This window comes from Paenibacillus sp. GM2FR, assembly GCF_002803325.1.
Lineage (GTDB): Bacteria > Bacillota > Bacilli > Paenibacillales > Paenibacillaceae > Paenibacillus_AQ > Paenibacillus_AQ lautus.
The window spans coordinates 2,535,736-2,593,406 of the sequence record NZ_MKZM01000008.1; the positions used below are offsets into that span (position 1 = coordinate 2,535,736).

The 57,671-nt window shown below is 52.2% G+C and carries 43 protein-coding genes and 1 riboswitch (2 of these 44 only partly in view); of the genes, 5 read left to right on the top strand and 38 right to left on the bottom strand.

The annotated features are described in order from the left end of the window. Nucleotides 1-896 carry the 3' portion of an oxidoreductase gene (locus PAEVO_RS11385; protein WP_100537644.1) on the top strand. It extends 85 nt beyond the left edge of the window, so the window shows 896 of its 981 coding nt (coding positions 86-981); its start codon lies beyond the left edge, outside the window; its stop codon occupies nt 894-896. A 134-nt stretch (nt 897-1,030) separates the two neighbouring features. Here PAEVO_RS11385 and PAEVO_RS11390 read toward each other — a convergent pair whose 3' ends face one another. After that, on the bottom strand, nt 1,031-1,621 hold the full coding sequence (locus PAEVO_RS11390; RefSeq protein ID WP_100537645.1) for a TetR/AcrR family transcriptional regulator: 591 nt from the start codon (nt 1,619-1,621) through the stop codon (nt 1,031-1,033). Nucleotides 1,622-1,691: 70 nt separating this feature from the next. Next, nucleotides 1,692-3,377, bottom strand: coding sequence for a glycoside hydrolase family 2 protein (locus PAEVO_RS11395; RefSeq protein WP_100537646.1), 1,686 nt, complete (start codon nt 3,375-3,377; stop codon nt 1,692-1,694). Nucleotides 3,378-3,576: 199 nt separating this feature from the next. Here PAEVO_RS11395 and PAEVO_RS11400 point away from each other — a divergent pair, with 199 nt between their 5' ends. Beyond that, nucleotides 3,577-4,413: a helix-turn-helix transcriptional regulator gene (locus PAEVO_RS11400; protein WP_100537647.1), complete on the top strand. Its 837-nt coding sequence runs from the start codon at nt 3,577-3,579 to the stop codon at nt 4,411-4,413. Between the two features lie 208 nt (nt 4,414-4,621). On the opposite strand, the gene PAEVO_RS11405 is transcribed toward PAEVO_RS11400, so the two are convergent. The 14 genes from PAEVO_RS11405 to PAEVO_RS11470 form a co-directional block, all read right to left on the bottom strand. Beyond that, nucleotides 4,622-5,632, bottom strand: coding sequence for a LacI family DNA-binding transcriptional regulator (locus PAEVO_RS11405; protein WP_207797471.1), 1,011 nt, complete (start codon nt 5,630-5,632; stop codon nt 4,622-4,624). Nucleotides 5,633-5,735: 103 nt separating this feature from the next. Beyond that, a complete protein-coding gene (gene iolB, locus PAEVO_RS11410) occupies nt 5,736-6,536 on the bottom strand; it encodes a 5-deoxy-glucuronate isomerase (protein ID WP_100537648.1) in 801 nt (266 codons plus the stop codon). 65 nt (nt 6,537-6,601) lie between these two features. Next, entirely contained in the window at nt 6,602-7,633 is a 1,032-nt protein-coding gene (iolG, locus tag PAEVO_RS11415) for an inositol 2-dehydrogenase (RefSeq protein WP_100537649.1), read from the bottom strand. Between the two features lie 24 nt (nt 7,634-7,657). Further along, on the bottom strand, nt 7,658-9,103 hold the full coding sequence (locus tag PAEVO_RS11420) for a CoA-acylating methylmalonate-semialdehyde dehydrogenase (protein ID WP_100537650.1): 1,446 nt from the start codon (nt 9,101-9,103) through the stop codon (nt 7,658-7,660). 248 nt (nt 9,104-9,351) lie between these two features. Continuing rightward, a complete protein-coding gene (iolC, locus tag PAEVO_RS11425) occupies nt 9,352-10,365 on the bottom strand; it encodes a 5-dehydro-2-deoxygluconokinase (RefSeq protein ID WP_100537651.1) in 1,014 nt (337 codons plus the stop codon). Nucleotides 10,366-10,617: 252 nt separating this feature from the next. After that, on the bottom strand, nt 10,618-11,532 hold the full coding sequence (gene iolE, locus PAEVO_RS11430; protein WP_100537652.1) for a myo-inosose-2 dehydratase: 915 nt from the start codon (nt 11,530-11,532) through the stop codon (nt 10,618-10,620). A gap of 79 nt (nt 11,533-11,611) precedes the next feature. Continuing rightward, nucleotides 11,612-13,477, bottom strand: a complete 1,866-nt coding sequence (gene iolD / locus PAEVO_RS11435; protein ID WP_100537653.1) for a 3D-(3,5/4)-trihydroxycyclohexane-1,2-dione acylhydrolase (decyclizing) — start codon at nt 13,475-13,477, stop codon at nt 11,612-11,614. A 136-nt stretch (nt 13,478-13,613) separates the two neighbouring features. After that, complete coding sequence (locus PAEVO_RS11440; RefSeq protein ID WP_100537654.1) at nt 13,614-15,839, bottom strand: glycoside hydrolase family 88/105 protein; 2,226 nt, start codon at nt 15,837-15,839, stop codon at nt 13,614-13,616. Next, nucleotides 15,836-17,608: a hypothetical protein gene (locus PAEVO_RS11445; RefSeq protein WP_100537655.1), complete on the bottom strand. Its 1,773-nt coding sequence runs from the start codon at nt 17,606-17,608 to the stop codon at nt 15,836-15,838. The genes PAEVO_RS11440 and PAEVO_RS11445 overlap by 4 nt, the downstream gene beginning before the upstream one ends. A gap of 27 nt (nt 17,609-17,635) precedes the next feature. After that, complete coding sequence (locus PAEVO_RS11450; protein ID WP_100537656.1) at nt 17,636-18,511, bottom strand: carbohydrate ABC transporter permease; 876 nt, start codon at nt 18,509-18,511, stop codon at nt 17,636-17,638. 26 nt (nt 18,512-18,537) lie between these two features. Next, nucleotides 18,538-19,440, bottom strand: a complete 903-nt coding sequence (locus PAEVO_RS11455) for an ABC transporter permease (protein ID WP_100537657.1) — start codon at nt 19,438-19,440, stop codon at nt 18,538-18,540. Between the two features lie 93 nt (nt 19,441-19,533). Continuing rightward, entirely contained in the window at nt 19,534-21,162 is a 1,629-nt protein-coding gene (locus PAEVO_RS11460; RefSeq protein WP_100537658.1) for an extracellular solute-binding protein, read from the bottom strand. A 447-nt stretch (nt 21,163-21,609) separates the two neighbouring features. Next, nucleotides 21,610-23,862, bottom strand: coding sequence for a helix-turn-helix domain-containing protein (locus PAEVO_RS11465; RefSeq protein ID WP_243390734.1), 2,253 nt, complete (start codon nt 23,860-23,862; stop codon nt 21,610-21,612). 327 nt (nt 23,863-24,189) lie between these two features. Further along, nucleotides 24,190-25,230 carry a Gfo/Idh/MocA family protein gene (locus tag PAEVO_RS11470; RefSeq protein ID WP_100537659.1) on the bottom strand — a complete coding sequence of 347 codons (1,041 nt, stop codon included), beginning with the start codon at nt 25,228-25,230 and terminating at the stop codon, nt 24,190-24,192. Between the two features lie 191 nt (nt 25,231-25,421). Between PAEVO_RS11470 and PAEVO_RS11475 the strand changes: the two genes are divergently transcribed. Then, the gene (locus tag PAEVO_RS11475; RefSeq protein WP_100537660.1) at nt 25,422-26,309 is read left to right on the top strand and encodes a helix-turn-helix transcriptional regulator; all 888 of its coding nucleotides are present in this window, start codon (nt 25,422-25,424) and stop codon (nt 26,307-26,309) included. 173 nt (nt 26,310-26,482) lie between these two features. Here PAEVO_RS11475 and PAEVO_RS11480 read toward each other — a convergent pair whose 3' ends face one another. The 9 genes from PAEVO_RS11480 to PAEVO_RS11520 form a co-directional block, all read right to left on the bottom strand. Continuing rightward, a complete protein-coding gene (locus tag PAEVO_RS11480; RefSeq protein ID WP_100537661.1) occupies nt 26,483-28,852 on the bottom strand; it encodes a DUF4962 domain-containing protein in 2,370 nt (789 codons plus the stop codon). Then, nucleotides 28,836-31,079 carry a heparinase II/III domain-containing protein gene (locus PAEVO_RS11485; protein WP_100537662.1) on the bottom strand — a complete coding sequence of 748 codons (2,244 nt, stop codon included), beginning with the start codon at nt 31,077-31,079 and terminating at the stop codon, nt 28,836-28,838. Before PAEVO_RS11485 ends, PAEVO_RS11480 begins: the two co-directional genes overlap by 17 nt. An 8-nt stretch (nt 31,080-31,087) precedes the next feature. After that, the gene (locus PAEVO_RS11490) at nt 31,088-31,855 is read right to left on the bottom strand and encodes an SDR family NAD(P)-dependent oxidoreductase (protein ID WP_100537663.1); all 768 of its coding nucleotides are present in this window, start codon (nt 31,853-31,855) and stop codon (nt 31,088-31,090) included. A gap of 15 nt (nt 31,856-31,870) precedes the next feature. Next, the gene (locus PAEVO_RS11495) at nt 31,871-33,742 is read right to left on the bottom strand and encodes a cache domain-containing sensor histidine kinase (protein WP_100537664.1); all 1,872 of its coding nucleotides are present in this window, start codon (nt 33,740-33,742) and stop codon (nt 31,871-31,873) included. Beyond that, nucleotides 33,739-34,788, bottom strand: coding sequence for a response regulator transcription factor (locus PAEVO_RS11500; RefSeq protein WP_100537665.1), 1,050 nt, complete (start codon nt 34,786-34,788; stop codon nt 33,739-33,741). Before PAEVO_RS11500 ends, PAEVO_RS11495 begins: the two co-directional genes overlap by 4 nt. A gap of 109 nt (nt 34,789-34,897) precedes the next feature. Beyond that, nucleotides 34,898-36,475, bottom strand: coding sequence for an extracellular solute-binding protein (locus PAEVO_RS11505; protein ID WP_100537666.1), 1,578 nt, complete (start codon nt 36,473-36,475; stop codon nt 34,898-34,900). 125 nt (nt 36,476-36,600) lie between these two features. Continuing rightward, nucleotides 36,601-37,473, bottom strand: coding sequence for a carbohydrate ABC transporter permease (locus PAEVO_RS11510; protein WP_100537667.1), 873 nt, complete (start codon nt 37,471-37,473; stop codon nt 36,601-36,603). A gap of 18 nt (nt 37,474-37,491) precedes the next feature. Next, nucleotides 37,492-38,454, bottom strand: a complete 963-nt coding sequence (locus PAEVO_RS11515) for an ABC transporter permease (protein ID WP_100537668.1) — start codon at nt 38,452-38,454, stop codon at nt 37,492-37,494. A 6-nt stretch (nt 38,455-38,460) separates the two neighbouring features. After that, the gene (locus PAEVO_RS11520; protein ID WP_076321763.1) at nt 38,461-38,643 is read right to left on the bottom strand and encodes a tautomerase family protein; all 183 of its coding nucleotides are present in this window, start codon (nt 38,641-38,643) and stop codon (nt 38,461-38,463) included. A gap of 259 nt (nt 38,644-38,902) precedes the next feature. On the opposite strand from PAEVO_RS11520, the gene PAEVO_RS11525 reads away from it, so the two are divergent. Beyond that, nucleotides 38,903-40,096, top strand: coding sequence for a glycoside hydrolase family 88 protein (locus tag PAEVO_RS11525; RefSeq protein ID WP_100537669.1), 1,194 nt, complete (start codon nt 38,903-38,905; stop codon nt 40,094-40,096). Between the two features lie 25 nt (nt 40,097-40,121). Here the strand turns inward: PAEVO_RS11525 and PAEVO_RS11530 are convergent, their stop codons facing one another. From PAEVO_RS11530 to PAEVO_RS11590, 13 genes are all read right to left on the bottom strand, one after another. Then, nucleotides 40,122-41,204 carry a sensor histidine kinase gene (locus PAEVO_RS11530; protein WP_100537670.1) on the bottom strand — a complete coding sequence of 361 codons (1,083 nt, stop codon included), beginning with the start codon at nt 41,202-41,204 and terminating at the stop codon, nt 40,122-40,124. Beyond that, a complete protein-coding gene (locus PAEVO_RS11535; RefSeq protein ID WP_100537671.1) occupies nt 41,201-41,893 on the bottom strand; it encodes a response regulator transcription factor in 693 nt (230 codons plus the stop codon). Before PAEVO_RS11535 ends, PAEVO_RS11530 begins: the two co-directional genes overlap by 4 nt. Nucleotides 41,894-42,043: 150 nt before the next feature. Next, the gene (locus PAEVO_RS11540; protein WP_100537672.1) at nt 42,044-42,883 is read right to left on the bottom strand and encodes a sugar phosphate isomerase/epimerase family protein; all 840 of its coding nucleotides are present in this window, start codon (nt 42,881-42,883) and stop codon (nt 42,044-42,046) included. 3 nt (nt 42,884-42,886) lie between these two features. Next, complete coding sequence (locus tag PAEVO_RS11545; protein WP_100537673.1) at nt 42,887-43,960, bottom strand: Gfo/Idh/MocA family oxidoreductase; 1,074 nt, start codon at nt 43,958-43,960, stop codon at nt 42,887-42,889. A gap of 632 nt (nt 43,961-44,592) precedes the next feature. Beyond that, nucleotides 44,593-45,612 (bottom strand): galactose/methyl galactoside ABC transporter permease MglC, encoded by a 1,020-nt coding sequence (gene mglC / locus PAEVO_RS11550; protein ID WP_100537674.1) that lies wholly within the window; start codon nt 45,610-45,612, stop codon nt 44,593-44,595. Next, nucleotides 45,590-47,119, bottom strand: a complete 1,530-nt coding sequence (locus PAEVO_RS11555) for a sugar ABC transporter ATP-binding protein (protein ID WP_394057369.1) — start codon at nt 47,117-47,119, stop codon at nt 45,590-45,592. The genes mglC and PAEVO_RS11555 overlap by 23 nt, the downstream gene beginning before the upstream one ends. Before the next feature lie 119 nt (nt 47,120-47,238). Further along, nucleotides 47,239-48,255, bottom strand: coding sequence for a galactose ABC transporter substrate-binding protein (locus PAEVO_RS11560; RefSeq protein WP_481856497.1), 1,017 nt, complete (start codon nt 48,253-48,255; stop codon nt 47,239-47,241). Nucleotides 48,256-48,463: 208 nt separating this feature from the next. Then, nucleotides 48,464-49,465: a substrate-binding domain-containing protein gene (locus PAEVO_RS11565; RefSeq protein ID WP_100537677.1), complete on the bottom strand. Its 1,002-nt coding sequence runs from the start codon at nt 49,463-49,465 to the stop codon at nt 48,464-48,466. After that, nucleotides 49,458-51,287 (bottom strand): cache domain-containing sensor histidine kinase, encoded by a 1,830-nt coding sequence (locus PAEVO_RS11570; protein ID WP_100537678.1) that lies wholly within the window; start codon nt 51,285-51,287, stop codon nt 49,458-49,460. The genes PAEVO_RS11565 and PAEVO_RS11570 overlap by 8 nt, the downstream gene beginning before the upstream one ends. A 5-nt stretch (nt 51,288-51,292) precedes the next feature. After that, nucleotides 51,293-52,933, bottom strand: coding sequence for a response regulator (locus PAEVO_RS11575; RefSeq protein ID WP_100537679.1), 1,641 nt, complete (start codon nt 52,931-52,933; stop codon nt 51,293-51,295). Nucleotides 52,934-53,131: 198 nt separating this feature from the next. After that, nucleotides 53,132-54,490, bottom strand: a complete 1,359-nt coding sequence (locus tag PAEVO_RS11580) for an MATE family efflux transporter (RefSeq protein ID WP_100537680.1) — start codon at nt 54,488-54,490, stop codon at nt 53,132-53,134. A 321-nt stretch (nt 54,491-54,811) separates the two neighbouring features. Beyond that, a complete protein-coding gene (purT, locus tag PAEVO_RS11585; RefSeq protein WP_100539425.1) occupies nt 54,812-55,972 on the bottom strand; it encodes a phosphoribosylglycinamide formyltransferase 2 in 1,161 nt (386 codons plus the stop codon). Nucleotides 55,973-56,052: 80 nt separating this feature from the next. Further along, a riboswitch (ZMP/ZTP riboswitch) is annotated at nt 56,053-56,133 on the bottom strand. A 62-nt stretch (nt 56,134-56,195) separates the two neighbouring features. Next, nucleotides 56,196-57,071, bottom strand: a complete 876-nt coding sequence (locus PAEVO_RS11590) for a LysR family transcriptional regulator (RefSeq protein WP_100537681.1) — start codon at nt 57,069-57,071, stop codon at nt 56,196-56,198. A 111-nt stretch (nt 57,072-57,182) separates the two neighbouring features. Here PAEVO_RS11590 and dapA point away from each other — a divergent pair, with 111 nt between their 5' ends. Continuing rightward, nucleotides 57,183-57,671, top strand: the 5' portion of a protein-coding gene (gene dapA, locus PAEVO_RS11595) for a 4-hydroxy-tetrahydrodipicolinate synthase (protein WP_100537682.1). Its footprint extends 411 nt past the window's final position; 489 of the gene's 900 nt are visible here — the first part of the coding sequence; the start codon lies at nt 57,183-57,185; its stop codon lies off the right edge, out of view.

The following is a 57,671-nucleotide window of genomic DNA, read 5'->3' on the forward strand; positions in this document are numbered from 1 at the left end:
AAGGAACGCCGGATTCTTATGCAACGGATTACCATGTGAAGTTTTACAGTGAACGGGCCGAACATGTCAGTTTGATCATTATCGAATCTACCGTCGTGTCTGCAAATGGCCGGCTGTTCCCGGACGATATCGGGATATATACTGAGCAGCATACTGCTCCCCTACGCAGGATTGTCGATGCCGTCCATGCGAAAGGAACGCCGATCTTCATCCAATTGACCCACGCCGGTAGAAAAGGATGGCCCACAGTCACCGAAAAAAGGTTAGCCCCTAGTTCGATTGCCTACGATGATGAGTATGGACTGCCCCAAACGATGTCCCAAGCGGACATTCACGCAGTCATCGACCAGTTTCGGATGGCAGCCCGTCGAAGCCTGCAGGCCGGTTTTGATGGAATCGAGCTTCATGCCGCCCACGGGCATCTGCTCCATCAATTTCTCTCTCCGCTGTCGAATCGGCGAACGGACGCATATGGAGGAAGTCTGGAAAACAGAGTCCGATTGATCCAAGAAATTCTGGGCGCCATACGAACCGAAGTAGGGATCAACTACCCGGTGCAATTGCGGGTTTCTGCATCCGACTTCGCCGATGGCGGCCTGACACCAGCAGAAGTTGCGCTCGCCTTGACGTACCTGGAATCCGAACTGGATGCCGTGCATGTTTCTTCGGGCGGTCTCGTTCCTGCGGCACCTTTAGCCACACCGGAAGGCTACCAAACACCTTATGCTGCGGTGATCAAACAATATGTAAAAATACCGGTGATCGCGGTCGGCAATATCCGCACACCAGCGTTCGCCAATTTCATTCTAGCAGATGAGATGGCAGATATGATAGCCATCGGCCGCCCATTGCTGGAAGATGCAAATTTCGGTGAACAAATGCTGTCCTTAGCTTAAAGGCTACGATCTCAAGTGACCTATTCGTTTACTTGCGCAATTCAATTGAAAAGCCAAAGGCCGTCTCCGAAGGTAGGTTTGAACCACCTTGGGGTGCGGCCTTTTCATTAATACCGATTAATTTAATCTACATTCTAGAAAATAGCGTCGAGTGTACTTTCGACGATTCGATCGGCCAGCTCGCGATTCATCGTAGCGGAGTTCATCACCCGCAGTCCATAGTAGCTGCTTAAGAATAAGCTGGCCAGCTGCTTCGCAGAGCGCTCAGCCGGAATCTCCCCCGATTGAATCGCCTCTTCCATCACGCTGATCAAGTCTTCCTCGAGATCATAAATATACTGCCCGAATATCCGTTCAACCATCGGGTCCCGCCCCGCTCGTTCCATGCTGATATTAACCGCCATACAGCCGCGGTGATTCGGGTCTGAAAAATCCATGCCGATCGCCCATTCAAACAAGGCGCGCAGCCTTTCCTTAACCGGAATGGAACGGCCCAAAATCTCTCTGGATATCTCCAAGCCTTCATCATTGTAACGCTGAAGCACCTGCTCGAATAACTCATTTTTGCTGCCGAACGCATTGTACAGGCTCCCTTTACCCAGCCCTGTCTTCTCGCACAGCTCTTGCGTAGAACTCGCTTCATAACCCTTGGACCAGAATACGTCCATGGCCGCACCAATGACCGCATCTTTCTTGAACTCACGCGGTCTTCCGTTCGTGGTCATTCCCCTCATCCCTTTTGAACATAATCGTGTTACCTAAAAGTATAGGGTTTATGTACCACTCAGTCAAATATTATGGGGTTCCCCCCGAAAAGATTCGTCGAACGGTTTCATACGCCAGCTTCGGACGACGATATTCATCCACGATGCCTTTGCTGTTCCGCGTACATGAACGATTCAGCAGCCAGCCAAGCCCTTCCGTCACTCGGCAATCGCTGAATTGCCATATGAACATGCCGGAAATGTATTCACGCTCCATGTATGCCTTCAGATTACCCGCGATAATATCGGCCTGACGCTCCTCGGAGCCTTTCTCCCGATTCGGACTGCGGAATCCGTAGAACCCGTCCCCTCCGAATTCACTTATGATCATGGGTTTTCCTTCTCCGCCAAGCGCATCAGCCCAACCCCTGGCCAGATCCGCCAGTTCCCCCGGATTCTCGTCGGTATACCAGCCTGGATAGAGATTGAACGACACGATTTCCGCCAAGTCAAAACATTTCTCCTGATCCCGGTGATGGGAAGCGAAGGACCGGGGCCTGCTTGGATCAAGCTCCCGAATGATGGTCAGCTGCTTCTCGTAGTGAGCTCTCCCCTCCTCGGTGTGACTGGCGCATTCATTCAGAATGGCCCATATAAGGATGGACGGGTGGTTAAAATGCTGCTGCACCATTTCACGAGTCACCTGCTCGCTTTGCCAACCGAAATTCGGGTGCAACATCTGCTCCAGACTCAAACCGCGGGCGTGATTTTCTTCCCACACCGCAATACCTCGTTCATCGCATAGATCGAGAAATCGCTCATCGTTCGGATAATGGCTCGTTCGAACGGAGTTACACCCAAGATCCGTAATGAGGTCCAGATCTTTTACCATGAGTGGCAGCGGAAGCGAGGAACCGGCCATGGGATGATCCTCATGCCGGTTAACGCCTTTGAATACGAGCTCCTGGCCGTTCAATTGGATTTTTCCGTTATGCGTGGTTACCTCACGAAAGCCTACGCGGTCCAGCCAATCATCGCAATCGGTATCATCAACCGCAAGTACCGCTCGCAGTACATACAAATTCGGGTCGTCCAGCGACCATTCCAATATGCCTGGATAGGATACGGCGGCTATAATTTCGACCCGCTCGCCTGGCTTCGCTTCAAAGCTTCCGAGCGGTTCCTCGACCTCAGCCAGCGTACCGCGGAGTGATCCTTTCTTCACAAGGTTTCCAATGTTTCGGATCACTACCTTCCAAGAACCGTGCCAAATCCCGTCCTGTTGATATGGAGTGAACATGACGTTTTCAATGTATAAATCGCTTATCTCTTCCAGGGCAACCGGTCGAATGATGCCGCCGTACGTATAGTAATCATTAGGAACATGAAGGGCCGATTCTTCGTTGAAGGAATTATCCACGTACACCAGCAGTTCATGTTCACCGGCTTGAACTTCCGGGATGATCATGTCAAAGGCGGTATAGGCATTATAATGACGAACTGCCAATTCCCCGTTGAAATAGACATGTGCCGTATGACTGACCCCTTTAAATTCGATTCGCAAATTGGTTTTCCGAGACAGCGAGATCATTTTGCGATATACCCCGACTCCCCTATAGTTCCCAAAGTGTGGGTGCATCTCCCAGCAACCGGGAACAGGCAGCTTGTCATTGTAGCTTGCTGGTCGCTCCCCCATGCTGGCTGCCGGTGCAAACTCCCATAAACCCTCCAGTTCCTTGCACGTTCGAATGTGGTGGGTATCAAATAATCGCAGCATCTCTTCTCCTCCTATCCATCATGCGGCTTTGAGGTTTCCCCCAAGTCCGGATAGGTATAACACTAGATTATTGTAACAGCGTATTCCATAGAAAAGCCGATACAAAACATGTAAAAATCGCTCCTGGCGTTCTAGCGAATATCGTGATCCTGAGTTATTCTTTTAATATATCGCCTATCGAATGGGAGGCTGAACTGCATTGTATGAAGCACGAGATTTGGTCGTAAGGATCAACTGGACCTTCCGGAAGACAACCTCTTCCGATTGGTCAGATATCCGTAATAACACGGCCGTGCACAGTTTCTACTGGATCCATGAAGGCAGCGGGATCTTCCATACGGATCAAGCATATCCGGTAAGTCAAGGCATGCTGTTTTACATGGAACCGGGCTTGCAGATGCGGATGAAGAGCGCGCCGGAAACTCCTCTTACCATTAGCATGGTGCTGTTTGAATGCTGCAGCCTTCATCATTGCCGGTCTCAATGGCAGTTCCCTCAAAGCGTTCAGCGGCTTGAAATCCCATTTATGGCTCATTATCTAGGCGAGAAGGCCATCGGGATGGACCATGCTTTCAGCGAGTTGACAAGGACTTGGGTTCCCGGGAATACGGAGAGTGAGCTGGAGAGCAGCGCCCTTCTGCTAAGGCTGATCGCCAGATTACATCAGCAGAACAAGCCGCCTTTCATAGAGCCCGCATATGAGGCATACCAACGGATTAAATCAGACATCGAGGACCATTACGCCGATCCGCTTCATATTGGAGCATTAGCGAAGAGACATGCCATTTCGGAGTCGTATTTGCGAAAGCTGTTCATGAAGCATCTACATGTTTCTCCCAAGGACTACCTGACCGACATCCGTATGCGGCATGCAGAGCGTTACTTGGCATACACGTCGTATACGCTGAGGTTCATCGCCAACGCATGCGGGTACCATGATGAATTTCACTTCAGTAAAGCGTTTCATAAGTACAAAGGGATGGCACCCGCAGCGTTCCGCAAAACCTCAAAACATGCGAATCATTCAGACCCATAATGGTTGCTGATTGGTGTCTCGAAGTGTACCTTTCGGATCTAAAGCAACTTATGCAAGCGAATGAGGTTCTAAATAAAAAACGGACTTAAGAGACGTTATTCAGCAGATCAGCAGCAAATAGACGGCCAACCCCCCTTTATAACAACTCTGTAGCCCGTTTTACGTGCAAAATAATTCCTATGTGGACCATAAAATCTTCCAGAAGATTTTATGCCGGCGGCGGGGCCGTGGATCGGCGGATGATCAGCTCCGGAGGGAGCACAATCCGCTGTGCAGGCTCTCCCTGGCTGGACAGATTCCTGACCACTAGATCCACCGCCAGTCGACCCATCTGTTCCATCGGCTGGGCAATAACGGTGAGCGGCGGATCGGTTACCCGGGCCAGGATCGTATCGTCAAAGCTGACGACCGAACAGTCCTCCGGAACGCGCAGCCCGAGCTCGCGGATCGCCTGAAGGGCGCCGATCGCCAGCAGGTCGTTGCAGCAAAACAGCGCCGTAGGCCGTTCCTCCAGCTCCAGCATAGCTTTGGCTCGGCGATATCCATCCTCGATCTTATGGTCACAGGCTGCAATATAGTCGGGAGAAGGCCCCAAACCGAGCGAGGCGGCAGCTTCGACAAATCCCCTTACCCGCTCATTGCTGCTCGTCACCCGCTCATGCTCGGCTAGTACCGCCAGTCTTCGGTGACCCAGACGAAGCAGATGCTCGGCAGCCAGTCGCCCCCCTTCCAAATCATGAACCCGGACGCTGCTGGCGCCAAGTGCCGGATTGTCCCGGGCGATAAGCGCTATAGCCAGCGAATGCTCCTGAAGCGGCTTAAGCAGCTCACCATGGGATATGCCCGTACCGATAATAACGCCGTCCACCTGCTTTTGTCTCAGCAGACTAACATAGCGCTTTACCTTCTCTTCCTGGTTGTCCGTGCTGCAGATGATCACGCTGTATCCAAGCTGATGCCCATGATCCTCGACCGAGCGTGCAATCTCGGCGAAAAACGGGTTGGAGATGTCGGGGACGAGCAATCCCAGGGTATAGGTTTTTTTGCCTGCAAGGGCTGAGGCAATCGCGTTCGGTCGATAATTCAGGCGCTGCATGATATCCAGAATCTCCTCACGCCGTTCACGACTGATCTTGCCCTTGCCGTTCATGACATGAGAGACGGTAGCAATGGAGACGCCGGCTTCACGCGCAACGTCATAAATAGTCGCTCTTATCATCCCTTGTGCTCCATTTGTTTAATTTTGGTATTTCAATTTATTATGAGCTTTCAACTCATTTAGCGCAAGACCGTCTTACCCTTAATGCAGCCTTCGGACACTTTTATCTCATAAGCCAATCATGATCCGGATCATTGCGGAATTTCCATATTCGCTTCGGCCCCGCCATGACGTTCAAGTAATACACATCATACCCGGGAGGCGCGGATACCGGATGGTAGCCTTCGGGCACCATAACGGCCTCGCCGTCTTTGACCGCCATCGTTTCATCCAGCGAACGGTCATCGGTGTAAACCCGCTGCACGGCAAAACCGCACTCCGGCTGAACCCGGAAGTAGTAGGTTTCCTCCAGCAGCGATTCCTCCGGCAGCTCGTCGCGGTCATGCTTGTGCGGCGGGTAGCTGGACCAGTTCCCCCCGTCCGTAAACACCTCGACCACCAATAGGCTGTCCGCCGGCTTTTGCTCCGGCAAAATGTTATGCACCAGACGCGACATGCTCCCGCTCCCGCGGTTCTCCACGCCGACATCCTCCGGTGCAATGAGTCGGGCCTGATGAGTGCCTTTCCCAGGGGCCAGGCACACTGCCAGTTCCACCTCGGTTCGTGCCGTGACCTCGTACTGTTTGTGTGCAGGTACATAAACCGTATAGGGAGGCGTCTTCTCAAACACGCTCATGCGCTTGCCAATGTTGTCCCAGCTCTCTCCCCCGGCCTTCACGTCGGCTCGCCCGGTCAGCAGAACAAGAGCTGCTTCCTGATCTCCCGTGGCGCGGTTCAGCGTCTGTCCTTCCCTTAAACGGAAAACTTCAAAGCCCACATATACCCAGCCTGCGCTTTGCGGCGTAATGGATAGCACGCGCCCGTCCAGGTCCGGCTTCGTAATGGGTACAATTAAGTTCGGCATGGTGTTCCTCCTTTATGGTTCTGCTCTGGAAATGATGAAGCTCCGACGGCTACCCTTTTTCGGGTTTAGCCTGCCGATATGCCGGTGGTGAGCTCGACCAGCTTCACCGGGCGGCCTTGCAGCAGCGAGCGCTTAGCCGCCAGGGCGATCAGCTCCGCCTGAAGGCCGTCATGGCCGCTGACCGGCACCGGCGTCCCGTTTTGCAAGCTGTCGATAAATTGCCGTGTCTCGTTCATGTACGCTTCCTTGTACCGCTCCAGGAAGAAATGCAGCGGTTTATCGCGGGTGACGCCGTCCGGACCGCTGACAACAGCGGTGCTTGGATAGTCGTTATCGGCGGATACGCTGCCTCCGGAGCCAAACACCTCGATCCGCTGATCATAACCGTAGACGGCCTTGCGGCTGTTGTCGATGACGCCAAGCGCACCGCTTTCAAACCGCAGCGTTGTGAGGGCGGTGTCGATGTCGCCCAGCTCCCCGATAGCAGGGTCCACCAATACCGCTCCCTGGGCGTACACTTCGACGACCTCGCTGCCCGATAGATAACGAGCGATGTCGAAATCATGAATGGCCATATCCATAAACAGCCCGCCGGACACTTTAATGTAATCCGGATGCGGCGGGTTTGGATCGCGCGAGGTGATCTTGATCAGATGCGGTTTCCCGATTCTTCCCTCGGACACAATCTCCCGTACCCGGCTGAAGTTGTGGTCAAACCGACGATTGAAGCCGATCTGCAGACTTACACCGGCCGCTTTCACGGCCGCCAGCGCCTCGCGGGTCTGATCCACGCTCATGCTGACCGGCTTCTCGCAGAAAATATGCTTGCCGTTCGCCGCGGCCTGCTTGATCAGCGGGACATGCGTATCCGTCGAGGAGCAGATCAACACGGCATCGATATCCGGATGCTCCATGATATCGTTACTATTAGTGGTAACCATAGGAATGCCGCGTTCCACGGCCCAGGCCTGCAGCTCGTCGCCTGCGAACAAGTCGCCGATGGCCGCAATTTCCGCGCCGGGCATGCCCAGCAGATGATCCGCATGAATTTTGCCGATTCGTCCGGCACCGATGATTCCGATTTTAATGGTTTTCATATGAACGTCTCCTCTGCTTAAGGGCTACCAGCGCGCCGTCACCATCTTCTTTCGGGTATAGAACTCCACGCCGTCCGTTCCGTTCGCATGCAGATCCCCATAGAAAGAGTTTTTCCAGCCGGAGAACGGAAAGAATGCCATCGGCGCAGGAACGCCAAGGTTGACGCCCAGCATGCCGGCCTCGATATGCTCACGAAACTGGCGCACATCGCTGCCGTTCTGCGTGAACAGACAGGCCCCATTCGCGAAGTCCGAGCGGTTGGAGATTTCAATCGCTTCCTCCAACGATTCCGCACGCATGACGGACAGCACCGGGGCGAAAATTTCGTCCTTCCAAATCTTCATCTCGCTGGTCACTTCATCAAAAATCGTCGGTCCGACAAAATATCCGTCACCGCTCACGGCCTCGTCGCTTCGTCCATCGCGCACCAGCTTGGCACCTTCCTGCTCCCCCGCCTCGATATAACGGATCGTGCGCTCCTTGTGAGCTTGCCTAATCACCGGCCCGAGGAAAACACCTTCGTCCGCTCCATTGCCGATGGTAATCTCATCGGCCGCCTGCTTCAGCTTCTCCATCAGCGGTTCCGCCACGTCGCCCACTGCCACGACGACGGAGCAGGCCATACAGCGCTCGCCGGCAGAACCGAAGGCCGCGCTGACGATCTGGGTCACGGCCCCATCCAAGTCGGCAGTCGGCATCACGATGCTGTGATTCTTCGCCCCCGCCAAAGCCTGCACGCGCTTGCCGTGGGAAGAAGCGGTTTTGTACACGTACTCCGCCACCGGTTGGGAGCCAACGAAGGATACGGCAGCGATGCCGGGATGTTCCAGAATGCCGTTGACCACATCATGCGCGCCGTGAACGACGTTCAGGACGCCGTCCGGCAGACCGGCTTCGGCGAACAGCTCCGCCAGACGCTGTGCCAAGAGCGGCGTGCGCTCCGACGGCTTCAGCACGAACGCATTGCCGCAAGCGATGGCGAGCGGGAACATCCAGCACGGTACCATCATCGGGAAGTTGAACGGTGTGATTCCCGCCACTACGCCGATCGGATACCGGTACATGCCGGACTCCAGGTTGGTGGCGATGTCGGGAAGCTGCTTGCCCATCATCAGCGTAGGCGCACCGGCGGCAAACTCCACGCATTCGATGCCGCGCTGTACTTCGCCGTAGGCTTCTGCATAGCTTTTGCCGTTCTCCGCCGTAATCAGGCGCGCCAGCTCCTCCCAATGCTCCACCAGCAGCTGTTGATACTTAAACAGAATGCGCGCGCGGCGAGGAACGGCCGTCTTGGCCCAGGCACGCCCCGCTTTGGCGGCAGCCTGCACGGCCTCATCCACTTCCTCTTTCGTGGATAACGGGACGTAAGCAAGAATCTCTTCCGTTGCCGGATTGTATACGGGATCGGTTGTTTCGGATCGGGATGGAACGAATTGTCCCCCGATATAATTGCTCAGGGTTTGCGTCATGGCTGTTTTGCCCCTTTCGATTGGATCTGTGAGCATAGACAAAATGAAAACTCTGCTCTGTAAGAAAAGATGAATTGGCAAAATTACAAGAATAGGTGAAATCTAATAAAAGTGTGTAGTCTCACGAACATGGGGAATCTCAAAAACAGGTCTAATCTCTAAACACGAAAACCTAAGTACGCGAAATCTTAAGAACACGAAATATCAGTGATGACAAAACTCAATAAAACCCTAACCATGGACTAAACTCAGGAATTGGCAGTAATCTCGCCTCGCTTGCAGCGCCCGATATAATCGTGAACCGCCGTGCTCGTCGGCATCGCATCGGAGCAGCTGTGGCTGGAGATGACGATGCTAGCCGCCGCACTGCCGAATTCCATGCAGCGCTCGATGGTCCAGTCCTGCATCAGGCCGTACAGAAAGCCGGCAGCGTATGAATCCCCCGCCCCGAACGTCTTGATGACCTTCGCCGGAAAGCTCCGAGCCGTATGGCTGGCACCGCCTGGGGTATATGCGATGGAGCCTTCCTTGCCGTGCTTGATAATCACGATCTTGGCGTTATAATCAAACCATTTGGCCGCCGTGATGCGATCGCTGCGCTCCGGATTGCCCCCGAACTGCTCCATCATGTCAAACTCTTCGCGCGTGCCGAGAATAATGTCGCATGTTTCCGCCGCTAAATTGTAATAGGTTGCCGTCTCCTGCGGGGATTTCCATGTGTACGGACGGTAATCGAGGTCAAACGCGATCACGGCGCCGTGGCGCTTGGCATAGTCCAGAGCCAGAAACACGGCCTCCCGGGAAGGACTGGCCGCGAGCGCGGTGCCGGAGATCAGTACCATTTTGGCGGATGCGATCAGCTCCTCGCTCACATCTCCCGTCTCCAGCAGCAAGTCCGCGGCGTTGTCGCGGTACATCAGAATGCTGCAGTCGGTCGGGCTCTTGATCTCGGTAAAGGCCAGACCCGTTACGGCTCCCGTACGATCGATTGTCACGCCCTTCGTTGCAATTCGGTTATCTTCGAGGTACTTTGTAATAAAACGCCCCATCTGATCGTTCGCCACCTTGCCGATGAAGCCTGTATTCAGGCCCAAACGCGCCATCCCGATACAGATATTGGCGGGTGATCCTCCGACATATTTGGTAAACGTGGTCGTTTCCTCCATCGGCCGGTTAATCTCATTGGCATTCAGGTCGATGCACAGCCTCCCTACTGCCACAAAATCCATCGGCTTTGCGTTATTGAACGTGATTTCACTCATGGATAAACCTCCTTGATCAGATCAGCCGCGGCTGAGCATTCATATGAATTCATGACTCCGTTCGCCAATGGCCGTAATCACTTGCAGCTCTCGTAATACTTACAGTTCAGAAATACTTCCAACCGGTAGACACTCCCAGCTCGATCCGCCCGCACTTGAATGAGTTACTGGTGTCAGATAAGTATGTTACGATTCCACCCTCGAACTCAGTCGCATCGCCTTGAGCCTGGCTCGACCCTCGAGCCTTGGTCTTCAGCCCTGCATCTTCGTCAGGTCCTCCAGGCCGTCCAGGTATTCAATCGCCCGTTGAGCATACTCCTTGGCCGGATGAAGCGCAGGATCCTGCTCACCCTCCAGCATCGCCCAGCCGTCATAGCCGCGATCAACAAGCTCTCCGATAATCGGCGCAAAATCGATGCATCCGTCGCCAGGAACCGTAAACACGCCCCTGCGGATGCAGCTTACGAAATCGCAGTTGTCGAGGCGCGCCTGTTCCAGCACATCAAGCCGGATATCCTTCAGATGGATATACGCGATCCGGTCATAATGCTTGCGTAACAGCTCCAGCGGGTCGTTTCCTCCGTAATAGGCATGACCGGTGTCGTACAGGAGAGACACCAGCGAAGGGTCCGTCATGGACATCAGCCGGTGAATCTCGTACGGCTGCTCCACAACCGTGCCGCCATGATGATGATAAGCCAGCTTCATGCCGTAGCTTGCCGCAATCTCTCCAGCCTGGTTCAGTCCTTCCGCCAGGCTTTCCCATCCGGCGTCATCCAGACGGAGAACGATGCTCTCATTCGGCGTCCGGCGGGGATCGAAGTGCAGCGATCCCCCGACCTCCGCCGTGCTGATGACCTTGCTGCCGAACCCAGCCAGAAATTCCGCGTGCCGTCGGTAATCCTCCAGCTCCTGCTTGCGATAGTCGGGATCGGAGAACAGCACCGACTTCCACTGGGAGACCAGCTGAATGCCGCGCGCATCCAGCTCCCGTTTCAACACTGCCTGATCCTTGGGGAACTTCCTTCCCATCTCCGTGCCTGTCAGACCCAAAGCCGCAATATCATTCACAATCATCTCAAATGTCGTGTCGTCTCCATGCTCCCTAACGTCCTCGCCGACCCAGTTAATCGGATGAATCCCTAGCTTGAACAGCCTGTCACTCATGACCATCGCTCCTTTGCTTTGTTTGGTAGAGGTTTGCTTCTTTGCTCCGGGCCAAATAGTATGGCACCTGCTCCAGCCGCTAGTAGGGCCTTGCTTCCTTGCTTCGGGCCGCCATCTGGCGCTGCGCCTCGGTCACCTTGCTTGAGGCCGACACCTCCGGCACCTCTACGCGCCACCAGGACTCATAACCGTCGGTGTTCGTTCCCGGAACGACCGGAATCTCGATCAGCGTCGTCACGTTTTCCTTCTGCGCCAAGAGCAGCGCTTCATGCAGTGCCTCCGGCGTGTTGGCCTTGTAGGCTTTAGCGCCGAGCGCACGCGCGTGCGCGGCAAAATCAATCGGCAGGTACGCTCCGGTCAAGCGGCCAGTCCTCTCTTCGCGGCGTCGGAACTCATTGCCGAACCCGTCGCTGCCGTTGCTCCGCTGCAGATTATGAATGCATTGGAAACCGTGGTTGTCGAACAGCAAAATCGTGATCTTCCGCCCTTCCTGCAAGCTGGTGACCAGCTCCGAGTGCATCATCAGGTAACTGCCGTCGCCAACCAGCGCATAGACTTCACGGTCCGGCTCCGCGAGGGCCGCACCCAAGGCCCCGCTCACCTCGTACCCCATGCAGGAGAAGCCATACTCCATGTGGTACGTCTTCGGTTCGGAAGGTCTCCATAACCGGTGCAGGTCTCCCGGCAGACTGCCTGCCGCACAGACGATGACGGAAGATGGGGAGATGACCTCATTGATGACGCCAAGGGCTCTCGTCTGCGACAAGCCGTCCGGATGCTCGGCAGCGTACAAGCGGTCCACCTCGCTGTCCCACTCCGCTTTCAAACCGGCAAGCTCGCTATCTTCGTAACCCGCTTGATAGCCGTCTCGAGACAGCTTCTGATGCAGCGCTTTCAACCCTTCCTTCGCATCGGCAATCAGTGCTTCGCCGCCGAGCTTGGCGCCGTCCGCGCTGTTGACATTCAGGTTCAGGAACGATACGTCCTCCCTTTGAAACGCCCATTTGGAGGACGTTGTAAAGTCCGAATACCGGGTGCCGACGCCGATTATCAGATCAGCAGACGCCGCGACGCGATTCGCCGCCAGTGAGCCCGTTACGCCCATGGCGCCGAGGTTCAGGGGGTGTTTCCAGGAAAGCGCGCTTTTCCCGGCCTGCGTTTCAGCAACCGGGATGCCGAAAGCTTCCGCAAATGCAGCCAGATCCTTGGCAGCTTCGCTGTAGTGCACGCCTCCTCCGGCAATGATGAGCGGACGCTTGCTGGCTGCAATCCGTTCCGCCGCGCGCTTCAGTCCTTCGGCCGACGGCGGGCGGCGGTCGATGACGTGTACCGTTTTCTCAAACAGCGAATCCGGATATTCGTACGCCTCGGCCTGCACATCCTGAGGCAGTGCCAACGTAACCGCCCCCGTCTCCGCCGGATCGGTCAGCACCCGGATCGCCTGCCGGACGGCCGCGATAAGCTGCTCCGGCCGGGAAATCCGGTCCCAATACGGGCTCACCGGCTTGAATGCATCTGCGGCCGACACGGTGTAATCCGACGGGGCCTCAATCTGCTGCAGCACCGGATCAGGCTGGCGGCAGGCAAAGTTGTCACCAGGCAGCAGCAGTATCGGGATGCGGTTTACCGTTGCCGTAGCTGCGGCGGTGACCATATTGAGCGCACCGGGTCCGATGGACGAGGTGCAGGCCCATATCTGCCGACGGTTTTTTTGCTTTGCATATGCCGCGGCGGTATGCACCATACCCTGTTCGTTTTTGCCCTGAACATAAACCAGGTCTCCCGGGCTTCGTTCCAAGGCCTCACCAAGACCGGTTACATTCCCGTGTCCGAATATCCCCATCACCCCGTGCACGAATTTCGTCTCCACTCCATCAACAGAAATATACTGTGCATCCAAAAACTTCAGCAGTGCTTGCGCCATCGTTAATCGTGTCGTCGTCAACCGGTTCATCTCCTTTTCAGCTTTTCATTGTCGTTGCATCCTATGGATAAAGCTTAAATGTGAATTAAGCGCTTAACCTATTGGATCGAGGCGCTTAACCAACTAAGGGTTAAGCGCTTTACAGAAAGTGTATGCCTTACTGGCCGCCCAGCATGCCTTTCAATTTTATGATTTCCACGCCCGCCAGCATCATGATGCCGGTCCCGTGATTGTCATTCACCACCGTGAGCAGATCATGCTTGTAATAATCCCCGGTAAAGGAATATCGGGACCCGCTGCATACCCCGTGCACGCTGCCGCGGCGGTCGATGGCTTTTCCGGTCAGCCCCTGCCATGCCCGAATGGCGGCATCGGCGAACGGCGCGGGATTCTCCAGCCAGCCGAACCGCACACCTCTAGCAAAGGCATAGGTGAACATGGCCGTGCATGAAGCCTCTTCATAAGCATCCGGATCGATGATGACCTGCCTCCACAGTCCCGATTCTCCCTGGTAGGAAGCGATCCCGGCACACAGCTCGCGGAAAAATTCAATCAGGGCCGGCCGATCCTTATGATCCTCCGGCAGGCGTTCAAGCAGTTCGGACAAGGAGAACAGGCTCCAGCCGTTTCCACGTCCCCAAGGAATTCGGGTTGCCTTCCCGTATTTGAAGTCAAACACGTGGCTCATCACGCCTTCCTCCGGCATAAACAGGTATTCCCGATACCTCAGAAACTGGTGGGCCGCGTCATCCAGATAAGAGGAATCGCCTGTAATCATGGCATACCGCGACAAGAACGGCGTGCTCATGTACAGATCATCCGCCCACATCGTATCCGCAGAGTACTCCGATATGCAGAGACGGTAGAATGCACCGTCCTCCCGGCGTTCCAGGCGGTTCGTCATAAAGTCCGCTATACCTTCTGCCACATTCAGATCGTCCGGATTGCCGCTTTCCATGTAGGCTTCCAGCATCGCGGAGCCGAAGGAACCGCAGTTGTCCAGCATTTTGATCAGCACCAGCTGATGGTTAATGGACGGAAATCCATACGTATCCCGGTCCCAAACGGCGTATTCGTACCATGAAGTACAGATGTCGATATGCGCGCGGGCATATTCCGCCATATCCGGCCGCTTCAGAACTCGCGACGTCTGAAGCAGGCCATACATCGTCACCCCAAGCGGATAATCCCAGCGCCCGAAATTGCTAGCAGAGCCGGAGGTCCATTTATTGCTCAGCATCGCATTCTCATAAAACGGCCTGACCCGGCGCCCCGGCGCATCCAGGGACCAGCCAATCAAACCGCGGCCATCCGCGCGCGGGAACAGCCTTTTAACCGAGCACACCTCCTCCGGCGTTTCCTCCTTCTCGTCAGCCAGAGGCCCCGCAAACAGCCAAGGAGAGGGTGCGCCCTGTACCGGAACCGGAAGCACAAACCCCAGCACATTCTCTGAACTGTAGGCCTCAAGCTCAAATCCCCAGCCGGACGGCCCTCGGCAGCTGCGCACGAGAAGATCCCCTCGGCAGGCCGCAGCAGGAAGCTCACAGCCAAAGTCGCCTCCCTCTTGAGTGTCCAGTACAGGCTGCCCGCCGATCCATATCTCCGTCCGCCCCAGAGCGCGGCCTCTAAGCACAACATGGTCAACGCCTGCCGGCACATTCAGCCGGCTCCATGCATAGCCTGCTGCCTGAAGCTCAGGCAGTCCGAATAATCGCTCAAAATTCGGCTTCGCCGCTTCTTCCTCGCTCCAGCCTGTAACCGGGAGCCAGCGAACACCGGTCTCGCCTTCTGTTCCGTGCGCATTCGGAAAGATGCCGCTTTCGCCGAACATGCCGGCAGCCAAGGGTCCGGCGTAAACCCAGCCGGCTGCTTCCTTCCGGTTCGTAAAAGGGGACAGCACCTGCAGAATTCTGACCTTGCCCTCTTGGGCGCCAAAACGGCAACCAAAGCCAGCTTCGGTCCAACGCGCCTCGATCAGCAGCGTATTCCAGCCGGGTTTCAGAACAAGCGAAATGACGATCTTGGCATCCGGCTTCATCTCGTCCTCGGCTCCCGAGCGGTACATCAGCTGATCGTTCAGATAGAAGCGTACGGGGCTGAACGGCATGATCCCGGCGTCAATCGAACGCTCATCGTCGCTCCATACCAGACCGAGCGCATAAGCGGCATCCCCCTGCTTCGCATCTCGGAACCGATCACCGAAGTCCAAATCATAATATCCTTCCTCTGTCTGAAGAATGCCCGTTTCGGCGAACGACCGCAGCGCAAACGGAATTTCCGGGTTTGCCCCGATGTAGCGGCCGGCAATGGTCTTCAGCATGCCGGCATCATCATCGCCCATCCAATACCGGATGCTTTCCCGGGCTTCGATATAGCTTGTCATGAAGATACGCCCCCTTCCGTTCGAGCGTGTTCTGCCGCTGGAGAAAGCTTAATATGAATCTCCTTCACGAACGGGGTCACCACATTCAGCAGCAGCGTTCGGAAGCCGAGCGGATATGCTGCCTCCCGGACGCCCGCCGCCGTGTGCTGAAATCCAGCGCCGCTGATTTCCATCCAATCGCCGTCCATTTCGTAACGGATGCTCCCTTCCATCCAGAACTGGGCATCCACGCCGGCGGGAGCAAGCTCTCCGCCGTTAAGGGTTCCGGCTGCCGGAAAAATAAGCGAGATCTGCGACACGACTTCCTCCGGCTCCGTCGACGAAACAACCAGCTTCCAGCCATCGCTCGCTTCTACCACATCCACCTCCACCTTGTGCCGCTGGACATGAGTCTGCGGACGGCAGTGATGCGGCAGCAGATACCAAGGGCTGATGTCTGCCTTGGCACTTGCAGGCAAATCTGCTTCCGGCACCGGTCCGTTGTAGCCCTTTTCCTGTTCGCCGGATAGCCGATATCCATTCTCCAGCGTCGCCAGCCGGCTCATCTTGACAAAACCCGGGTCGAAATAGGAAGCGAACTGCACGCCCAGCAGACGAGCCGCTCCATGACGAATAGAAAAGAAGGAGGACATCTCCGTGCTTACGGTCACGCTGGTATGTCCTTCACGGATTCGCGCAACCGGAGCGCCAAAATCCGTGTGCATCCGGCTGTAACGGATGACACCGTGATGGCCGGCACCCGCAAATCCGGACAAGTAACGATCCCTTGGAAAATCCGCGTTCAGCACGACCCTGTAATGGTCCGGCATCGGCGTTGTCTCTGCACCCTGGCGCTGTAGACCCGGATCCAAGAGCAGCCGAACGGTTGCGTTGGTTGGTGCTCCGCCGGGATGTTTCAGCAGAGACAGCGACTGTTCCGCCATACCTTGAAATACCGGGTCGTGGTCTAGGGAAGCCATCATCAGACACGGCAGGAAATATCCCGACATATCGAAGCTTTGACCAAAATCCTGCCGCCCGGAATATTCCGTGACGATCTCCCCGTCAGGATGAACCAGATAGGACATCATCTTCAGATTGGCCCGGACCGGTACCAGAAGCTCCGGCCGCTTCAGCAGCCTGGCCGCATGAATCAGCATGACATCGCTGACGACGTTATATATCCCGTTGCTGCGCTCGGTCCATTCCCCGTCGCCCGTGGCATCCATACCTTCTGAGAGCCACGCTTCCGCCCGCTTCAGGGCATCTGGCGAATCAAACAGCTCATTCAAGAACCCCAAAGCCGCACAGATCACCCACCGATGGTTCGGCGTGTGGCAGCCTCCGGTGATCAGCGCAGGCAAGGTGCGTTCCAGAAACAGCAGCATATCCGCAGCCGCTCCCTTCAGCTCCACCCAACCGTCAGCCAGAAGCAGCTGCGCCGCTTGCGCGTAACCAACCACGACGAAGGCGGTATCCGGAGGAGAATGAAAATTGGTCCAGCCCGGCGAGATCGTACCGTCGCTGTGCTGAGCCTCCAGCATATAACGCGCCGCAAGCGTTAATCTGCGCGCCAGCTCCCTGCTGCGGTAATAGTCGGATGCCGGATTGCAAAGCGCGGCAGCCCAGATCGCCATGGCGGTCGGTGTCCCGCTGTTATGGTTAGGCGAAGGCAAACCGTTTTCGACGGTACGAACCCCGCCGAACCAGCGGTGCCCCTGCTCTATAATCTGACGGTCCATCCCCTCCCGAACCCAGCTGTCATTTACTTCAAAAACCCTGTTATACATATACGATCCTCCTGATATCCGTCGTCCTTAGCCTTTCACGGCGCCCAGCATCACGCCGCTGACGAAGTAACGCTGCAGCCATGGGTACACGATGAGAATCGGCACCGTGGCAAATACGACGCTCGCCGCTTTCAGGCTTTCCGTGGTTGCTCTGACACCCGCTGCGGGTCCCTCGTTGCGGGTCAGATCCGTAATCATATTGTTCTGTACCAATTGATACAGCTTCAACTGGAGCGGATACAGCTCTTCGCTTGTAATGTACAGCAGCGTATCCTGAAACCCGTTCCAGCGCCCGACCGCATAGAACAAGCTTAGTGTCGCTATGACCGGCAAGGACAGCGGCAGAATAATCCGAAGCATCGTTCCGATCTGACTTGTGCCGTCAATCTCAGCCGCTTCCTCCAGGCTTTCCGGAATTCCATTAAAGAACGAGATCAGGATAATCAGATAGAACGGACTGATCAGTCCCGGAAGAACGAGGGCCCAAATCGTATTCAGTAAATTCAGGTCTTTCACGAGAATATATTCCGGGATAATGCCTCCGCTGAAGAACATGGTCACAATGATGATAAACATGAAGATCTTGCGGCCTTTCAGCTTCTTTTTCGTCAGCGGATAAGCGGCAATGATGGTCATGATCATGCACAGCACCGTTGTCAGCAAAGTCAGCGTGATGGTAAAGCCAAGTGACCGGATCATGCTGGAATCGGAGAATACGGATTTGTAAGCCTGAAGGCTGAACTCCACCGGAAACAACGTCACGTCACCGGACGTTACCGCACGGTTCGAGCTGAAAGAAATGGCGATAATATGGAAAAAAGGGGCCAAACACAGAAGTACAAAAACCGTAAGCAGGATCATGTTGACGGTATCAAAAACACGGTTCGACGCTCGCTCGCTCATGTGTGATACTCCTTTCTGCAACAACGTTAAATGATGGACTCGTCTGTCAGTTTTTTGGATGCATAGTTGGCACCAAGGATAAAGATCAAGCCAACAACAGCCTGGAACAGGCCGACCACCGTCGCAAGTGTATACTGCCCGGATTCCAGACCCGTACGGTAGACATAGGTACTCAGCACGTCGGAGTAATCCATGACGGCTTTATTGCCAATGACAAACGGACGGTCAAAGCCGATCGAGATCATATTTCCGAGATTGATGATAAGCAGTGTAACGACCGTCGTCTTCAGGCCCGGCAGCGTGATATACCAGATTCGCTTGAACCTGCCCGCGCCGTCCACTTCCGCCGCTTCAAACAGCTCCTTGTTGATGCCGGTTAGGGCAGCCAGATAGAGAATGGTTCCCCAGCCTGCGCTCTGCCACACACCCGTCGCCAGGTAGGTGATGAGCCACGTATTTTTTTCTGTTAGAAAAGGTACCGATTCAAAACCGAGCGCCATCAGCATGTTGTTGATCATGCCCGATTGCGTGCCAAACACCTGGTATACAATGCCGCCTATAATAACCCATGAAATAAAATGGGGAATATACAATATCGTTTGGGATAAACGTTTGAACCATCGGATTCGGAGTTCATGCAGCATAATGGCCAGAATCAACGGGGCCGGAAATGAAACCATGAGGTCCAGCAGATTAAGCATCAGTGTGTTACGCAGTGTTTTATAAAAGTCCTGTGTCTGGAAGACTTCTCGGAAGGCATCCAGTCCAATCCATTCGCTTCCGGTTATACCCTCAAAGAAATTGAAATCCTTAAAAGCAATCTGAACGCCCCACATCGGGCCGTATTTGAAAATGATAAAGTAGACCAAAGGCAGAACAAGCAGTGCATATAGTTGCCAGTACCGGCGCAGGTAAACGGTTCCTCTCATCTGAATCATCCTCTCCTTGCTCATGACGCCGGGAGCGAGGGGACGGCCTCTTGTATATAGCCGTCCTTTCCCTTGTCCCGCTGCGGATTGCCTTTATTCGGATTGCATTTCCTGATAAACCTTGGTCCGCTCATCAAGAATCGCTTGGCCGCCGCTGACCATATAATCCTTCATGGTAGCTTCGAACACTTTCTCGAAGTCTTCCGGTTTCGCCATCGCCGTCTTGACGATCATCTCTTCATATTTAGCTTGGAGGTTCGTGCCGTATTTCGCCTCAGCTTCGATCGGTCGGTCAAAGTTGACCGGCTTAAACGTATCCGTTGCCGCAATTTCAACGGCCTTGCGGTGCAGATCCTGGAACTTCTCCGGGAAGTTGGTCGTCAGCTTCTCTCGGTTCTGTGCCTCGTCACCTACAAAGTTGCCGTTAGCGATAATGGCAATGTCGCCGGAGTTGTAAAGACGATCAATCACATCTTGAGGAGCGTCGGTCTTCATGACGGGAATGCCGTCCACCATTTCATAGTTTTCGCCTTCCACGCCGTTTTGCAGAGCCAGCAGATTGTCAGGATCCGCCATCCAGTTCAAGTATTTAATCGCTTCTACAGCATGGCTGCTTGTTTTCGGAATCATGATATACATGCCGTTTGGCGCATATTCAGGCTTCGCGCGCTTGCCTTCGGAGTTGGTGAATGGATCGATCGGTTCCAGTTTGGCATCCGGCTGGTTTTTCAGCAGCGTATCATAGGTGCCGTCCGCGTAGTACAAGTTCGGATAATCCTCTGTCAGGAAGCCAGTGAGGCCATTAGTTACATCCTGGGTCAACTGCTTCTTGTCTTCGTCCAAACTGAAGTCACGGCTGATCAGCCCCTCATTGTACAGCTTGTTGAAGAATTGAAGCGCATCCTTGAAGCCGGGAAGCAGGGTCGGATAGTCATTGGCCCCGAGCTTTTGGAGCTGCGTGTACTTCTGTTCTTCCGTGGTCGGCTGGATAAAGGACCAGATTAACGGATCGTATTGAGCCGGTTCGATTGTCATGCCGAAAGGAATGACCTTGCCGCCGGTTTCGCCCGGATCCTTTTCTTTAAAAGCTTTCAAGACCTCGTACAGCTCATCCGTGGTTTGTGGCACGTCCATGCCGAGCTTCTCTAACCAGTCGGTACGAATAAAGGAAGAATACTTACCCAGGAAAGCCCGCTTGCCAGGAACGGCAAACTGTTTGCCCATGTACTGGCCGTAACTCATCGCGTCCTCATCGAGGAATTCCTTCAGGTTCGGACCGTGCTCGTTGATCAGATCGGTTAGTTCCGTCAATCCGCCCTGCTCCGCGTAGCGATTGAAGGTCGGGGTATCGTACGTAAAAACGATATCCGGCACGTTGCCGCCGCTGGCCATCAGAACGTTCAGCTTCTTGATTTCCTCCGAACGGGGTACCGGTACGAATTCCATTTTAATGTTGTTAGGAGTTCCAAAGTTGTCCTGGATGTATCTCGTTAGGTAGCTGTCGGTTATGGTGTATGGCTTCGGTGTATTGCCGCGGTCAAAAATTTCAACCTTCAGCGTGACCTGCTTGCCGTCATTAGAGCCGGAATCTCCGCTTCCGCTTGAGGTATTGGTGCTGCTGCCCGAGTCTGATGAACAACCGGATAATACGACCGTTCCGGCCAACAGCATGACGAGCGAGAGCTTTGCGAGCTTGCCCCATTTTTTCTTGCTTGCCGCCATAGTTACATCCCCTTTTCTTATTTTGATAATTGCCCTGACGTTCGCGCCGTTCTTTTAATTGAATATATCCTGCGGCTGCATCCCTACGCTGCTTTGGGATCCATTCATGTAAGCGCTTAACCTCTAGGGTGTCCTCAGTATGCCTCAGAGGCCCGGGAATGACAATAAACCAAATTCCAATCGACAGAACCCGCATGGTTACAAGGTTCCTCCGTATAGCAATGACTATTTTCGTATCATAAACCGTTTTCACACGACCGCCTTAAAGCCTTGCTGCATGCATGGTTTGATCCTTACGTGGAATATCTCGCCAGATGATGTCCTGGTTTGAAACATGCCGTAATTTTGCGGAAATACGAAACGGGTGCTGCTCCTAGTCGGAAATCTCTGCACCCGCTTCTTGATAAACTATAGTCATAAACTGCTTTCGCAATCCGAGCCGCTGATTTAAGATCCCGGCTCCATACCAGAAGACGGCTTCATCTTCAGCTTGCGGTAATCTCCCGGCGTCACACCGGCCGTCCGTTTGAACACCCGCCCGAACGTTATGGCGTTTGCATACCCGATTTTCTCCGCAATCTCCTGTATGGAGAACTCGGTCTCCGCCAGCAGCTCCTCCGCCCGCTTCATCCGCAGCTGAACCAGGAAATCAACGAACTTCATATCGTATTCCATCTTAAACAGATAGCTTGCGTATTTGCCGGAAATCTGAAAACGGTCGCTAAGATGCTTCAGGGACAAATCCGGATCTTCAAAATGCTCTTCGATATAGTGCTTCATCTCGCTGATCATGGCCCGGTAGCTTTTGGTTTCGCTAAGCGCAACGTAAGTACGGTAAGTTTCCGTTAACTGATCGCCGATCCTGCTCTGCAGCTCCTCCAGGGTCGCTGCTCCCGCCAGCATATGGTCTTTGCTCTCCGAAAGCTGATTCCGCAGCTCGCCGGATAACACCCCAACCTCCCGGGACAGCAGCTGAAGCATGCTGTTGACCAGAGAACGGATGATATCATCCTTCAGCCGCTCCTCCTTGAACGAAACGAACATATCCTGCAGACGGGTTCTCCAGCCATCGTTATTTAAGCGAAAGTCCTTGACCAGCTCTGAAATTTCCGTCAGATAAGGAAGCAGGTGACTTAAATCCTCCTTGGACAGCTCATCGCCAACCAGGACGCCATGATCCCCCATCACCAGTCTATGGCCGAGCGCCTCCGAGGCGGAGCGGTACGAGGCCCCGACCTCATGAAGCCCGGTGACCGTGCTGCCCAGCCCGAAGCTCAAAGGCAGGCGAAGCTTTTCCTCAACCCAGCCGCGGCATTCCTCGGCAGCGTGGATCAATGCTGCACGAGTCTCACCTTTTACCTCCGGCAGCGCGATCAGAATACCGACGCGGCTGCCGGAGATCCATTCGAGCCAACTGTTGAAGCCGGCATTACGTGAAAGCTCCTGGAACACGTTCATCAAGGCAAACTTCAACACGTTCTGGTCCCGAGCGGTATGAACATCCTGAAAACCCCTGTAATCATTGATTTCACCGAGCATCATCACGTAGCCCTCCAGTTGCTCCGGCAGGGTCATCGGGGTCAGCTCGCTCATCCGCGATTGCAGCTCCTCCTCGTGCTTCTGCCCGCCGATCAGATCCATAAACAGCTGACTGCGCTGAAGCTGGAGATTCTCGTCCTGCTTTTTGTCATAATCCATGGACCTGTTGATCAGGCTTTCAAGCGCGCTGTCGATCACGGATAATTCATCCTTGGCCGCTTGCGGCATGTTCAGCTGAATGGATTCTATGCGGTTCATTATGGCTTTGATCGGCTGATAATTCCGCCTGCTAATATAAATGATGTAAATAACGGCAAGCACCACGGTAACGAAGCCGATAACGACCCAGATATAGGATACGACGGACACCCAGGCATAGAGCTGGCCCGCACGGAGACCGCTTTCAAAAGTCCAGCCCAGCTGTTCCGATTGCAGCGTTGTCAGCACCTTGCCTTCTTTGCCCCGGTTATCCTCTCCCGTCTGGGATGCTTCGAAGATCAGCTCCCCGCTGGAATCCAGAATATTCAAAAAGGAAACGCTGTCATTTATCATCGGATTGATCATCTGCTCCAAGCGGTACATGCTGACGTTTATCACCAGCAGCCCCTGGCTTCCGAAGGGGAGCGGCAAATTTTTGTACATGGAGATGACCTGCTTCGGTTCGTTCTCCCCGAGACCCGTCATGGAGCGTACGGCCGACCAGCCCCGATAATCGTGGTCCTTCACGGCGTGCTCGATAAATGAACGGTCCGGGAACGACGAGAGGGAGCTCTGTCCGCTGGTGGTCAACACGGACTGATCCGAATGACGGTACAAATAGACCGATTCAATCATGTCGCTGTCCGTTTGCAGCACGCGAAGTCGTTTCACCAGCGAGTACATCAGATTTTGGTCGGATGACGGGGTACTGAACAGATAGCTTGAGTATAGGGAACTCGTCTCCACTTCGTTCAGCACGTTCATCTCAATGGCATGGATGGAGCGGTCCAGGTCTTCCATAATAAACCTTGTAGAAATCCCGTTTGCTTTGGCTGCCTCTTCGCGTGAGGCCTCATTAAACATGATGAAAGAAAGAAACACGATGATTGTAATGGTAATAAGGAAAATGGGAAAATAGGAAAGAAGCAGCTTGCGGTACCAGTTTTGCTGCAAAGAGGTCATTCCTTTCTCTTCCAGGTTAAGCGTTTTACTTATGCTTGTGCTATATTGTAGCACGGCTTTGTCCCTCTCTGGAAGAGGGGTGTCTTCGAAGGAAGGACCACTGGAATGATACCTTTTTCATTCTTCCTGCTTCATGGATCATTCGCACCGAAAAGGCAGGTACAGTCTAATCTTCTCTACACGGTACTTAAAACAAAAAAAGCCGCGAATCCGCGGCTTCATTTACCCTATTTGCTTTCGTCCCCAACTACACCTGCAAGAGCAGGCTACCGTCCAGCCAAGACCAAAGTTGTATCAAAATGTCGAAAGATTACTCACTCGTTCCCTTCAACCCTTCATGAACTCCGATATCAAGACTTTCCGTCCCGTCTTGGCACTCTCCAATGCAGCCAGCACCATCGCCATGCTGAAGACGTTGTCGCTGCAATCCGTCTCCGGCTTGATGCCGGCTCCGAGAGCATGAAACATATTTTCCAGGCAGCCGTGATGTCCGGTCTTCTCCATTTCGGGCAGCGTCCCTTCAATCCGTTCATACTTCCGGATAAAGTTTCCTGATTGATCCCCTTCCGCCACGATCTCCGCATAAATATCATCGTGGCCGTCCCAGATCGCAGTCCCTTTCTCTCCCGTTACGCGCCATGCGGCCTCCCAGGAGGTCTGGGCGCCCTCGGCGCACCAGGAACCGCGGTAATTGAACACGGAGCCGTCCGTCATTTCATAGATGCATATCGCCATCGCGTTTCCGGCATACCAGGAACCCGGCGGGTTAAACTCCTGACAGTACACGGATACCGGATCGGCTCCGCTGATCATTCGGGCTTGATCGAAGGTGTGAATGGCCATGTCAAGCAGCAGGGGACTGTCCATCAGGTCCCGAAACCCGCCAAAATGGGCGCCAAGGAAAAAATCCGCTCCTATGAACCCGGGCTTTCCAATCACTCCACTTTCAATCAAATCCTTGTATGCCCGAATTCGCGGATCAAATCGGCGGTTTTGCATGACGGCATGGGTTCTGCCTGCCGACCCTGCGAGCCTCACAATATCCAGGCATTCCGTCATCGATTCCGCTAACGGTTTTTCGCTGAATACATGACACCCGTGCTTAAGCGCTGCCGTACTAATCCCATAGTGGCTGGCGGGAATGGTCACATCAAATACGATATTCGCTTCGCTTGAAGTAAGAGCCTCCGTAATATTGGTATATGCGGGACAAGAAAGTCCATGCCGATCGGCAAATGCCTTTGCAAATTTCTCCTGGATATCCACGAGGCCCACGATTTCAACGTCCTCTCGCCCTTTCGCATATTCCGCCCATGTATTCGCCATACTGCCGCATCCTGCTATCACAACTTTATATGTCGTGGTCATACTCGCTAACTCCCCCTGAATACGTGATATTGTTGTAAACCGCTTACAATAATTCATCCTAAACCGTTGTCAGCATTCCAATATTGGCTTAATGTAAATGAAGCAACTTCATTATAATGGCGAAACTCAACAATTTCTCTATACAACCTTGTGCATTACCACTCTTATCTTGCGGTCCGAGGTGAATTCACATGTCCAATCCAAGAGAGCTTCATGAAAATACGAGACTTGACCATAAAGCCTATCCTTTGCAGGTATTTAATAACTTCTGCTCCCATGCCAAATCGAAAGACTGTATCCTGTATCTCCACTGGCATGAACACTTTGAGATCATTAGCATGCGCCAAGGGCACGCGGTATTCCATATTGATACAACTCCGTATGACGTAAAGGCTGGAGAAATGATTATCATCCCCGGCGGCAGCCTGCACGTGGGATATGCCCTTGAAGATGGCGACGTGCGATTTGATTGTGTCGTTGTCAATGCATCTCTCTTTAACGATTTCCTCCATGATCCGATTCACGTGCGTTATGTCGCTCCCTATATGGAAGGCCGGCTCCGTTTCCCGGTCAAGCCTGCCGAGAACCACCCTGCTGGCGCAGACTGCTATCCGCTGCTGGATGAAGTGATTGAAGAGCTGGTTGCCCGCCGTCCGGCCTATGAGCTCATTGCCAAGTCCAAGCTGTACACGCTGTTCGTTCTGCTGGCACGTACATTTATGCCCACACCGTTCACTGAGAAGTCGGCCGAGCCGTATTTTGCGAATCGGGATCGTTATAAAAAACTCATTCAGCACATCGAGAGCAACATCGGTGAGAAATTGTCGGTAGAAACCGCCGCTGCAGAGGTCGGTTTGAATCCGTTTCATTTTTGTAAAATGTTCAAGCGTTTAACGGGCCGCACGTTCGTGGATTACGTCAACCTGACCCGGATTAATGAAGCGGAGAAGCTGCTCCGTGAACGGTCGTTGACCATCACGGAGATTGCCGGCATCGTCGGCTGCAGCAACCCGAATTATTTTACCAAGCTGTACAAACAGTACAAGAGCATGACGCCTTCTCAGGCTAGGCAGTTATAGATCCGGGTTCCAGAACACTCCTTAGCGAACGATCTGCGGCCATGACCTGTACGAAAACGCCAGCTGAATCATAAGCATGGTGACGAATATGCAAAAAAAGACTCCACATACAGCAGCTTTCGCTGAAGTTGAGTCTTTTTGTGAATTCTGGATCGAATCAGCGCCTCTAAGACCTAATATGCCTTAGGCACTTCGACCTTTCTTGTGTTCCCGTCTTCATTGGTGAAATAGATATGAACCCCATGGTCCTGATCGTCCAGAAAATACGAGACGTATTTACTCTCCTGTGCCCTCATGGGAACCAGGAGAGTCGCGATGCGATGGCTTGTGGCTGATTTCGTTTCAGCATGCAGATGCCACTGGTTATCCAGCCCTTCAATCTCTTCGGGATCGACGTCAGTGAATTGATTATGCTGATTCAGCGATAGATCGCCTGATGAGCAGTACACGAATCGCCCTTCCATTTCCGCTTTGCTGCCCATCACCCGAAACGTCTGCCCGGACAGCTTCATCCGGTTCAGGGTATGAAACAGCCATTCGATGCTGGCTGGCTTGGCAAGATCCACCGTATCCACGATGACAAAATAAGATTCGTCAAAAAAATAGATCTCGCGCACATACCGCTCCAGATAAGGGACATTCTCCCGATAGGCCTGCGTAGCGTTCATACGGGCGTACCCATAACCCGATGACGCAGCTGCTTGCTCGACCTTTCCGCTGGCTTGGATGCAAAGCACCTTATCTTTTCCCGCATACTGACCATGGCCATCAATGAGAATATTGTTCGTGGAACGCGTCTGCCTGCGCCAATTCATATGCATCGTGCTTCCAAAAGCGATGTAATATCCACTTTCAATTGCGAGAGGTTCACCATACGCGTGCAGCAGGAATCCGTTCTGGTCACCGTGACTGTGGCTCATGGAGCCGTAACGGCTGCTCTTTGCAAGCAGCATAATGTGCTCATCCGGATCATCCATGCGGTGATGCATCGCCACCCAGTCAATATCGCGGAACCATTTGACGGATTGGATGGCTCCATTCTTTGGTTCCGAGACGTTATCTAAAGAAAACGGAACGGTAAGTGAAGGAGAAACAGCTTCCACCTGAGGGTAATCATGCCGATACAGCATATCGTCAAAACGGAAATCCCACCAGCCGTAATTGTAGAACTTGGAGTCGGCGTCCGTATCCGCCTTGGCTACTTGTTCATAATACCACTGATATAATCCATTCCCTGTAATGCCTGCAAACTGGCGAATATTAAAAGCCGTCTTCAGACTGACGGGTTCGCCGAGATAGGACTGGTCCCCGAAGCTGGCCCGGATCGTATCCGGACTGCTGCAGTAGAGTGGGAAATCGCCCGTGCGCCCAAAGAACGGCCGTCGAAAGAAATCAATGGCTACGTAGTTGCGAATGAGATTGAGCGCATCGATCACAAATGCCATGCCCGTTGTCCAGTAGAGCGGCCCTTCGGCCCAGCCCCCATCTTCTCCGCCCCAAGGCGAATAGAGGCAGGCGTAGTATTCCAAGGTGTAATCCAGCCATGTCTGTGCCTCACCCTCTTCATGAAGCATGGCAATACAGGCCGGAACAAGAACGGAGGACAACGAACGAACAGCATGGCTGTCATAAGGGACATGATGGATTTTCGAGCGCTCCATCACATGGAAGGCCACCTGCTCCGTACGTCGCAGAAGAGCTCCCCTGACGAGATGAATCTCCTCTGCGCTGAGGTAATCGTGGAGCCAGTCATATCCCCATGCAAGTGCACCCACCATCCGAAATGCGGCTTCATCGTTATAATCTCTGGACGTTGTACCTTCCGTATCCCACCGGGCCGCGTGGAGCAGCCACGTCTTCGCTTTGGCTATCAAAACATCATCCTGCAAAATGACCCCTGCCACGCTTAAGTGCCGGATAACATACAGCGTTTCTTGGCAATCCATGTACATTTTTCTCCACAGCTTGGCGACACGCTTATTGCCAGGATAACGTTCCGGTTCCGGAATTAACGGCTTATCCAGCCACGGAAGGACCGATTTCTCGTAAAAAGCGCGCCAGCCGCAGTAATTTTCATCCTTTCGGAGACATTCCCGGAACGCCTCAATTCCCTCTTCGTCCAGCCATAACCGCGGATGACCGGTATGCGCGCTTTCGTACCGCTCCCCTCTGCCAGGCAGGGGAGTTTCGGGCAGCCCCTCCGGGACATGAAACATCCGGGATTGGCTCCATGAAGAACGGTTATGGTCCAAGTCTGGCGTATCCTCCACTGGCTCCCCGGTCAGCAAGGCATATCGCCAATAATAAGTACCCGGCTCCAGCGGTTGCTCCGGCGTGTATAAGTTATAGGGAATCGGCGATATCGTCGTTGTCGCTTCCGTTTCATACGAGGGCGAGGTCGAAATTTGCAGCATATAACGATCGTTCTCCAGCTGTCCCGGCATCCAGGTGAAACGGGGAGGATTCTCAAGCAGCTTACTCTCTTCATCCGGTTGATATGGTACGGACAACAATCCGCTTTTCGGTTCAAACAAGGTTTTCATCGAGTACCCTCTCCTTCAACCCGTTGTTGGTCATCGTGAAGCTTCTCGCGGTCCTTCCATCGGACAGGCTGAGCCAATCCCCATCCTCTGAGCGCGTCCATCCCATGGTGATCGGCTCATCGCCGGCACGATAGACGGCAATGAAGCGGGCTTTCGAATCTAATCGGTGAAGCCGGATTCCTTCCATGAGGCGGCTGGGATCGTCAGCAAGCCCAGGTGACTCTACCTGTGAGCATTCCATCCCCTCGAAGGCGATAAATGAGATTACCGCCAGCGGCCCTAATGCATTGGCAATGTGGAGATTGAATTGCAAGCCATCCTGGGAAAAGACGCAGGTGCACCTCTCTTTTACATATGCGTATCCATCTTCGTTTCCAAGATCCGTTTTAACGTGGCCTTGAACAGTATTTGGAAGTCCGCTCAGCTGCCCCATGCCAACGTAATGGAACCACCAATCCACGGCTTCCGGTTCATCCAATTCCACTTCAAACCAATCCAGCAGCCAATCTTCCGTCAATATCAAATGCCGGTCCAGATTGGCTTGATCGTAGGCCTTATCGGCCCGAACCCAAATATAGGAACGGTTTGAAGCGGATTCATACCGCATGCATTTGCCTTCTGCCGGATTCTGGGAACGGCCTCCTACCGAGACGGTATTGTGGCAGGCTGTATGGGGATACCACTCCTTCTTCAGGATCGAACCGTACGGTACGGTTCCACGGTCTGGTGAAAGAGGCTGGTTCCCGACATGAATCATCAAATTCAGTTTATCGAAGTGACCATGTGATCCTCCATGAGGGCCAAAATCGACCAACGCATGAAGCCCATGCGAATGGTACGACTTTAACAGGGCGAATCCACTGTGAGGAAGAAAGACGGAAGGACTACACAGATCGGGCAAGTCGTTCTCGTTTCTGCCTTCGATGTGCCATGCTTCATTACCATCATGTTCATAACCTGCTTGTTTTGCATGTTCTGCATCGCCTGCTGCCCGGACTTCTCGTGTAACTCGGACTTCGATGATGTCCCCTACTTCCCATACTCCACCCGCTGTCTCCTTATGAGAACCCTTCGCCTCAGAAGCAGCCATTCCGTATCTCCCATCCCAATGGCCCATTCCGTATAGCAGAGCTTCCAGCATGCCAATCCGGCCGGCTTCTCCATTCAGTTCACGATATACATTGTCCAGCAATTGCTGATAGCTCTTGTCCCCATATACGGATAAACCGATTTCCGCTATTTCGGCAATTTCTCGCGCATACGGAGCCCTGCAATAAGGACCGTCGTGAAGTGCAGGCAGAAATCCATTCTGGTTTGACAATCGAACCAGTACCGCCAGCATTCCCTGCATGGATTGGCCTTGCTCTCCTCTCAGGGAAAAAAGCTCTTCACCAACTCTGCTCCCCATTTCCGCAGCAATCAGGTAAGCACGGAGTACAAATACGTGGTAATACATGCTGCCTTCAAATTCAAGCTGATCCGGCCTGATGGCAATGCTGAGATGATGCCGCAGGCCGCCTTCCTTCACGACCAGCTGCCGCAGCTTCTCCGTTTCGCCTTGTACCGCATAGATGCTGAACAGCGCGGCAATCAGCCAGGCGGTATAGTTGTTCTCTGGATTTCCACGCTCCCGGGTCAAAATATGATGATACTCCGTCATGCTGCTCTCCAGCATATACAGGAATTGAAGAATCTTCCGGCGGTCAGCCTCGTCGAACGACACTTGCGCATCCTGCAGCAGCAGGTAGCCGCGAAGCAATGTCGTTGCCCAGATGGCCTCGGTCAAAGCCTGATGGAATGCGCGACCTTTCAGCATCCAGGGCTGGGCATCGGGATGTACAGGGTATAGCGGAAATTGCTCCGCATAGCGGACGATCAGCCTTTTTCCAAGATCGGCGTAGGCCTCCTCCCCCGTGCCTGCATAGACGGCGGCAGATTGCAGAACATATCGGGCCATGGCCTGATGCTTGAATACCAGCCATGCTCCCCGATACGGTTCTCCTTCCCATTCGCAGCCATGCGGACAACGAAAGCGGCTGCAGTCAGCTTCCAGCGGATCAAACACCAGTTCCGTATGATGTTCGGGACACACATATTGGTGCCACCAGCCGCCTGGGTCAACTGGAACATCCAGCCGCCGGTCGATGACTTGATCAAGCTCGGCCTTCAGGATATCGATTGTGCGTTCGCTCCAAGGATAGAATTTCGACTTCGCGTTGACCTTCATCCAATCCCTCATCGCATGAACATACCGCCGTTAATTTCGATCGTCTCCCCCGTTAGATAAGAAGACAGCTCCGAGACGAGGAACAGAACGGAGCCAGCGACATCGTCCGGGGTGCCCTCTCGGCCGAGCGGAATGCCCTTGATCGTTGCTTTTCGCGCGTCATCCGGGGTAAAGGTGGCGTGAAACGCTGTTTGTCCGATAAAGCCTGGCGATACGGCGTTCACATTAATACCGCTTGCAGCAAGCTCCTTCGCCAGCCCCTTGGTAAAGCTCAGGACGGCAGCTTTGCTGGCTGCATAAATGCTTGCGCCCGGTCCGCCGCCGTTATGTGCCGCTACGGAGGTCATATTGACAATGCGACCTTGACCTGCGGCTTTCATACCCGGAATGACGGCTTTGCTCACGAATACCGTGCTTTTCATATTTACATCCATAACCTTGTTGTATAGCTCTTCGGTCATTTCCGCATTCGCCAGACGCTCAACCAAATGCCCAGCATTATTAACCAGAATCGTAACCGGGCCGCCGAATGCCTTCTCTACTTCGGCTGCGAGTGCCTCTGCCTGCTCCACATGCGTGACGTCTGCTTGAAATGCATAAGCCTCGCCGCCTAAACTTCGAATCTCCGCTACGGCTTCTTCGGCGGCTTCCCTGCTGTTTAGATAGTTCAGGGCAACCTTGGCCCCGCTTCTTGCCAGCCTCAATGCTACCGCACGACCGATCCCTCCACTCGAACCTGTGACTAAAGCGATGTTACCCGATAAGTTAATATGCATGTTGATCCCTCCTGATTAGGTTTGCAGCTGTTTCAGTCTGCTTTCTTGTTCACGCACTCTTTCCATTCGCGGCATCGTCATGACGATGCTTGTGCCTTGATCCGGCGAACTATGAACCGTTATCCCGTACTCTTCGCCGTAAACCATCTGAATTCGCCGATGGACATTCACGATGCCGATGCCACCCCTGCGCCGCGCATGCATCCCCTCTTCATCATCGACCAGGCGGTTTTCCTCGAGCCTTTTGCGCAGTTTATGAAGCTTATGGTCCGCTATGCCTGCCCCGTTGTCCTCGACGATAACCAGCAAGTTGTCCTGTTCGATTCTCGTGTCGATCCGAATGTAATGCCATGCTTCGATCCCTTCCGGAAAAGCATGCTGAAAAATATTTTCGACAATCGGCTGTAAGGAGAGCCTGACCATCTTCTCCAATAGGAGCTCGGGCGGCGTCGCCACCTCGATCTCGAAATCGCGCCCGATCCGATGCTTTAAGATCATCATGTAATGCCGCACATGGTTCAGCTCGTTGGCAATGGTGATTTCCTCCAGGTTGGTCTGAATGGAATATCGAAGCATGAAAGCCATGGCCTCCACCATGTCCGAGATCTCGTCGGAATCCTGAACGATCGCGTAACAATTGATCGTTTCCAGCGTGTTGTACAGAAAATGCGGATTGATCTGTAATTGGAGCGCCTGGAACTCTGCCCGCTGCCGCTCCAGCTGGATGTCCTGCAGCTCCAGCTGCGTTTTCTGATTGTGGAGCTCCGTGTCGTATACCTGCTCGATCATATCGGACAAGCGGCTGACCATGAGATTGTAGCTATGGATCAATCCGCCGATCTCGTCCTCCCGCGGCTTCACATCGGTGATATGCGTCCAGTTTCCCTTCTCCGTCTGCCTCATCCCGTTCTTCAGATTGCGGATCGGGTTCACGATCGATTTGCCGAATCTATAGGCAAGAATGAGCGCTATGATCAGCGTAACGAAGCCTACGATAATGGTGGTGGACCGAATCCCCGAAATCGGTGCCCGAAGCTCATCCAGCGGCATCATAATGACGAGGCTCCAGCCTGAATACTCGGACTGGCGCGAGATGATCATCGCTTTCTCGCCTAACACCGGTTCAATGAAGCGATGATCGCCTTTGGCGATAATGCGCTCCGGCAGGTCGGTTGAACTAATTCCGTCCATATCCACGTGCTCAGGGGCATAGACCACTTCACCTTCGCGATCCAGGATGAAGAAGAAGCCCTGCTCCCCGAGATCGACGCCGTTCCATAAACCCGACAGCTGATCTTCATTGAACTCAACCGCAAGCACGCCTTTCACGTCGTACGAGTTCATTCCCCGGATTTTGCGGGCAACCGTAATGACGTTGTCCCGATCCTGTTCCAGCAGGCTGGTCTTCAAAATGACAATCTCCCCGTTCCCCGGCGTCTTCTCCCTGAGTTCACGAAGACGGTCCGACGGATCGATCGACATGGCGGAGAAATTCTGATTCTGATCAAAAATCGACCGGCCATGAAACCCAAGAATGTACATCATATGGGTCTGGGTAGGGTATTGAATGAAGATCTTCTGAAAGACATCCTTTCGGATGAGATTGGTGAACCGGTAATGCTCATAGCTGTCGCTTGGGTCCATATCCAAAAATCGCTTCACCGAATCCTGGAGCAAAATCGTATTGCTGATCCGCTCAAACATCTTCAGCTGATTATCCGTTTGCCTTGCGGCGTTCGTGATAACGGTGGTCATATACTTCTCGACCTGTTCATCAATCGCTTCGGATGATTTGAGATAGAAGAATACGCCGACCGTAGATAGCGAGAACAATATGACGATAAAGAAGTACAAAAAGATTTGACGAGACAGGCTCTTGCGCATCATTCGATCCCCAGCAGCTCCCGGTATTCGGAAGGGGTATAGCCGGTAACCTTCTTAAAGGTTTTGGTAAAATGGGGATGATCCGCATACCCCACTTCGAACGAAATATCCGTTATTTTATAATGCGGAATGGCAAGGAGCTTCTTCGCCTTCTCCATTCGTTTCTTGATGCGATAATGGACAAAGGTCTCGTCCGTCATCTGTTTGAACAGCTGACTGAAATACGACGGGTTGAGTCCGAGCATATCCGCAACCTCATCCAGTGAGAGATCGCGGGATAAGTTCCGCTCTATATAGGCTTTCGCTTCCTCTACAGGCTCCTTGGCATTTCCTTTCCTCTTGTCGCGTATGAGCTTTACCGTCTGATCCACGGCATGACGGAATCTCTCGAAATAATGATGGTTCCCTCCGGGTTCAGCCCCCGAGATACCTGTCATCCGCTCGAACGAATACACATCCCGGCCGTTTAACTGCTTGATCAGTTTCGCGTACAGCTCATCGAGCAGCTCCTGAAGCTGAATCGATTCGAGCCTGCGCTCACTGCAATAATCCTCGATTTCTTGCAGCTTGTTCTGGATATCGTTCATTTGCAAATGCCATACGGCCAGCTCGAGCTGCTCCAGCCAATCCTCCAGCTTGGAGAGCGGAAAATAGAACCGCTGCTTCTCCTGCATGGACTTTCGATCCGCCATCAATTTATTCATGGTGTTATGTACCACCGATTTGGTCACGGGCTTGAGCAGATATTCCTTAACCCCATAGGACATGCATTTCTGGGCATATTCAAAATCGCCGTAACCGGAGATGACAACAACCGTGATATCGCCGTATGTTTCATATAGCTGCTTGCTTAGCTCCAGGCCGTCCATCTTGGGCATTTTGATATCCGTAAAAATAAAGTCCGGTCGTGTCGTCTGGATCGCTTCCAATGCTTCCATGCCGTTGCCGGCCGTTGCGGCTTGAATCATGGCCGGATCCGTCTGCGTGATCAGTTTCGCCAAGCCCATTCTTATCATAGGTTCATCATCAACGACCAGAATGCGGTACATCACCCATTCCCCTTTCAAGACAGCGAGAGTAGTTTAGCTTTAGCAAGATACTCCTCTGCCAGACAAGCAGAGGAGTCATTCTTCAACACTATACTAAAACATGCTCCGCTTATTCGAAAGCGTTTTCTTTTTCGTTATATCGTTTCGTAGCTTCCTCAATAATCTCGCTGCCGCCTTTGGACAGATATTCCTCGAGCACCTTGCCGTAGTTATCGATAGGCTCCCTGCCGTATACCATGCGGAGCACATGCTCCAGAATCAGCGGCGGCAGTTCATCCGATTTCGGATTCAGCTCCGGATATTTCACCATCGCCTCCAGACGCGGATCGAATTCAATGCCGCGGCGGCCCTCTTTCGTAAGCATGTTATCAAAAGCATCAATCAGCTCTTTGCCGGAATCGGACAACTCGGATACGCGTTTGTTGTAGGTCGTGTCCTGCACCAGCCACAGCCAGTAGTTCAAATAACGCATCTTATCCGCACCTTCCGTGTCCGTTGGAACCTCGAAGACCGGCTTGCCGTCGGTTACCTGATAATCCTCGCCCTCAATGCCGAAGCTGAAGAACAATTCCGCATCTTCACTGACCATCCAGTTGAAGAACTTCACGATATCCTCCGCTTTATCCTTCGCCTTTGCGTTGATGAAGAAGGAACGCGTGACCGGATTGTAATGGGCATATCCCCCTTTACCGTCTGGTCCTACAGGGGAAGGAATCAGCGCTACTTTCGCGTCCGGCACATTCTCCTTCAGCTGGGTGCCCCAGATCGGAAGCTCATTCGCGTTCATGGACCACATGCCCGCTTTGCCGCTCGTGACAATGGATTTGAAATCCGCGCTTTCAATCGTCGCGAATTCCTTGCTGATCAATCCTTCCTCGTGCATCGTCTTATAGATCTGAATCGCTTGCTTCATGTTTTCTTCATCAAAGAAGGTTGGCTTTACCTTCCCGTCCGGGAATACCTTGAATTGGTTCAGGTAACCCAGCACGTCATAGGCACCGAAGAAGGTATCCGCATATTTGAAATTCTGACGTCCGGCATAAGGCTGCTCCACCCCGGCTTCCTTGAACGCGCGCAGAACATCCATCGTCTCTTCCACCGTTGTCGGGATCTCCTTGCCTACCTTCTCCAGGAGGTCGGTCCGAATCCATGTGGCCCGTCTGGACGGATTGGACAAGATTTCGGGAATTCCGTAGATATTGCCCGTCTTGGAATCCGTCATCCGCTTCCAGGCTTCCTCGGGGATGAACTTGAGCAGATCCTGCCCATGCTCCTGGAGGAGGTCGTTCAGCGGAAGAAAGACTCCGTTCTCTACGGCACCCGCCAGCTCGGGACCGCTGATTCCGCCAGTGCCCTGCACCACATCCGGAATGTCATTCGTTGCGAACATTTGCACCATTTTATCCTGATATTCGTTATGCGGAATCAGACGGATATCCAGGTCCGTATTCGTCATTTTCTCTAGCTCCAGCACGTACTTATCCTTGTTGATATCCGGATTTTTCTCAACGTAGGATACGTTAAGCGTCCGCATCGACATGGAAAATTTCGTGGCTCCCGCTTCATTCCCGCCTTGGCCGTCGCCGCTCGCATTGGCTCCTCCGCCTCCGCCATTGTTACCCGAACAGCCAACAAGCATGGCCAGTACGAGACCTGATGTAAGCGCACGTGTCCAGCTTTTTCTCATGAATACCCCTCTTTTCAAGCTAATATAGTCGCTTATAATAGCGCTTTCAAACTTAATATCAGTATAGTGAGCCGTCTGGGCGGGAACAAGGAATGTCTTTGGCTCGGTTTGTCGTTTTTTTAGGGTTATTCTTTGATCGACCCGATCATCATCCCATGAATGAAGAAGCGCTGCAGAAACGGATACAAGAGAATGATGGGCAGCGTGGCTACCAGAATCACCGCCATCTGAATGCCTTGAACGGATTGGGAGCTTGCTTCAAATGCCATGTTGCCCGTATCGGTCAGGCCCTCGTTCACCAGAAGCTCCCTCAATTTTACCTGGAGCGGATACTTGGCCCGATCATTGATATAGTAAAGGGCGTCCATATATTTGTTCCAATTGGTCACGGAGTAGAATATCCCTACCGTCGCCAGCGCCGGTTTCGATAACGGAAGCACGATGCTCCACAGGGTACGAACCTCGCTGCATCCGTCGATTCGGGACGAATCGATCAGTTCGCTCGGAATTTGGGTGAAGAAGGTTCGAAGCACAAACAGATTGAATGCGCTGATCGCGGATGGCAGCATCAAAGACCACAGCGTGTTGACGAGATTCAGCTCGCGCATCAAAATGAATTGCGGAATCAGCGGTGCCGTGAATATCATGGTCATCAGGATGATAATCATGATTGTTTTTCGACCGACGTATTCCGGCCTGGAGAGCGGATACGCCAGCGAAGCGGTTGCCGCCAGATTAATGAAGGTTCCGAATAGCGTAATATAGACGCTGATCCCGAAGGCCCTCCAGATGGAGACATCGTTGAATACATGCTGATAGTAGGCAAAGGTGAACTCCACCGGCCAAAACATCACTTCTCCGCGATCGATAGCGCCCGGGCTGCTGAACGACTGGGCAATGACATTGAGAAAAGGGAGCAGCATGGTGAGGGCAAGAAAGGTAAGGATGATATAGTTCAATACAAGAAACAGTTTTCTGCCTGCACTGTCATATTTCACGTTGGTTGTCACTCCCCTCTAATACAGCGACTCGCCGGTCGCTTTCTTGCTGATGGTGTTTGCAATGGAAATCAGGAACAAGCCAACAACGGATTTGAACACCCCGATGGCAGTGGCATAGCTGTACTGAAGCTGCTGCAAGCCCGCTTTGTAAATGTACGTGTCCAAGATTTCGCTGGACTGGATGTTAAGCGGGTTCTGAAACACGAATACGCGTTCAAACCCATAATCCATGAAGTCCCCGATCTTGAGCAGGAACAGGATCGTTATTACGGGAAGCAGCGCTGGCAGGGTAATGCTGAGGGTCTGGCGCCATCTTCCCGCTCCATCAATTTCGGAGGCTTCGTAGAGATCCGGATTTATGCCTGCGAGCGCCGCCAGATAGATGATGGTCCCCCATCCGACATCTCTCCATAATCCAGAGCCCACCAATACCGTTCGAATATAGGAATCTTCGCCAAGGAAATAGATCGGCTCTATGCCGAACCAGCCGAGTATCACGTTCACGATCCCCGATGATGGGGACAGGATTCCCACAAAGATACCGCTTACAATAACCCATGACAGAAAATGCGGCGCATAGAATATCGTCTGGACTATTTTCTTGTAAACGACCTGACGAACCTCATTGAGCAATAAAGCCAGAACAATGGGGGCGGTAAAAGCAAACAGAATGTCATATGTACCCAGCAGAAGCGTATTACGCAGAATTTTCAAAAAATCATAGTGCTGGAACATTCGCCCAAAGTGCTCAAGGCCCACCCAGGGACTTCCCGTTACGCCCGCAAACAGATTGTAGTTCTGAAATGCGATCACGGAGCCCATTAATGGAACATATTTGAATAATCCGAAGAACAGCAGTCCCGGCAGCGATATGAAGTACAGCGCCCTGTATTTCCACATGAAGCCAAGTAATCTTCTCCGTTTATCGAGCTTTCCCTCCAGAATCGGGCTTACCCCTGCTTTGCTTGGCTCGGCCATCAGTCATCACCTCTTGTTTCTCAAATTGGCCGGTGCGTTGTCATCTATCGGAATTTCGTCAAACCGGATGCTGATAAATTCAGGCTCCCGGTCAATGATCCGTGACAGCTCCTTTGTAAAAACATCAACGATTTCGTTCTTCTGCTCATCCGTGCGTCCTTCATACATTTTAATCGTAATTTGCGGCATCGGCTTTCGCCTCCTTAGGAAATGGATGTGATGAATATCCTTATCCTATAAGTTTTCATGACCGGGCAGCAATGGAAGAAGATCGGTTCCTTTGTGTTTTTTTTAGGTGGATCGGCGGCTTGTGTTTTTTTAAGATCGGCTTGTTATTTCAATAGTTCTTAAGCGGTATATGTAGAATTTGGCAGCGTTCTATGGAACAATGGATCAAAGCAGTTGCGATAATTAGCCAAACGATGACATCAGTTTTGGGAGGTTAGCGATGAACGGACAACATCAGGAAACGATAATGCCCTATTCGTTATTATGGGGACAATTGGAAAAGAAACTGTCGCGCATGACGGGACAGCTCCAAGGCAAAGTTCCTCATGCAACAACGAACGGAATCTATGATTCCACCCGGATCGACTGGTGGACCTCCGGTTTTTGGCCGGGAATGCTCTGGATCATGTATGATATGACCAAGGAGCCGCAGTATAAGGAATGGGCTTGGGAATGGGATGTTCGACTTGAACAAGCCCTTATCGGGGACAGTAATTTTCATCACGATGTCGGCTTTCAATTTCTGCCGACAGCCGTCATCAAATATAAACTGACCGGCGATCCGGATGCCAGGCGGAGAGGATTGTTGGCGGCTACCCTGCTGGCCGGGAGGTATAACCCGGTCGGCAGATTTATTCGTGCTTGGAATCAAGTGAAACCAACCTCATGGAATCATGGGAATGAAGGCTGGTCCATTATCGACTCCACCATGAACCTCTCCCTCCTATTCTGGGCTTCCGAGGAGAGTGGTGACCCGAGATTCGCTCATATCGCCAGAGAGCAAGCCAATACGGTTGCCGAGCATTTCATAAGACCGGACGGCTCCGTTCGGCACATCTGCCGATTTGATCCATTAACGGGAGAATTCATCGAAGCGCTGGGAGGACAAGGCTATGGTCCGGAGTCTGCGTGGAGTCGTGGAGCGGCCTGGGCATTGCATGGCATGGCTAATACCTATCGTTATACCCGCGATATACGGTATCTTGAAGCCGCCAAGCGAGTTGCCCATTTTTTCATAGCTTCCCTTGAGGAGGATTCCATACCCCGCTGGGATTTCCGCGCGGAGCGCAAGGAGATGCGAACATCCGATCGTGAACAGACGGAATCATTCCCGATCACTTCCGAACCACGGGATACGTCAGCAGCATCCTGCGCTGCTTCCGGTCTGCTTGAAATCGCGGACCTGGTGCCTTTAACCGAAAGCCCTCTGTACCGCGAAAGTGCCTTGCGTATCATCGACTCCTTGACGGCCCATTACGCCGAATTGGATGACCCCGCGTATGAAGGCATACTGAAGGAAGCCACGGGGCATCTGCCTGCCGGACAAAATATAAACGTCTCGCTGATCTATGGGGATTACTATTATGTTGAGACCGCTGCCAAGTTAATGGGATGGAAAAACCGGATCTTCTGATCCGGTTTTTTGCATGTCCATTCAACTATTCTTCTTTAGGAATCCGGATATAGAAGCAGCTGCCGCCGGCATGCTTCTCTCCGCTCTCAGCCCATACCTGACCGCCATGTGCAGATACCAGCTGCTTGACGATGGCCAGCCCCATCCCGCTTCCGCCACTTAACCGATTCCTTGACTTATCACCCCGATACAGCCTTTCGAAAATATACAGCAGATCGGAGGAAGAGATCCCCTGCCCTGAATCTTTGATTCGAATTAGGGCGTTTGCCCCTTCGTCCACGAGTTCGGCTTGTACCGTTCCGCCAGCTGGCGTGTAGTGTAAGGCATTACTTAACATATTGATGAGAACCTGGAGCATCCGGTCGGCATCCACCTCGGCTAGGATCGGCGAACCGCTGACATATTGCAGGTCCACCCTTTTTTCATGATACATTGCTGCCGCCAAGGTGATGGCCCTCTCCATGATGTGACCAAGCTCCTGCTTGGATCGGGATAGTTGAAACTCCGGCGATTCCATATCATGCAAATCCTCGAGCTCCGTGACAAGCTGAATCAATCGATCAATCTCTTTCAGGCACGTTTGAAACCGATCTGCGGTCGGATCCCATATGCCATCCTCAAGTGCACGGGTGTGACTCTTTAATGTGGTTAACGGCGTTCGCAGTTCATGTGCGATATCTTGGGTCATATTCCTGCGAAGCAACTCCTGCTTCTGTAACTGCACAGCCAGCTCGTTCAGCGAAGAGCCGAGTCCCGCGATTTCATCGTACCCTTTGGTTGTCACACGGATGTCCCACTTCCCCCGCGTCATCATTTCAGCCGCTCGCTTCATCTGGACGAGGGGGGCCGATATTCTCCTTGCAACACATATGCCTATTACGGAAGCAATCGCAATGGATAAGAGACATGTCAAAATGATGGATTGCATCTGCGCCTGCTCCAAATGATAATTCAGCTCAGCCATTCCATCATGCACGGATGATTGCTGCTGGAACATGGCTATATGATAATGGTTGGTCACAATATTGATCACGGTAAACATGATCAGAATCCCTGCCGTGATACTGATGATGATTGCGGCAAGCCTCAGGTCCAGCCGATGCTTCAAGCCCCATCACCTCCAAAGCGGTATCCGAATCCGTAAACGGTGATGATATACTGGGGCTGCCTTGGGTCGGGTTCAATCTTTTGCCTAAGATTCTTGATATGCTGATCAATAATTCGGATATCGCCGATAAAGTCATAGCCTAACACACGATCGACCAGTTCTTCGCGCGAGAAATTGCGCTGGGGGTACTTAGCCAATAGAAGCAGCAGTTTGTATTCGCTTGGCGTCAAATTTACGACCTGTCCATGGCAGGTAACTTCGTGTTTCATCGAATGAATGGCCAGCGCGCCTTGGTGATATACAATAACGTCCGCCAGCAGCTTGCTGTCATCTCCCCGCCTCAAGACGGCCTTGACTCTTGCCACAACTTCCCGAGGGTCGAACGGCTTCACGATATAATCATCCGCTCCGATGGCAAACCCGCCAATCCGGCTGCTCTGGGCCACCTTAGCCGTTAACATCATGATAGGCACCGCGCTGAACGTACGAATTTCCTGGCATATCCGCTCACCATCCATATCAGGAAGCATGAGGTCCAGTATGACAAGATCGACGGATTCCTCTCGTAAGAAATCGAACGCTTCGGCACCGTTGGCCGCCTCCAGCGTCAGATAATGTTCTTTGTTCAGGTAAGATACAAGAACTTCTCGAATATTCGGTTCATCATCCACGATTAATATAGTTTTCATTCTGGGTTTCTCCTTATTGAATCCTTCGCCAGTACAAGTCAACTTTAACATAAGACCCCATTGTAACTGAAACTTGTGAAGATTCGATGAGGATGAACCAAGAAGCCCATACCATTCATAGGTACTGCTGTTATTGCGCTGAGGGTCGTGTCATAACATGGCCTCTGTGATTTGGGACTTCAGATAAGAGACGCTTTGCGGCACCTGACGTTCATGCAGGCCATGAAGGATCAGCGGACCCTTGAAATGATAAGCGTGCAGCAATTTCATGTAAGCTTTATAATCCAGTTCACCGGTTCCTGCAGCCGTATAATGGAGTCCGTCTACGGTCGAATAATCCTTGGCATGCGCAATAATGACATGTTCGCTGAGCAGTGACAGCGCTTGACCGATAACTTCTGCCAGGGGCCTCCTCTCAGTCGGACTGAACAAGTTCGCTGCATCCAGAACGACCTTTAACCGGGGAGAATCCATCGTATCCAGCAGCCGTCTGGCTTTGACAGCATCGCTGATCACATTGGCAGGCTCAGGTTCAATAGCCAGTTCCAGCTCGAACTCCTCTGCCATATTCACTACTTCATGCAAAGTCGTTAACAGGTCATCCCATGCTTCCTGTGAATCGTTATCCGGATGCTCCCTCCACATATTATCCTTATCCCTTGTGCCGGTGCACAGGGTAATGACCGACGTCCCCATCGAATGGCACATGGCTGCCAATTGACGAAATCGTCGAATGTCACCTCGCAATCTCTGCCGGTCCGGGTGAATCATATTGAAGGTTCCGGATACGGCGGCTATATGTAGATGGCGCTTCTCACATTCTTCTCTTATATATACCGCGGTTTCCAGATCGATCTCGTGCGGTAGTGATGGGAGACCCGCGCAGGAAAGATTAAATTGGATCACACTCAGTCCGGTTGCTTTCACTGCGTCCAAATTTTCCTCCAATGTAGGTCGTTCAAACGTTTTGGAGAAAATGCCCAGCCTCATGCCTCATACACCTCCCGTTACATTAGCCAGCTTCACCGTATCCCCGCTCTCCACCGATCGTGCGATCGCCGCCATGGCACGCATAGCAGCCACTCCATCCTCCAGATTGGCTCCTCGCATGGGTGCCTGCTCCAGAATCGTATCCGCAAAGCCTTCAACCTGCAGCTTGAAGAAATGCGCATCTTCGCCAAGCGGACGATGATAACAACCATCCCGTGCCGAGAATACCTCGACGTCGCTGGACTTAAAAAGCCAAGGATTATAGGTCTTGCCAATCACGCTTCCGTGTTCGCCGTAGATGTGAAAGCCCTCATGCCAGTCCATCCGCACGGCAACCGTTAGATCCAGATGTCCTACAGCGCCCGAGGCATACTGCACCGTGACAAACCAGTTATACGCCCCGAACTTTTGCGTGTTCCAGGCTGTAACGCTATCTATCTCTCCACCTAAAAAGCGAGCCGTATCCACCAGATGACTGCCATGCGTCAGCATGTAATAACGCAGCTTATCCAGCTTCGGATTCCCTTCCGGCCTTAACGCATTCGGACTTAACTGTACCATGGGCTGCACGTTCTCGGTGACCGTATACCGGTAGGTTGAGTCGCAGTACCATGCTTTCAACGCCAGCATCTCACCCATTTCTTGATCCATAAACTGCTTAGCATAAGCGATGCCTGGGTCAAAGCGCTTCATATTGCCGATTTGGACAATACATCCGGAATGCCGCGCCTTCCGCTGCAATTCCTCACACTCTTCTACGGTGACGCCAAGAGGCTTCTCCACTAGAACATGTTTCCCTGCTTCAATGGCTTTAAGAGCGGCTTCCACGTGAAATTGATCCGCGATGCCGATGATAACAGCCTCCACCTCGGGATCGGCCAGCATCTTGTCATAACCATTGTAGGTTTGTACCGGCTGATGGATATCGGCCATGCGGTTCATCAAATCCTCCGCGACATCGCATATCGCGTATAGCCTGGCATTGCGCGCTCTCCGGCAAGCCTCGAAATGTCCGTACTGCGATATGGGGCCGCAGCCCAGTACGCCGATATTTAACACCTTCTTCTCCATGATCATGACAGCACCTCCTGTAATGGATGATTATAAGAAAAACGTCTATCGACGTACCTTCTCAGAAGACAGACCGCGGTTATAGGATGTTTTTCTTGCGATATCAGGAAGCCCATGCTTCGAAGTTTATACTTTCTGATATCTAAAGAAAAACGTCTATCGACGTACCTTCTCAGAAGACAGACCGCGGTTATAGGATGTTTTTCTTGCGATATCAGGAAGGCCCATGCTTCGAAGTTTATACTTCCTGATATCTAAAGAAAAACGTCTATCGACGTACCTTCTCAGAAGACAGACCGCGGTTATAGGATGTTTTTCTTGCGATATCAGGAAGGCCCAAGCCTCGAAGTTTATACTTCCTGATATCTAAAGAAAAACGTCTATCGACGTACCTTCTCAGAAGACAGACCGCGGTTATAGGATGTTTTCCTTGCGATATCAGGAAGGCCCAAGCCTCGAAGTTTATACTTCCTGATATCTAAAGAAAAACGTCTATCGACGTACTTCCTCGGAAGACAGGTCGCGGTTAAAGGAAGTTTTTCTTGCGATTATTGAATGGTTCAGCTCCGCTGAAAACTAATAAATTCTATAATCTATGGCAAAAGCCACAGGATATACTCCTGCGGCCGCAATCCCTCTTATTTTTTTGCCATGTATTTGCGAATGTCAAATGCGACCGCTGCTACGATAATAAGCCCTTTAATGATCAATTGCCAGTATGGGCTGACGCCGATAAAGGTTAATCCGTAATTGATGACGCCGAAGATAAGAACCCCGGCCATCACGCCCGGCACCGTACCGATGCCTCCCGCAGTGGACACCCCCCCAACCACGCATGCGGCAATCGCATCCAGTTCATACATATTGCCGTAGTTATTCGTCGCGCCCCCGGTTCTCGCAGCCTCCAGTACGCCGGCGATGCCGTACAACGCACCGGAAATAGCGTAGATCGCTATAAGATTACGGGCTACATTGATCCCCGAAACATGCGCCGCTTGCACGTTGCCGCCGATGGCATACATATTTTTGCCGAGCCGGGTTTTGTTGAATATCACCCAGCAGATGAACGCAACGAAGACGGCGATAATGACGATGTAAGGGAGTGAATATCCGCCGCCGAAGTCAATGTAGCCGCTGCCCCACACGGTAAAGTCCGGTCTCAAGCCGCCAATCGGCTGGGATTGGTTCGGCTCCATATCAAAATAGATGGAATTGATGCCGTAAATGCCGACCATCGTACCGAGCGTGGCTATGAATGGCGGCACATGCAGTTTAGCTACAATGAAACCATTGATTAACCCAACGATAAGCCCCGCTAATATACCGATAAGAATCGGCAATACAACCGATACTTGGGGCAGGTCCGGGAAGAAGCGGTTTGCGTATACATCCGTTTGCAGCATGGAAGCCGATACAACCGCCGTTAACCCGACAACGCGTCCTGCGGAGAGGTCAACCCCGCCGGTGATCAGAATGAACGCCGCGCCAAGGGCGATAATTAATCGGGTGGAGGATTGCTGTAAAATATCCCGCAGCGTGGAGAAGGCCAGAAAATTGGGATCTGCGACTGCAATCCCGACAACAAGTAATATCAATACTACAAATATGGCGCGCTGCGCCAAATAATCTTTCACCTTACCGATGGTTTGCGTATTCATCGACTTCCCCTCCCGAATCAGCTGACCGCTGTGCGGCAAGCCTCATGATTTCCTCTTCGCTTGCTTCCTGCCCTGCGAGAATTCCCGTCAGCCGCCCTTCGCTCATCACCATGATTCGGTCGGACATTCCGAGCAGCTCGGGCATTTCGGAGGAAATCATAATAATGCTCTTTCCTTGCTTGGCTAACTGCGTAATGATCGAATAAATCTCGAACTTGGCGCCGACATCAATTCCACGGGTCGGTTCATCCAGCAGAAGGATTTCAGGCTCAGTCAGAAGCCACCTCGCCAGCAGTACCTTCTGCTGGTTGCCACCCGACAGGTTCCGTATCTGGGTATGGACCGAGGGAGTTTTGGTTCTCAGCTGCTCCACGTTCGTTCGCGCATCCTCGATTCCTCTGCGTTCATTTAACAGGAACGCCCAATTCTGATACCTTCGAAGATTGGCAATGACGGTATTCTCATAGACCGAGAGAACCGGAAATATGCCGGTAACTCTGCGCTCTTCCGTCAGCAGCGCCATATTATTTTTCTTGGCATCCGAGGGTGATTTGATCTTTACTGGCTTCCCGTTTATCGATATGGTTCCGGAAGCCACTGGACGAAGCCCGAATATAGCTTCAACCAATTCCGTTCGCTGTGCGCCGACAAGGCCGCCAACGCCCAGAATCTCTCCCCGTCTTAGCTCGAAGGACACATTCTGAAACGATTTCGGATTCGGGGAACTCAATTGGTGGACCTGCATCCGGGTTTCGCCGGGAACGTTCATCCGTTCCGGATAGCGCTCCGTCAAGTCCCGCCCCACCATGCGGGTGATAATCAAATCGGTTGTCAGCTCGCCGGCTTGCCAGGTGCCCACATACTTCCCATCGCGCATGATCGTCACATCATCGGATATGCGCAAAATCTCTTCCATTTTGTGCGAGATGTAGACGATGGACACGCCTTGCGAACGCAGCCTGTTCATCATGCTGAACAGATGCTCCACTTCATTGCCTGTCAGCGATGAGGTTGGTTCGTCCATGACAATGACCTTGGAGCGATAGGATACCGCTTTGACGATTTCCAGCGATTGGATTTTGGATACAGAGAGCGCACCTGTTCTTGCCCTGGGATCCATATCGATATCGAGCTCGCGGAACAGACGGAGCGTATCTTCTGCCATCTGTTTCTCATTCACGAATTTCAAAGGCCAGAAGCCCGTCACCGGAAATCTTCCCAGCCATATATTCTCCATCACGTTGCGGTGCGGCACGGGATGAAGTTCCTGATGGATCATGGAAATTCCGTGATTCAGTGCATCCTTGGAGCTGTTGATGGTTACCTTGCTGCCGTTCAAATAAATATCGCCTTCATCAGGCTTGTATATGCCGAACAAACATTTCATCAACGTTGATTTACCTGCCCCGTTCTCTCCCATAAGAGCATGCACGGTGCCTGGTCTTACCTTAAATGTTACGTCGCTTAGGGCCTGAACACCGGGAAACGCCTTCGATATATTCCGCATCTCCAGCACATACGGTTCCGTCACGTTGGGGTTACCTCCTTCGCTGGCCGGGTCGAAAAGAGCCGAATATAAAGGGACAACGCTACGAATAGCCGCTGCCCCTTCCTATAACCCTGCTATTATTTCGCGTCGGCGATATTGTCCTTCGTTATTTTTTTGTAAGCGATCCATACGTATTTGCCGTCGGTAATATCAAATCCGGTGTTGTCCTTGTTCGGCGTTTCTCCTTTGGATAGTGCTGCGGCAATCGCGACGGAAGCTTTGCCCTGGCTCTTGGCATCATTAAGCACGGTGCCGAGAAGCGTGCCGTCTTCCAGTGCCTGAATGGCCGGAGCTGTCGCATCTACGCCCACAACCGGCATATATTTGTCGCCGCTGAAGTACCCCGCTGCTTTCAATGCTTCAATGGCACCGAGCGCCATATCGTCATTGTTGGCCAGAACCGCTTCAATCTTGTCGCCATGGGATGCAAGGAAGGCCTGCATCTTCTCCTGTCCCTTCACGCGATCCCACATGGCGGTATCCACCGCAAGCGCTTCGACCTCGATCCCGGCATCTTGAATCGCCTGCACGGAGAATTTGGTCCGCAGCTCGGCATCCTGATGCCCCGGCTCGCCCTGCAGCAATACATACTGCAGCTTGCCATCCCCGTTCTTATCCGCCTTCGGATTGGCCTTCCAATAATCAACGATAAGCTGGCCCGAAATCGTTCCGGATTCCTCGGCTTTCGCCCCTACGTAATACACCTTATCCCATTTGTTCATGTCTTCCGCGATCGGCTCCCGGTTCAAGAAGACCACCGGCGTATTCGAAGTTTTAGCCTTATCGATAATGACGCCGGCGGCCGTCCGATCCACCGGGTTGATGATCATGGAGCTGTATTTCTTCGAAATAAACAGATCGATTTTCTCATTTTGGGTGGGCTGTGCATTTTGACTATCCACGATATCCAGTTTGGCTACGCCATTCGCTGCATCGGACATCGCGTTCCGAACGCCCGTCATGAACGTATCGTCGAACTTGTAAATCGCCACCCCGACTTGAGGTGTGCTGCCGCTCGCCGCTTCACCTTCTTTGCTTTCGCTGCCGGTTGAACTGCTCCCGCCGTTATTGCATGCCGCCGTGGTCAGCATCATGCCGGCCAAAAGGATTAACAGCCATTTTTTCTTCACCTGGGTTGACCTCCCTGTTTCATTCGAATTTTCAGTGACGGGTTCGGCAATTTATATGCCATATCTCACTGTCTACCGCCATTATGCCGCAATGCTTCTGACATTCGAATTCAAAATCCTCATGCTTTCTAGCAAAATTCTCATCACTTTGCCTCTAAGGATCGGGACTTCGTTACTTCACAAATGGAAACAGCACCTTCTGATTATCCATCCAGAACATATTGTCAGCATCAATCACCTTGGTCTCAAGCACAATCGGCTTGTCATATTTCGAACCATCCAAGACCTTCACGGCCTGTTCTACTCCCAGATAACCCGTGCTGAACCCGTTCTGCACAACGAGCTTGTGAAGGATGCCATCCTGCAGAAGCTGAAGCTGCTCCAGATCGCTACCAAAGGTGACAATCTTGATCTTCCCCTGAACTTTCCTTCTCGCGACTTCTTTGGCCGCTCCCAAGGAGGCCTGAATATCGAGTGCCAGAATCCCGTCGACGGATCCCCGGTCCAGCAGCTGCTTGGCCGCCTGCCAGCATGCATCTTCGCGTTTGCCGCACGCAGCTCCGTCCGCTATTTGTATCCCGCTCATTTCCGACAATACGCTTTTGGCGCCCTCTTCGCGGGCCATTAGGTCGGGATCCTCCCTGTCGGATCGAAGTATGGCGACAACACCCCGACCTTCAAGCAACTCGGCCAGCTGCTCCCCCGCCTTGCGTCCGGCCACCTCATTATTGATGGCAATGGCGGAGAGGACGCCTGTCGTCATTCGCTGATCATTCAAAGCAATGACGGGCACCTCAGCTGCTGATGCTTGATCACCTAATTTCTGCAGTACAGCTTCGGATGCCGGATCGATCAAAATCGCGGAGGAGCCTTTCTCCAGCACCTTCAATGCTGCTTGCAGCTGCTCCGCTTCATCGTCACTTGGCTCCAGGGAGATATAATCAAGCGCCAATCCGTATTCCTTGGCAGCTGCCTCGGCGCCTAATCGGATGGCATCACCCTGCTCTTCGGCGTGTATGGGCGCTACGAGGGAAATATGCCGAAGGTCGGGCTCATTCTCATCCTTGGTTGCGCCCGAAGAACACGAGGTTAAGAGGATCAAGGATAGGATAAGTACAACGAGATAGCCCTTGGGTACAGCCGGTATCCGTACCACACGATGAATTTTAATCATTCTCCAGCCCCTCCTCTATGTGGTGAATGACCGGAATCCGTATGCGAACGGTCGTGCCCACTTCAAGCTCACTCTCAAACTCCAGACCGAAACGATGCCCATAATACAATTGAATGCGGTCATGAACATTTCGAACGGCCACGCCGGAGCCTGCCGTATTGATAAATGGAGCCGGATGTTGACGCAGCGCTTCAACCTCTAATATCCGCTCAACCATCGCGGGAGACATCCCGACGCCATTGTCCGTCACCGTCATCTCCAATAAGTCGCCATTGATAGCAGCCGTTATGTGAATATGTCCCTGATCCACCATATACTCAATGCCATGTACGATGGCATTCTCGATTAAGGGCTGCAGCACCAGCTTTAGCGTGTAACAAGACTGCGCCGCTTCATCCGCTTCGATCATAAAATCGAATTTCTGTTTATACCTCATCTGTTGGATGGTCAAATAATGCCTTGCATGTTCCAGCTCTTCACGGACGCTTATGGATGTCTTCCCTTTGCTCAAGCTCAAACGAAACAGCTTGGACAAGGAAGTAATCATCGTAATGACCTCCTCCTTCTTGCTCATGCCCACCATACGGACAACCGAATTCAACGTGTTATATAAAAAATGCGGGTTGATCTGAGCCTGCAAAGCTTCCAGCTCGTATCTACGCTTCGATTCCTGCTCTTTCACAATCTGTTTCATGAGCTGCCTGATCTTATCCAGCATCAGATTGAACCGGCTGGACAGCTGTACTACTTCCAGTGGCCCCCGCATCGGGAGCTTCACATTAAAATCGCCACGTTCCACCGCCTTCATCGTTCTGCCCATCCGGCGGATGGGGCGGGTGAGCATGGCCGAGAGAATCAGGGAAACCACGATGGCAAGCACCAGTACAATCGCCACGACCTGAATCAGATAACGATTGACCTCTTCTCTTGTCGTCATGATTTCATCCAAATAAGAAACCCCAACGATTTTCCATCCTATGTTGACGACCGATTTCACCGTATTCAGCCGCTTGACTCCATCCGATTCATCAATGTAGCTGTCCGAGGAAGTGAGCGCCCGCTCTACGCTCTCATTCCGTAGTCCCATGTAAATTAACTGCTGCTGGGGATGGTATACGATGTTTCCCGCTCCTTCATCGATGATGTACGCATACCCCCGCTTACCCAGGCTAATACGGCTGCTTAGCTCATCGATTTTCTTGAAGTTGATATCCACCAGCAAAATGACATAGGTCGGCTCCCCGTTATGAACAACCGTAATTCCTTTGCTCATCGTAACCACCCATTCAAATGTATGGTCGTACAAATTCTGCACATGCGGCAGCGAGAAGCTCAGATGGTTGGAGACTCTCATGGCCGAGTGAAACCAGCTCTGCTCCGTCACCCGGGCGCTGGGTTTAACCGGAATGGCCGGGTGGTTCCTCAGCATATCGCCTTGTTCATTAAATAAAGCGATGGAGACGATGTCATCCCGACTTCGCATGATGGTGTTCAGCTGTTGAGTGACCTGATCATCGTCCCATTGCCCGTCCGCGAGCATGTTTTCCTCAATGGCCCGATACAGCTGTGCCATGCCGTCCACATAATCCTCGAGATTATAGCTTACCTGATCTACAATTTGCTGGGCATTCAGAAATACGCTCTGCTCAGCCGATCGCGAGAATTTATTGAACAACAGAACAGCTACCACGATCACGATAAGCAGAATAAATGCCGAGAAGGACCACATGATGATCGATTGAATGCTGTGTGCGCGTACTCGCCTAACCCATCGCTGAATGGTTGGTTTGATCGAGTCCCGCTTGGCATACGTGATTTTCAACCGTTCTACCCCCTTGCTTGTGTCCGGTATTCCTTGGGTGAGATGCCTACCTGCTTTTTGAAGCAGAAGCTGAAATAATTCGGATCAGCAAATCCGACACGCTCCGCGATTTCGAAAGCTTTAAGATCCGATGATCGAAGAAGCTCTTTGGCCGTTTCCATCCGAAGCTGCATCAAATACTGCACGTAAGTCATTTTAACTTCTCTTTTGAACACAGCGCTAAAATAACCTGTACTGATATGAAGCTGCATACACAGCTTCTGCAGCGATAGCTCCGAATCTCCGTAATGCTCCCGGGTATATTGGAGTGCCTTCTCCACGATGTCTTTGTACGCATGCTGCCTGGAGCTGGCGATATGCTTGCGTATAGTCAAACTAATGTCCAGAAGCCAAGCTTTAGCCTCCTGCAATCCGGAAAACTTGAAGATCTCCGCATGCAGCTGAAATCCTGCGCCGAACAAAGCCTCTATCTCAATCCCGGATTCTTTGGCCGATCGCAATACAGCCGTTACAACCTCCAGAAGGTATACCTGAACGTCCTGAATGGTACAGGAGGCACCGATGAGTTCATCAAATATGTGCGAGATTGCTTCAGTCACTTCCTCTTCGGTTCCGAGCTTTAGACTGCGGATCAGCGCCTGCTCCTTTAGTTCATCCAGACGAACCCCTTCCGGTCTCGGACGCTCGACATCATCAATGAAGATGACTTTCTCGGCACCAAGAATCAATCGGTAGTCGAGCGCCAGCAGCGCACCCTGATAGGAAAGCTTAAGGTCGGACAGATTCCGCACCATGGAGCCCACGCCAATCGTAACCGGCAGCTTCAAATAATGAAGAATGCTTTTTAACAAGCGCTCAAGTGTCATCTGCAGCTCGTTAAACCACGCTTCATCCTCGCTCTCGTCATTCGTAATTAACAGCACAATGCTGTCCTGATACATGAATGCGCTTACAAATAAAATGGGGTCCAGAAGCTCCTTCGCAATGTTCAGCATGGCATGCAGCATTAAATCCAAGTCTCCCGAATGGCGGAGGGAAGTTGAAGACGTATGCTCCTTATCCTTATCTACAGAAGCGGGATATAATGCCATAACAGCAGCCAGATAACTCCCCCCATTCAAAGACAAACCGTAATTTCGAGTCTTCTCCTCAATGATCGAGCGGGGCAATTTCCGGGTTAGCAGGGATGCAAGAAAGGATTCCCGAAGCAAAGGCAGACTCGTGCGGTAATGCTCCTTCAACTGGCGTACATCCTCTCGCTCCGCAACCTCCATATCAATCTTGTCCTTGATCTTCCCCAATAGCTCCATGAAGCTTTCGGCAGAGAATGGCTTAAGCAAATACTCGTCCACGCTAAGCGTAATCGCTTGACGGGCATAATCAAATTCATCGTATCCGGTTAAGATCACGATTTTGCACAGCGGCTGAAACTCTCTAAGCCAAGAGGCCAGCTGGAGCCCATCCTGAAACGGCATACTGATATCGGTAATGACAACATCCGGCTCCAATCGCTCCGCAAGCTCCACGGCCTCTCTCCCGTTCTCCGCCGTTCCCTCGATCTTGAATCCACAGGCTCCCCACTGGATTTCCTGCACGAGTCCCTCCCTTACGTCGGCTTCGTCGTCCACTAACAGCACTTTATACAAGGCAACCCCTCCTGTTCTATTCTGTCAAATTAGTTAAAAGAATCTAATGTGATCTTACCGCGGCGCATCCAAATTTGGAATGCATCATTTTCACGCTTTTTAAAAGCAAAAAAAAGAACGAATGCACGGCTCTTGAGCAACAGAGTGATTTCTGTTCTTTAAGTCATGATTCGTTCTGTATTCGATTGTGTAAAGTCCTTACGCCTGAACCGGTATGGAGACGGGTTTAGCAGGCGTGCTTAATCTTTTAATGCTCAGGGAGTAGGCAATACCGAGCGGAATGACGGCTCCGAGCCAAGCCAAGGGATTCGCCAGGCTTGCGCCGAGGAACCCGATCTGCGCGGTCAGGAAGATGGCAGCCAATACCCGCATGATCAGTTCCATGATGCCGGCTACGGTTGGGATAAAGCTCTGTCCCAGCCCCTGCAGCGTGAAGCGGTAGATGAACAACAGCGACAGAAGCAAATAGGTGCTGCCGTTCGATAAGAAATACAGCTTGCTAAGGGACAGCAATTCTTCTTGTCCTTGACCGACGAAGAGGCTGACGGCTGCAGGACCCGCGAATATAACCAGCAAGCCCACGGCGATGCTGAAAGATCCCGAGACCCAAATGCATTGTTTAACTCCGAGCTTAATTCGGTCTATGCGATTCGCTCCGAAGTTCTGGGCGGCAAAAGTCGCCATCGTAATGCCAAAGGAACTCATGGGCTGCGTAGCGAGCATGTCAATCTTCTGAGCCGCAGTATATGCGGCTACGGCTGTTGCCCCGAGACCGTTAAGCGTAATCTGTAAGATGATGGCTCCGATCGCAATAATGGAGGCTTGGAAGCCCATCGGGAAACCGACCCACATATGCTGGCGTATAAATTTCCAATCGATGGACCAATCGGCATTCTTGAACTGCAGAAGCGGAACCTTTTTATGAATGTATAATAAGCAGAGAAGGCAGGAGAACAGCTGCGAGACCACCGTGGCCAGCCCTGCCCCGGCTACGCCCATCTTGAATACAAGAATAAACAACAGATCGAGAACGATGTTCAGAATGCTTGCGACCACCAAGAAGAGAAGCGGCGTCCGACTATCCCCGAGCGCTCTGAGCAGGTTAGCCAGCAAGTTGAACAGAACGGCTGCGCCAACGCCCCAGTTAATGACGATTAAATACGAATAAGCATCATCCAAAATTTCTGCCGGCGTATTCATCATGACGAGGACGGGCTTCGTAAATATGACACTCACAATGGTGAGGAAAACCGTGAATACAAGACTAATCCATATACTCGTTCCCACGCTTTTGCGAACGCCCGCGATATCCTTGGCGCCAAAGCGCTGCGCCGTTATGATGGACAAACCTGCCGTCAAGCCTTGGGCAAAGCCAATGACAAAAAACAAAATACTGCCTGTCGAGCCAACGGCCGCAAGAGCGTTCACACCAATGGTCCGTCCCACGATCAGGGTATCCGCCATATTATAAAATTGTTGAAAAATATTTCCGATCAAAAGCGGGATCGTAAACATAATGATCAGCCTGATCGGACTTCCTTGCGTCATGTCTCTCATGTAGATTCTCCTATGCCGTCATAAACGTTCCTCTATATATTTATTGGGTATGATCATGCTTTAAACCGTGCCTATAAAGCATCGCATTGAAAACATTATAATGGGTGAGGGTCGTTTGTATTCTTGTGTATCTTATCACGAAAGAACATAAATTTCTGCATATTTATCATCAAAACCTAAACGAAAACAAGACATGATGATCAGGACGGTTCATACCCGTTCTAATCCACGAAATAACGTCAATGAAAAAAGATCAACCGGTTAATCGGTTGATCTTTTTTTATATGATCATGGAAGCACCATCCTAAGAATCAAGAACGATTATGCTTCTTCAACAGCAAGCTTATCCAAAGCCTGCTTCGCACGCGAACGCGCTTCTTCCACTGCGCCGGCGGTTGACAACGCTACTGCGACCCGTCTTCCGACCTTGGTCACCGGTTTCCCAAAAATGCGCAGCTGCGTATTCGGAACAGCCAGTGCTTGCTCGGCGCCGGTAATTGTGTAACTCTCCAGCTCTCGCGCCGCTTTCAGCGGACGGCTGGCTCCCGGCGTTATCAATTCGATCTCCGGGATCGGAAACCCTAGAATGGCGCGGACGTGAAGCGCGAATTCTGATAAATTTTGCGTGACCAGCGTAACCAATCCGGTATCATGCGGTCGCGGAGATACCTCGCTAAAATACACTTTATCCTCGGCCAGGAACAATTCAACACCAAACAATCCATAACCGCCAAGCTCGTCGGTAATCGTCCTTGCAATATATTTAGCTTCCTCGATCTGCTCTTCGGACATGTCGTGCGGCTGCCAGGATTCGATATAGTCCCCGCTCTCCTGAATATGCCCGATTGGAGCACAGAAGTTTGTTCCATTGACGGAGCGGACGGTCAGAAGCGTGATCTCCGATTGGAACGTAATGAATTCTTCAATGATCACTCTTCCGTTCTGTACACGACCGCCTTCCATGGCGATGTTCCAGCAGGGCTCAATATCCCCTTCGGAGCGACATACACTCTGGCCTTTGCCAGAGGAACTCATCAGAGGTTTAATCACGCACGGGAACCCCATGTCCAGGACAGCCTGTTTAAATTCCTCATACGTATCGGCAAATCGGTAGTCTGCAGTAGGAAGTCCCAACGCCTCTGAAGCTAACCGGCGAATCCCTTCACGGTCCATCGTAAGCTTCGCAGCTCTGGCAGTAGGTATAACCCGATACCCCTCTTCCTCCAGTTTAACCAGCTCCGAGGTAGCCAGTGCCTCGATTTCGGGCACGATCAGGTCCGGTTTCTCCTGCTCAATAATTGCGCGCAATCTCTCCCCATCCAGCATATCGATGACATAGCTATGATCGGCAACATGCATGGCAGGAGCGTCGGCATAACGATCGACGGCTACGGTTTCAACCCCCAATCTCTGGGCCTCAATGATGACTTCTTTCCCCAGTTCTCCCGAACCTAGCAGCAGTATTTTCTTCGTTTTTAACATCGTGGTTTTATCCCCTTTTCGTAGTTTCAGAGACTTATAAAAGCAGAAGATAATAAAGAGGTAAGGGAAATAAACTCCCTTACCTCTGCCCAGGCGTACGGCCGTCGTCATCTATGTGCTCCCTCATGGTCCCCCATGCTACGCCAGTCACACATAAACCTATACATTGTTATTTAAATCATACTGAATCTTCCCGCTAATTGCAATATCACCCGAGGCGACATTAGGATTTAGACTTCAGCATATCGATTGCATCCTTCAGCGATTGTGAAAGCCACTTCTTGGGGTGAATGACCAGCTGAATATCCAAACGAATGTCAGAATGCGCAAAGGGAAGAATCGCAAGCTCACCACGCTTGATTTCCTCCTCTGCTACCATCCTCGGCAATAATGAGATACCCGTACCGGACATCACATATCTCTTGATTGCCTCGGGATTGCCCAATTCCAGCCCTATTCGCATTGGAACTCCGCTGGCACGCAGCACCTTTTCCAACATCATGCGGTAATTACAACTATCCTCGGGCATAATCCATTCGGCATCAGCCAGATGTTCTAGCTCTATGACCGGTTCAACATGAAGCGGATGAGCCGGATGGGCAATCAGCAGGAGGGGCTCTTCCCGAACGGGGATCCAATTCAAGGAGGAATCCTCCGGTTTTTCATCCAAAATAAGACCGAGATCGTACTCGCCTTCTCTCACCTTACTGATGATGTTATCTTCACGATCCGGTTGTAAACGGATGACAAGATCCTCATGCCTTAGTTTCAGTTGGTGAATGACGGACGGAAGAAAATAAGCGGCCAACGAGTCTATCGTTCCGATCGATAAGGTGCCTCCGCCTTGCTTGGTCAGCTTTTCCTTCGACTGCTGAAACAGATCCAGCATTTGAACGGCATACTTGAACAGCTCCTCACCCGACTTCGTCAGACGCAAGCCTCTGCCATACCGCTCAAACAGCTTGACGCCGTATTCCTTCTCCAGCTTCTGAATTTGGGTGGTTACGCTGGATTGGGCATAACCCAACTCATCCGCGGCTTTTGTAAAGCTCTGGCGAATCGCAACCTCCCTGAAGGTTTGCAGGTAGATAAGTTCCATCACTCTCTCCTTATCAATAATATTGATAATAACTATCTATTATTATAGATAACGCCGATCTTAATTCCCATGATAAAGTATAGCCATCATTCATGAATTGGAGGAAAGATTATGCTGACTCAGCAAGAACTGCATGGCATTTATGTTCCTGTGATCACTCCCTTTTCACAGGATTACGAACTGGATCGTCCGTCTTATCAACGTTATTTAAAGAATTTGTTATCATATGATATTCAGGGATTGGTCATCAACGGAACGACCGGTGAAGCGCCGACCGTAGCTTGGGAGGAAGTCGTGCAGGTTGTGGAGGAAACGCGTGGGAGTCTGGACGGACGGCTATTGCCGCTCATCATAGGTACGGGTACGAATGATACGGTGTCCAGTATGAAACGAACGGAACTGGCAGGTCATATCGGTGCTGATGCGGTATTGGTGGTCACGCCGTATTACAGTCGTCCTTCGATCGATGGTATCCTGCAGCATTTCCGAAAGGTGGCCGAGGTCGGGATCCCGGTTATTCTGTATGAGGTTCCTTCGCGTACTGGAATCCGGTTACCGGTTGATGCCGTAAGAAGAATCATGGAGATCCCCGGGGTGATC

What these genes read in the sequence shown, in the direction of transcription:
- PAEVO_RS11485 (WP_100537662.1), bottom strand. Translation starts at nt 31,079, where the DNA reads ATGAAGGTCAACGCGAAGTCGAAATTCTATCCTTGGAGCGAACGCACA.
- PAEVO_RS11520 (WP_076321763.1), bottom strand. Translation starts at nt 38,643, where the DNA reads ATGCCGCAAATTACGATTAAAATGTATGAAGGACGCACGGATGAGCAG.
- iolB (WP_100537648.1), bottom strand. Translation starts at nt 6,536, where the DNA reads ATGCCGAACTTAATTGTACCCATTACGAAGCCGGACCTGGACGGGCGC.
- PAEVO_RS11525 (WP_100537669.1), top strand. Translation starts at nt 38,903, where the DNA reads ATGAACGGACAACATCAGGAAACGATAATGCCCTATTCGTTATTATGG.
- PAEVO_RS11515 (WP_100537668.1), bottom strand. Translation starts at nt 38,454, where the DNA reads ATGGCCGAGCCAAGCAAAGCAGGGGTAAGCCCGATTCTGGAGGGAAAG.
- iolC (WP_100537651.1), bottom strand. Translation starts at nt 10,365, where the DNA reads ATGAGTGAAATCACGTTCAATAACGCAAAGCCGATGGATTTTGTGGCA.
- PAEVO_RS11480 (WP_100537661.1), bottom strand. Translation starts at nt 28,852, where the DNA reads ATGAAAACCTTGTTTGAACCGAAAAGCGGATTGTTGTCCGTACCATAT.
- PAEVO_RS11590 (WP_100537681.1), bottom strand. Translation starts at nt 57,071, where the DNA reads ATGGAACTTATCTACCTGCAAACCTTCAGGGAGGTTGCGATTCGCCAG.
- PAEVO_RS11495 (WP_100537664.1), bottom strand. Translation starts at nt 33,742, where the DNA reads ATGATGCGCAAGAGCCTGTCTCGTCAAATCTTTTTGTACTTCTTTATC.
- PAEVO_RS11420 (WP_100537650.1), bottom strand. Translation starts at nt 9,103, where the DNA reads ATGACGCAAACCCTGAGCAATTATATCGGGGGACAATTCGTTCCATCC.
- PAEVO_RS11540 (WP_100537672.1), bottom strand. Translation starts at nt 42,883, where the DNA reads ATGAGGCTGGGCATTTTCTCCAAAACGTTTGAACGACCTACATTGGAG.
- PAEVO_RS11535 (WP_100537671.1), bottom strand. Translation starts at nt 41,893, where the DNA reads ATGAAAACTATATTAATCGTGGATGATGAACCGAATATTCGAGAAGTT.
- PAEVO_RS11395 (WP_100537646.1), bottom strand. Translation starts at nt 3,377, where the DNA reads ATGCTGCGATTATTTGATACCCACCACATTCGAACGTGCAAGGAACTG.
- PAEVO_RS11500 (WP_100537665.1), bottom strand. Translation starts at nt 34,788, where the DNA reads ATGTACCGCATTCTGGTCGTTGATGATGAACCTATGATAAGAATGGGC.
- PAEVO_RS11490 (WP_100537663.1), bottom strand. Translation starts at nt 31,855, where the DNA reads ATGCATATTAACTTATCGGGTAACATCGCTTTAGTCACAGGTTCGAGT.
- PAEVO_RS11545 (WP_100537673.1), bottom strand. Translation starts at nt 43,960, where the DNA reads ATGATCATGGAGAAGAAGGTGTTAAATATCGGCGTACTGGGCTGCGGC.
- mglC (WP_100537674.1), bottom strand. Translation starts at nt 45,612, where the DNA reads ATGAATACGCAAACCATCGGTAAGGTGAAAGATTATTTGGCGCAGCGC.
- PAEVO_RS11455 (WP_100537657.1), bottom strand. Translation starts at nt 19,440, where the DNA reads ATGAGAGGAACCGTTTACCTGCGCCGGTACTGGCAACTATATGCACTG.
- purT (WP_100539425.1), bottom strand. Translation starts at nt 55,972, where the DNA reads ATGTTAAAAACGAAGAAAATACTGCTGCTAGGTTCGGGAGAACTGGGG.
- PAEVO_RS11475 (WP_100537660.1), top strand. Translation starts at nt 25,422, where the DNA reads ATGTCCAATCCAAGAGAGCTTCATGAAAATACGAGACTTGACCATAAA.
- iolG (WP_100537649.1), bottom strand. Translation starts at nt 7,633, where the DNA reads ATGAAAACCATTAAAATCGGAATCATCGGTGCCGGACGAATCGGCAAA.
- PAEVO_RS11470 (WP_100537659.1), bottom strand. Translation starts at nt 25,230, where the DNA reads ATGACCACGACATATAAAGTTGTGATAGCAGGATGCGGCAGTATGGCG.
- iolE (WP_100537652.1), bottom strand. Translation starts at nt 11,532, where the DNA reads ATGAGTGACAGGCTGTTCAAGCTAGGGATTCATCCGATTAACTGGGTC.
- PAEVO_RS11445 (WP_100537655.1), bottom strand. Translation starts at nt 17,608, where the DNA reads ATGTATAACAGGGTTTTTGAAGTAAATGACAGCTGGGTTCGGGAGGGG.
- PAEVO_RS11405 (WP_207797471.1), bottom strand. Translation starts at nt 5,632, where the DNA reads ATGATAAGAGCGACTATTTATGACGTTGCGCGTGAAGCCGGCGTCTCC.
- PAEVO_RS11390 (WP_100537645.1), bottom strand. Translation starts at nt 1,621, where the DNA reads ATGACCACGAACGGAAGACCGCGTGAGTTCAAGAAAGATGCGGTCATT.
- PAEVO_RS11555 (WP_394057369.1), bottom strand. Translation starts at nt 47,119, where the DNA reads ATGCGGAATATATCGAAGGCGTTTCCCGGTGTTCAGGCCCTAAGCGAC.
- PAEVO_RS11465 (WP_243390734.1), bottom strand. Translation starts at nt 23,862, where the DNA reads ATGACCTCTTTGCAGCAAAACTGGTACCGCAAGCTGCTTCTTTCCTAT.
- PAEVO_RS11440 (WP_100537654.1), bottom strand. Translation starts at nt 15,839, where the DNA reads ATGACAAGCTATATCGAAGCCCGGGAAAGCATCCGGTATTGGATGGGC.
- PAEVO_RS11580 (WP_100537680.1), bottom strand. Translation starts at nt 54,490, where the DNA reads ATGAGAGACATGACGCAAGGAAGTCCGATCAGGCTGATCATTATGTTT.
- PAEVO_RS11450 (WP_100537656.1), bottom strand. Translation starts at nt 18,511, where the DNA reads ATGAGCGAGCGAGCGTCGAACCGTGTTTTTGATACCGTCAACATGATC.
- PAEVO_RS11505 (WP_100537666.1), bottom strand. Translation starts at nt 36,475, where the DNA reads ATGAGAAAAAGCTGGACACGTGCGCTTACATCAGGTCTCGTACTGGCC.
- PAEVO_RS11460 (WP_100537658.1), bottom strand. Translation starts at nt 21,162, where the DNA reads ATGGCGGCAAGCAAGAAAAAATGGGGCAAGCTCGCAAAGCTCTCGCTC.
- PAEVO_RS11560 (WP_481856497.1), bottom strand. Translation starts at nt 48,255, where the DNA reads ATGATGCTGACCACGGCGGCATGCAATAACGGCGGGAGCAGTTCAACC.
- PAEVO_RS11565 (WP_100537677.1), bottom strand. Translation starts at nt 49,465, where the DNA reads ATGATTAAAATTCATCGTGTGGTACGGATACCGGCTGTACCCAAGGGC.